Raw genomic sequence first — 56,812 nt, 5'->3', positions numbered from 1 at the left:
TGCGCGACGTCGCCGCGCGGCTGGCCGGCCGGATCACCGTCGAGCAGGTCGCGTTCCCGCAGAGCGGCATCCTCACCGACCCGGGCACGGCCGGGCTGCTGGAGCGGGCGATCGGCCTGGGCGTGACCGCGGTCGGCGGCATCGACCCGGCCGGGCTGGACCGCGACCCGGTCCGCCACCTCGACGTCGTGTTCGGCCTGGCCGCGCGCCACGGCGTCCGGATCGACCTGCACCTGCACGACCCCGGCTCGCTCGGCGTGTTCGAGCTGGAGCTGATCATCGAGCGGACGCGGGCGACCGGACTGGCCGGGCGCGTGACGGTCAGCCACGCCTACGCCCTCGCCCAGGCGGACGCGGCGACGCAGGACCGGCTGGCGGCCGGGCTCGCGGACGCGGGCATCACGATCACGACGGCGGCGATCTTCGACTTCCCGGTCCCGCCGCTCAAGCGGCTGCGCGAGGCCGGCGTGACCGTCGCGTGCGGGCACGACGACATCCGCGACCTGTGGAGCCCATTCGGCAGCGGCGACCTCCTCGAGCGGGCGATGCACCTGGCCTACCGCAGCACGTTCCGCCGTGACGAGGACATCGAGCTGGCCTTGGAGGCGGTCACCTTCGGCGGCGCCCGCACGCTGGGCCTCGACGGCTACGGTCTCGTCGAAGGCACGTCCGCGGACCTCGTCGTGGTCGACGCCGAGACGCCGGCCCACGCCGTCGTGACCCGGCCGCCGCGGGACCTCGTCCTGAAGGCGGGCCGGGTCGTGCACCGCGGAACCGTCCTCAGAGGACGGGGTTCCAGCCGTCCGCGCCCGCCAGGTACCGCTGCGCCGTGAAGGTCGCGGCCTGGGCGGCGGTCAGCTGCGGCCGGTCGGTGCCGGTGCCCGCGCCCGGCCCGGTGTTGCGGTACTCGAAGAACCGGGCGTCCTTCCAGGAGAAGCCGGACATGTCCGTCCACGGCGTCGCCTTGATCGCCGCGGGCAGGACGGTCTCCCGGACGACGACCTGCGCGATCGCGTCGACGTCCCCGCCGGGGTGCCACGGCCGGCCCAGGTAGAAGCTCGCGTTCGCCGCCGCGCTGACCACCTTGCTGCCGACGACCAGGAACCCGTACGTGTTCGCCCGGCGCGTGCTCGCCGCGGTCAGGTAGCCGTTGGGATTCGACCCGCGGTCGAGCGCGGTGATCGTCGCCCGGTCGAACACCGCCGTGGCCCGGCCGAACAGGAAGTCGACGTCGCCGCTGATCGCGCAATTCCGGTAGTACTGGCGGCCGGTCGTGCCCACCGTCGCGGTGTCGGCGTAGAGCGTATCCTGGTGGCCGAGGAACGTGACGTTGTCGAAGACCATCCGGTCGCCGGTCGCCTTCACCGCGACGGCCTGGGTCGCGGTGATCTCCGGGTGGGCGTGGCGGTCGAAGGAGTTGCGGAAGGTCAGCGCCGTCGCGGTGAAGCCGTTCGCGGCGATCGTCGCGGTCGCGCTGCCCGTGGTGCCGTACGTCGTGCCGTCGGGCTTCTTCGTGCCGCTGGCGTTGTCGTAGTCGATGACGACGTCCGCCGCCCGGCCGGTGGTGCCGCGCAAGGTGATCCCGGTCTTGCTCGCGGGCACGGTGATCACCTCGCGGTACGTGCCGGGCATCAGCGAGACCGTGCCGCCGGCGGGGACGGCGTCGATCGCCGCCTGGACCGTCGCGAAGCTGCCCGAGCCGTCCGCGGCCACCACGAGGTGCGTGCACGCGGGCGCGGTAAGCGACGCGCCGGCGAGAACCGAAGCGAGGAGCAGGGTGATCATGACGCCTCCGAAAAGGACGCCGGGGGTACCGGACGGCGGCCGGCACCCCCGGCGAGCCGATCACTGGTAGGTGATGTTCGCGGTGGTGTAGAGGCAGTTCGTCGAGTCGGGCCCGCTGCCGATCTTCGTCGGCTCGCCGCTGGTGACGCCCTTGTACTTCTCGCAGGGCACGATCTTGCGGCTCGAGTCGCCGACGATGGTGATCCGGGTCAGCTTCGCCGTGTCGCCGTAGTTCGTGTTTATGCCGACCAGGGTCTTGCCCGGCACGGTGGCGGTGACGTTGTCGACGACGACGTTGCGCTTGTACTGCGTCTTGCAGTTGCCGCAGGAGCGGTACAGCTTGCCGAAGTCGTCGACCTGGAAGTTCCGGATGTACATGGTGCCGGGGCCGTTGTGCTGGAAGACCTTGTCCGACGCCTTGCGCGCGCCGCCGCCGTCGATGGTCATGGTCTGCGAGGCGGAGGTGCCCTTGAAGGTCGCGGCGTCCTCGCCGACGTCCTCCCACCAGACGTTGAGCAGCGTGCAGGTGCCGAGGCAGTGCACGCCATCGGCGGCCGGGTTGCCGAGGACGACGTTCTTCAGCGTGGTGCCGTTGGCGAGCTCGAAGATCGGGCCCTGGTCTTCGTCCTGGCCGCCGGTGCCGAGGTCACCGGTGCCGTAGAACCGCTTGAGGCCGCCGTCGTAGGTGCCGCCGGTGACCTTGATGGTCTGGCTCACCGCCTGGCTGCTGGTGGGGTTCGGCCACGAGGCCGCGGTCGCGGGGGTGCCGCCGACGATCACGGCGGAGACCGCGAGCGCGGCGACGGCCGCGGTCCGGCTCACCCGGGAGATCGGGAACATGCTCATCACTCCTTGGGTCATCCCTGGTCGGGAATTGTCCTGGCGAGTGCTGAAAGCGCTTTCTCAGTCTCGGGTGCCCGGCGTTTCGAAGTCAATGTCACCGGGCGACGAGCCGTCCCGGTCGCCCGGATGGCCGTCGTGGCAGCGGGTTTTCAGAAAACGGGACCCGCGCCCGCCGGCACGCGCGCCGGCACCGCCCACGCCGGATCCATGCGGTCCACCAACGTCGGCGTCCACCCGACGTCCGGCCCCAGGTCCGGGTCGTTCGCCGCGTTGTACTCGGCCAGCAGGTCCACCGGACGCGGCCGCTGCGAACCGGCCGAGACCAGCGTCCCCGTCGCGTGCAGCACCGTTCCCTTCCAGTATTCGACCAGCGCGCCCAGCGGCACCGACGCCGGGATCCGGAAGAAGTTGTTCTCCGCGTAGATCCGCGACTCGACCCCGACGCCCAGCGAGTACGTGTAAGCGGCCGGATCCCGCACCACGTAAAGGTTGTCGTACACGTGCACCTGCCCGTACCGCACCCGCGGCGCGCGCTGCCCGATCTCCGAAAACACGTTGTGGTGGACGGTGACGTGCAGCTTCCCGACGTCGTAGGTCGGCTTGTCGGTGTTGCCGATCAGCATCGTCTTGTCGTGGTCGTGGAGCCGGTTGTCCGACACCGTCACGAAGTCCGAGCCGTTCACGATGTCCAAAAGTCCGTCGTGGACTTCGTACTTGCGCCCGAAGTACGACGGCTGCGAGTCGTTCCCGCCGTCGCTGAACTCGTCGTGGTTCACCCAGACGTGCGTCGCCCCGACGAGGTCGACGTTGTCGTACTCGGAGTTCCAGTTCCCGTCGGCGCCGTCGAGGGGATCCCACTGGGGGAAGCAGTCGTGCGCGTCGGAGAACCGCAGGTTCCGCAGGATCACGTTGTCGCCGGTGACGCGCAGGGTCAGCCCGTGCAGCGTGGCGCCGCCGAGGCCGTAGATCGTCGTGTCCGGCCCGACGTCGACCACCACCTGCGCGGCCTGGTTGGCCTGCGACCGGGCCCGCGCCTCCTCCAGCGGCCCCGACGGCTCGACCTTCCCCCAGGTCGCCGGGTCGTACGCCGCCAGGTACGCGGGCAGGGTGTAGCCCGGGTCCGCGAAACCGGCGCAGCTCACCGGCCGGTCGCGGGCGTCCACGTTGCCCTCGATCGTGCCGCGGACGTAGACGATCTTCGGCGCACCGGGGTGCGACGCCAGCGCGGCGACCAGCTCCGAACGCTTCGACACCGTGTGGACGTCGGCGGGTGCGGCGGCCGCTCCCCCGGTCGTCCCGGTGGTCGCCGCGCCCCAGCCGTCGTGCGCGCCGAGCACGACGCGGCCCGGGTCGTGGCCGTGGGCTTCCGCCGGGCCGGCGGTGAGGGTGAGTCCGAGCAGGGCGAGGCACCCCGCGAAGGCCTTCCAGCGCATGTCGGCTCCTTCTACTCGGCCGCCCGGGCCGCGAGCTCGGCCAGCCGGGCGGGGTCCGGATCGCCGTCGAGGACGACGACGTGGTGGGTCAGCGTCAGTTCTTCGCCCGGTTCGAACACCCATGGCCGGTGGTAGGTCGCGGCGAAGCTGACCACCGGGAACGGCTCGGCGCGCACGTACCAGGCCGTGGGGAAACCGGGGTTGGCCGGGCTGTCGGCGAACAGCAGGGTCGAGGTCCGGAGGCTCTCGTCGTGCCGTCCGGTGAACGCGAGCCACGGCGCGCGGTGGCCCATCGCGTCGCCGGCGGGCCGGCCGTCGGACGTCCGGACCGTGCCGCCGGTGAACGAACGCGGCCCGCGCCAGAACAACCCGCCGTACCCGGCGGTGTCGCGTCCCTCGGTGACCGGGCTCCCCCACCGCAGTTCCCGGTTGCTCGTGTTGCGCAGCCGGCTCGTCCAGGTGAGGGTCCAGCTCCCGGCCGAGACGTCGCCGAAGCGCAGCGTGCGGTTCTCGGTCAGCCACCGCCGGCCGGCCGCGGTGCGCCAGGCCAGTTCGTGCCGCAGCTCGCAGTGGTCCGCCGAGCTTTCGATGCTCTCCCAGCGGACGTGGCCGACGCTGCCGTTGTTGTCGAGCGGCGTGTACCCGCGGCCGCGCACGTAGGTCCGGCCGCCCCAGAAGTTCTCCCCCGACAGGTGGGCCATCGTGAACTGCAGGCCGTTGTGCCAGGTGTGGTCGTGCGGCCGGACCGCGGTCACGGTCTCGCCCGCGGTGGTGCGCAGCGGGTGCAGGTACGGCTTCGGCGAGTCCCCGGCCGGGGTCGGCGGCGCCACGACGTACTCCGCCAGCACCAAGTCGCCGAGGTGCACGCGCACCCGGCCGTCGTCCTCGGCCAGCTCCAGCGTCCCGTCCACCGCCGCCCGGCTCACGCCGGTTCCCCGATTTCGGCAAGCAGCTCGTCCACGGTGACCGGCGCCCCCGTGGCCAGCGACCGGTTGGCGGCCAGCCCGGTGAGCAGTGCCTGCAAGCCGGAATCGTGGTCGGCGGCGCAGCCGAGCTCGTCCGGCTCGGCATCACCGAGCAGTTCGGCCAGCATCCGCTCGTCCCCGCCGCCGTGGCCTTCGCCCAAAGGCTCGTTCAAGACGACTTCCGGCGGTTCCCACTGCCGTTGCCAGGTCAGCTTGGCCCGGCCGGGTTCGCCGGAGTCCGTGGCGAACTCGTTTTCCCGGACGTCCAGCTCGAGCCGTCCCGAGCTGCCCGAGAATACGACGCGATAGCCCTCCCGCGGCGAATACGCGTGCAGGTGGTAGTTCAGCACCACCCCGCCGCGGTGCCGGACGAGCACCGACACGTCGTCCTCGATCGTGACGCCGGGCGCGAACACGTCCTGGTTGCGGATGTAGCCGTCTTCGTGCTCGGCGTCGCGGTAGAGCGCGCGCAGCTCGGGCGAGGCCTCGAGGTCCAACGCGAAACGGTCATCGGTGTGGCCGTCGTTTTCGTCGCCGTAGAAGAACAAGCGGCCGAAGGCGAACACCGTCTCGGGTCCCCGGCCGAGCCACCAGTTGACCAGGTCGAAGTGGTGCCCGGACTTGTGCACGAGCAGCCCGCCGGAGTTCGCCTTGTCGCGGTGCCAGCGCCGGAAGTAGTCGGCGCCGTGCGCGGTGTCGAGCAGCCAGCTGAACTCGACCGAGCCGATCTCCCCGATCGCGCCCGCGGCGAGCAGCTCGCGCACGCGCCGGTGCACCGGGTTGTACCGGTAGTTGAAGGCGACCCGCACCGAGCCCCCGGTCTCGCGGCGCGCGGCCAGGATGCGCCGCGCGCCGGCGAGGTCGGTCGTCATGGGCTTTTCGGTGACGACGTCGCAACCCGCGTGCAGCGCGGCGACGACGTAGTCCGCGTGCGTGTGGTCCGGGGTGCACACCACGACGACGTCGACGCGCTCCTTCGTCAGCATCGCCGTGAAGTCCGCCGGCCGGTAGCCCGGCACCGCGGCGCCGATCCAGCCGGTGTGGACGCGCATGCGGGTTTCGTTGTGGTCGCAGAAGGCCACGAGCTCGGCCCGCGGCGAGCCGGCCAGCGCGCGGGTGAACAGCTGGGCCCGGGAGCCCAGGCCGACGATCGCGTAGCGGCGCACCACCATCACGTCTCCTCTCGAGCGAGGGTCCAGGGCAAGGCGAGTTCGGAGAAGAGCGCGAGCCGCTCGGCCGCGGCGTCGACGGCCTGGTCGACGCCCGGCACGACGAACCGGCGCTCCGACCCGGTGCCGACGGCACGTGCCTGGGGCAGCCGCCTCGGCTCGGGTGCGTCGCGGACCGCCTCGACCAGCGCGGTGAACGCGCGGGTCGCGGCCAGCGGGGCGAGCAGCGGCACGCCGTCGCGGAGGTGGCCGACGAGGTTGGTGAGCAGGTCTTCCGGCGGGCCGACCGGGACCGGCTCGTCACCGATGAGGACGAGGTCGGTCTTGTAGTGCCACCGGATCCGGCCTTCGGTGCCGTGGATCAGCACGTAGGGCTCGTGGTCGGCTTCGGCGGCGAGCGTCGCGGCGGCGACCACGTCCGGGGCGCCGGCGAAGCACAGGCGGGCGCACGCGGTGTCGTCCGACTCGATGTCGCGGGCGCGGTACAGCTCGACGGCCGTGCGCTCGGGCAGGGCCCCGGCCGTCCCGTTGAGCAGCAGGGCGGTCGCGACGGCGTGGGCGAACGGGTTCGTCAGGGCGCCGTCCACGACCGCCCGCCCTTCGAGCCGGCGACGGCCCGCCCAGGCGGACCGCGCGAAGTAGCGATCACGCCGGATCCACGCACCCGCCGCGGCGATCCCGGTGACCGTGCCGATCGCGCCCCGGGCCAGCGCGGCCCGGATCGCGGGGACCGCGGGCGAGCCGAAACTCTGGAAGCCGACCTGGCACGCCCGGCCCCGGGCCCGCTCCGTCAGCTCGTCGAACGCCAGGAGATCGAGCACCGGCGGCTTCTCCACGAGGACGTGGCAGCCCGCGGCGAGCGCGAGGCGGGCCAGGGGCAGGTGCGTGTGCGGCGGGGTGGCCACCACGGCGATGTCGGCCGGCACGCGGGCCAGCAGCTCGGCCGGGTCGCGGGTGAACACCGGCACCAGCTCGCCGGCGTCGTCCGGCGGCTCGCGGATGTCGCACGCGCCGGCCAGGACGATCTCGCCCCGGTCGTGCAGGGCCCGGGCCCGGCGCAGGTGCGTGCGCGCGTAGCCGGCCGTGCCGAACACGACCACTCTCGGGATCATCGGCGGCCACCGGTCGCCACGGCGGCCAGGGCGAGCGGCCCGGCCACCAGCAGGGCCAGGATCGGCAGCATCCACACGAGCACCACCGCGAGGCCGGCCGCCCCGGCCAGGAGCAGGGCGTTCCCGGGCGCCGCCGCCGTCTCGCGGACGGCCGTCACCACCGCTCGGCGCCACGACGGCTCTCCGCTCGCGACGACTTCGCACGTCCGCAGGGCGACAACGGCGGCCACGGCAGCCAGCACCCACAGCGCCGGCCCCAGCACCCCGGCGCCCGGCATCGAACGCACGACTTCGAGGTCGACCGCGAACAGCACCACCGCGGCGAGGCATCCGAGCGCGAAGAGCAGCCCACCCCGGGCGGACTGGCGGAAGTCGGCCCAGAACGTCGTCCACAGTGGACACCCGATGCCGTGGCGCGTCCGGTCGAGGACCCGGCAGCCCGCCGCGAGCGCCGGGGCCGCGGTCACCACCGGCACCGACGCGAGCGCGACCAGCAGGCCCGTCAGCAGGCAGTCCGAGAAGTCCTCCAGTCCCGTTCTCCACTGGGTTCGCATCGTCGTCACCCCTTCAGGCCGCTGGTGCTGACGCCTTCGACCAGCAGGCGCTGGAAGGCGAGGAAGAAGAGCACGATCGGGACGAGCGCGAGCGCCGACATCGCGAACATCGCACCGAAGTTCGACTCGCTGCTCGTGTCGACGAACAGCCGCAGGCCGAGCGGGACGGTGAACTTCTCCGTGTCGTTCAGGTACACCATCTGCGTGAAGAAGTCGTTCCACGTCCAGATGAACGTGAAGATCGACGTCGTGACCAGCGCCGGTTTCGACAGCGGCAGCACGACGTGCCAGAACGTCCGGTAGACCGAGCAGCCGTCGATGGTCGCGGCCTCGTCGAGCTCGCGCGGGATCCCGCGCATGAACTGGACGATCAGGAACACGAAGAACGCCTCGGTGGCCAGCAGCTTCGGCAGGATCAGCGGGACGAACGTGTTGACCAGCCCGGCCTGCTGGAAGATCACGTACTGCGGGATGAGCGTGACGTGGTAGGGCAGCATCAGCGTCGTGATCATGAACGCGAACAGCGCGCCGCGGAACCGGAAGTTCAGCCGGGCGAAGGCGTACGCGGCCAGCGAGCACGACAGGACGTTCGCCGCCACCGACAGCCCGGCGACGAGGAAGGAGTTGAGGAAGAAGCGGCCGAACCCGACGTCCGCCGCGCCTTCCCAGCCCTTCGTGTAGCCGTCGAAGACGAACCGCGTCGGCAGCAGCGCCAGCCGGGACAGGATCTCGTCCGGCGGCTTGACCGACGCGAACGCCAGCCACACCAGCGGGTACAGCACCACGGCGACGATCACGAGGCACAGCCCGTGCCGGCCGGCCGCACGCGCCGAACGCGGGAGCACGGTCATCGGCGCTCCTCGGCATCGTCGTAGAACACCCACAGCTTCGCGGTCCGGAACACGATCGCCGTCACGATCGCGATCACCGCCAGCAGCACCCACGCCATTGCGGACGCGTAACCCATGCGGAAGTCCTGGAAACCGACCTCGAACAGGTAGAGCGTGTAGAACAGGTCCGCGTCGGCCGGCCCGCCGCGGCCGCCGCCGATGACGAACGCCGGGGTGAACGCCTGGAACGCGTGGATGGCCTCCATCACCAGGTTGAAGAAGATCACCGGCGAGAGCATCGGCAGGGTGATGTGCCGGAACCGGCGGAACGCGCCGGCGCCGTCGATCGCGGCCGCCTCGTGCAGCTCGGCCGGGATCTGCTTGAGCCCGGCCAGGAAGATCACCATCGGCGCGCCGAACTGCCAGACCCCGAGCAGCACGATCGACGCGAGGCTGAACTGCGGGTCGTCGACCCAGCTCGGCGTGTGCCAGCCGAAGAACGCCAGGACCTCGTTCACCGGGCCGCCGCCCATGAACAGCGCCCGCCACACCAGCGCCGCCGCGACACTCGCGCCGAGCAGCGACGGCGCGTAGAACGCGGCCCGGTAGAAGCCGCTTCCGCCGCGGCGGGTGTTGAGCAGCATGGCCACCAGCAGCGACACCGTGAGCTTCAGCGGCACCGAGACCAGGACGTAGATCAGCGTCACCTTCACCGACTGCAGGTAGCGGTCGTCGTCGGTGAACATGTGCGCGAAGTTGCCGAAGCCGACCCACTTCGGCGAGGTGAAGAGGTCGTAGTCGGTGAAGGACAGGTAGAGCGAGACGACCATCGGGCCGACGGTCAGCGCCACCGCGCCGAGCAGCCACGGCGTCAGGAACGCGAAGGCCTCCGGCTGGGTCTTGCGGCGGCGCCCGGGCGGCCGGCCTCGCCGCCGGGCCCGCGCTGGAGTGTCCCAGGCGACCGGCGGGTCCGGGGTGCGCACGGTCGTCATCGGCTACTGGAGTCCCTTCTCGGCTTCCGACATGAACCGGCTGACGGCGTCGTCGAGGCTCATCCGCCCGAACGCGACCTCCTCGTAGGTGCGCTGGAGGAGCTTCTGGATCGCGCCGGCGCCCTTGGGCGGCACCGGCGGCGCGGCACCGAGCTTCGGTTCGAGGGCGGCTTCGTAGTCGTAGAGCGTCTTGTCGGCGCCCTTCGCCGAGCCCGAGAGCTGGGCGCGGACCTTGAGGTTCGGCGCGAGCCCGCGGTCGGTGCCGACGATCTTGCCCACCTCGGCGTCGTTGACCAGGAAGTCGACGAGTTTCGCCGCCGCCTCCTGCTGCGGGCTGCGCGCGGAGACCGCCAGGAACATCGACGGCCGCCGGTACTGCCCGGTGTTCCCGCTCGCGTCCGTCGGGTACGGCGCCACGTTCAACGGCTTGCCGTTCGCCTTCTGGTACGCGGGCAGGAGGTTGTCGTAGGCGAACTCGGAACTGGTCTGCTTCTTGCCGAGCGGCGACTGCTCGGGCGAGGTGTTGTAGGACGCCGTGACGTCGGCCGGGGACGCGCCCTTCGCGTCCCGGAACCGGCCCGCGAGCTGCCAGTACCGGCGCAGGTCGTCGGCGGTGAAGCCGAGCTTGCCTTCCGGGGTGTAGAACTGCTTGCCCTGCTGGCGCAGCCAGATCTCCAGCGTCGTGTCGAGGATGCCGAAGTCGGTGGCCCCGCGTGCCGCGAACCCGCTGGCGGCGCTGACCTTCTGCGTCGCGTCGGCGAACTGGTCCCAGGTCAGGCCCTTCGCCGGATCGGCGCCCGCGGCGGTGAACGCGGCCGGGTCGTACAGCATCGCCGGTGTGTTCTGCGCCCACGGCACGGCGTACCGCTTGCCCTGGTACACGCCGGTCGCCGCCAGTTCGGGGTTGATGTCGGCCAGCGAGATCGCCTTGCCCGCGCCCTCGTTCAGGTCGGCCAGGACGCCCCGGCCGCCGTACTCGGCCAGGTAGCGCGTGTCGACGTTGAGCACGTCCGGCGGCTTGCCGCCCGCCGTCTGCGTCGCCAGCTTCTCCCAATAGGCCGCGTACGCCGAGAACGACGTCTGCACCTTGATCTTCGGGTTCTTCTGCTGGAACAGCTCGACGGCCTTCTTCGTGAGGTTCGCCCGGCCGTCGCTGCCCCACCAGACGAACGTGATGGTCACGTCCCCGCCGTCGCCGCCCGAGCCCGAGCCGCACGCGGCGACCCCGGTCAGCAGCAGCGGGACCACCGCGGCCAGCGCGACGAGCGTTCGCCGCTCTCTTGTCCGACGCATCGAGCTCTCCGTTCTCAGCCGGTCAGCACTTTTCTGAAAACGCTGTCAGCGCGCTCACGGTAGGCAGTGCGCGCGACTCGTGTCAACGGGCGAAACGGGGCAATAACCCTTGTGCAGCAACGTATCTGACGTTCGATGGGCAGCTTGAGAAAGCGCTTACAGCAACCGGGTGAAGGTGGGCTGTCAGCGCGAGGGCACCGGGTGAGGGCGTTACCCGGTGCGTTCCGCGGCCGGCCCGCTCCGGCCGGCACTCGCCCACGGGACGCCGATCTCGGAGAACAACGCCAGCCGGTCCGCGGCCACGGCAACCTCCTCGCCGATCCCGCGGACCACGGGGTGCCGGCTCGCCCCTTCGCCCGCCGTGCGGATCCAGCCCGCCGGGATCCGGGCCGGCGACGGCGCGTCCCGCACCGCCTCGACCACCGACGCGAACGCGCGGGTGGCCGGCAGCGGTGCGAGCAGCGGAACGCCCTCGGGGTCGAGGCGGTGGGCGACCAGGTTCCGCAGCAGGTCCACGGGCTCGCCGAGGTGCACCCGCTCGTCGTCGAGCTCCAGCCGGTGGCTCTTGTACCAGAACTTCGCGCGCCCCTTCGAGCCGTGCACCACCACGTACGGCTCGTGGTCCTGTTCGGCGCACAGCGACGCGGCGACGACGATCTCGGGACCGCGCTCGAAGCGGATGCGCAGGCACGCCGTGTCGTCGGCTTCGATGTCGCGCGTGCCGTACAGCTCGAGGGCGATCTCCGCCGGGTCGCGCCCGCCGACCCCGCCCACGAGCAGCGCGGTGGCCACGGCGTGGGAGAACGGGTTGGTCAGGGCGCCGTCGACCACGGCTTCGCCGTCCAGCCACCGGCGGCCCGCCCAGGGGTTGCGGCGGTAGTAGGCGTCGGTGCGGATCCACGCCCCGGCCGCGCCGACGCCGACCACCTCGCCGAGCTTCCCGGCCGCGATCGCCGCCCGCAGCACCGGCAGGGCCGGGGACCCGAAGCTCTGGAAACCGGTCTGGCACGCCGAGCCGTTCTCCGCGGCGAGCCGGGACAGCGTCCGGAACCCGGCCAGGTCGAGCACCGGCGGGGTTTCCAGGAGCAGATCACCGCCCGCCCGCAGCACGGCGCCGCCGACCCGCACGTGCGCGTGCGGCGGCGTCGCGACCACGGTGATGTCCGGACGGCAGCGGCGGAGCAGGTCGTCGACCCCGACGTGCGCGGTGGCGCCCTCGGGCAGCAGCGCGATCGCGGCGGCCGAGGGCACCCGGACGTCGGCCATGCCGGCGAACCGCACCAGGCCTTCATCGTGCAGGATGCGGGCGCGGTGCAGGTAGCTGAACGCGTAGCCGGACGTGCCGACCACGGCCAGCCTCGGCGGGTCCGCGACGGTGCGGCGCCTGCTCCCCGACATGGGTCTCCGATCGGCGCGACCGGTTCCGGCCGCGCGGGAACTGACGAATGGGCAGTTCGGGAGAAACTTCCGGACGTCACGGTAGGGCGTTCGCGACAAGTGTGTCAATGTTCGGAACACTCTTTCGAATTCGTCGAAGGCCGGATACTCCGAACGGCGGTGGCCGGTTCGAGTAAGCGCTTACTCGAACCGGCCGCGCACGCTCCCGCCGTCAGATCCGGCCGACGCCGGCGCCCGCGGTGACGCTGGCCTTGACCGTCGAAACCGGTTCCAGCGTGAAGGAATACGGCGCCTTCGTCATGCTCCCGGTGCGGGTGATCTTGTTCGTGCAGCCACCGAAGGAGTTGCCCGACTCGTTGAGGTAACCGTCGACGTCGCTGTCGCCGGTCGTTTCGAGGCACACCTTCGTGGATTCGAAGACGTTGTTCTGGGCGAGGAACTGCGCGTTCATCCGCGAATGCACGGCGGAATCGGTGACCGCGTGGAAATAGTTGTCGTAGGCGTGCCCGGTGCCGAACCGCAGGCTGGGCATCCGCGAGTTGACGTTCTCGAACCAGTTGTGACTGTAGGTCACGTGCAGCTTGCCGGTGTCCTCGGACGCGTTGCTGTCGCTGTGCCCGACCAGGGAGACCTTGTAGTGGTCGTGGAACTTGTTCCAGGACACCGTGATCCCGTCGGCGGCGTGGCTGATGTCGAGCAGGCCGTCGTAGTAGTCCTTGCCGTGGTCGAGGTCGGAGGACAGGTCGTTGTGGTCGACCCACACGCGCGTGGCGCCGCGCTGGATCTGGATCGCGTCGGTGCCGACGGCCTTCGAGATGGCCAGGTTGCGGATGATCACGTTCGACGACTTGTCCACGGCGAGCCCGCCGCCGGTGAAGCCGGACCCGGACCCGACGCCCAGCACGGTCTTGTTCGACCCGATCTTCACCAGCGTCTTGCTGGCCAGGGTGATCTTCCCGCTCACCCGGACCGTGCGTGCCGTCGAGTCCGCGACCGCGCTGGTGAAGGCCGACGCCGTCGTGACGGTCACGGTCTCGCCGCCCGCGCCGCCGGTCGTGCCGGCGCCGTAGCCGACGGGCGAACTCTCGTAAGCGGCGTGCGCGATTCCGGCCGGGACCACCGCCGCGGCGAACGCGGCCGTGGCGAAAACGCGCAGGCAGAACTGGGCTTTCCTGGTCATCAGGCACCTCGAAGGGGGTGGGGACCCGCGCCCCGGGAACGGGGAACACGGCGGAGACTCCGTTCTACGATTTGCAGCAAAACCCGGTCAATGATTTGCAGGGTTTTCATCCCAAGCCCAGCCGAATGGCCCTGCGACGGCCGGATCCCCGCTGCCGCAAGGCGATCCGTTGTTGACAACCCTGCCGGGCGTTTCCATGATGTTGCGCAGAGCCTGCCGAGGAGTAGCCGTGAGCGTGACCATTCACGACGTCGCCCGCCGGGCCAACGTGTCGATCTCGACCGTGTCGCGCGCGTTCACGTCCCCGGACCTGGTCCGCCACCAGACCCGCAGCCGGGTGCTGGCCGCGGCGAGCGAGCTCGGGTATCACGCGGTCGGCGCCCCGCAACCCGTCGCCCGCACCGGGCACATCGGCATCGTCGTGTCGGACCTCGGCAACCCGTTCTTCACCGGCGTGCTCGACGGCGTCCAGGCCCGCGCGCGCCAGGACGACGTCGCCGTGCTGTTCGCGAGCAGCGACCAGGACCCGGCGACCGAGCAGAACCTGGTCCGCCGGATGGCCCGGCAGGTCGACGGCGTGGTGCTGGGTAGCCCGAGCATGACCGACGACCAGCTGCGCGCGCTCGCCGGCCAGACGACGCTGGTGCTGCTGAACCGCGAGGTGCCGGGGATCCCGTCGATCGTGATGGACGCGGCCGACGGGATGCGCCAGGCGATCGAGCACCTGGCCGCGCTGGGCCACCGCCGCTGCGCCTACCTCGGCGGGCCCCGGATGTCGTGGGCGAACCGCGCCCGCCGCGCGGGCCTGGCGGAGGCGGCCGAGCGCCACGGCACGGAGGTGGTCGAGTTCGGCCCGTTCCCGCCGGTGTTCGAGGGCGGCCTCCAGGGCGCGGACCTGGCACTGGCGGCGGACGTGACGGCGATCGTGGCCTACAACGACCTGGTCGCCTTCGGGGCCCTCGCGCGGCTGAACGCCCGAGGGGTGCCGGTACCCGACGAGATCAGCCTGGTCGGCTTCGACGACCTGGTCTTCGCGGCGATCTCGGCACCGCCGCTGACGACGATCGCGATGCCGACGGAGGCAGCGGGCCGTGCGGCGGTCACCATGCTGCTGGACCTGCTCGACGGCGCCGCCGACGAGCACGCGACCCAGGTGCTCGACACGTACCTGATCGTCCGTGCGACGACGGCCCCGCCGGCGGGCTAGCCCTCCCGGCCGAACACGTGCCGGTCCAGGAACGGGTTCCGGAACTTGCCCGCCGGGTCCAGCTCCGCGGCCAGCGTCCGGAAGTCGGCCAGCCGCGGGTAGGGCCCGGTGGTGTGGAAGAGCTTGCCCCAGTGGGCCCGGGCACCGAACGGCGCCAAGCGCTCCTCCAGCAGCGGCAGCACCGCCTCGACCTCCGGCTGCCGCGGCTGCCACGTGAAGTGGAACGCGACCCGGTCGCCCCCGTGGCACGGGCTCAGCCACAGGTCGTCGCCCGCGATCGCGCGGATCTCCGACACCAGCAGCAACGGCGCCAGCACGGCACCGATCTCCCGGACCGCCCGGACCGCGGCCACCGCGTCCGCGTACGGCACGAAGTACTCCGACTGCAGCTCGTCCCCCACACTCGGGGTGAACGCCGGCGCGAAGTGCGGCAGCCGGTCGTGCCACGGGCCCGGCGCCCCCAGCTGAGGGGTGCCGTTTTCGGCGGAGATCCCCGCCGCGTGCGCCGGGTGCCGGGGCCCGTCGGCGGGGACCGCGCCGAACAGGTCCGTCCGCGGCGTGAACGCGTCGACGCGGCTCTTGATCCACACCTGGTCGATCGTGTCGTTCGCCCAGTTCGTGAACAGGCTGACGCTGTAGCCGGCGTCCTCGATCTCGTCGAAGTGCCGGTCCGCGGCCTCCCACGGCAGGCCGTCGAAGACGTCCTGGCGCACGTCGAACGCCGGCACCACGTCGAGCGTCAGCCGGGTGACGACGCCGAGCGCGCCGAGGCCGACGACCAGCCTGGGGAACTCCGCGTGGGCGCGGGTGAACGTCCGCAGCTCGCCGTTGGCGGTGACCAGCTCGACCGCCGACACCGCCGCGGCGAGTCCCGGCTGACGGCGCCCGGATCCGTGGGTGCCGGTCGCGACGCTGCCGGCCACCGTGATGTGCGGGAGCGACGCGAGGTTCGCCAGCGCGAACCCGGCGGCGTGCAGCTGCTCGGCGAAGTCGCCGTAGCGGGCGGACCCGCCGACGGTCACCGTCCCGTCGCCCAGCTCCACCGGGACGTCGAGGGCGCGCAGGTCCAGCAGGACGCCGCCGGGTGAGTCCGCGATGTCGTTGAAGCAGTGGCGGCTGCCCAGCGCCTTGACGCGCGACGCGGCCACGACGGCTTCCCGCACCTCGTCGACCGTGCGCGGCGTCGCCACCGCGTCCGCGGCGTAGGCATGGTTCCCGGCCCAGTTCGACTCGCCCACCTGACTGTCCTTCCACCGTGCCGGATCCCCGCGTCCGACCCTACGCGGCCGGGATGATCGCCTGGTGGGTGCCGCCGAGGCCGTGCGGGCTGAGCAGGCGGCCCATCCGCTTCGGCATCCGCAGGGTGATCGCGCGGTCGAGGACGCGGGCGCCCGGGGCCGCGGCCGCCAGCCGCGTCTCGTAGGCCGGGCAGCCGGCCGGCTCCCGCAGCCAAGCCGACACCACCAGGTTGCCCTCCCCCACCACCGCGGCCGAGAGCCGCGTTTCCGGCAGCTGCGCGATCGCCGTCCCGGCGCGGTCGAGGTCGCCGGCCGCGACGTCGAGGCGGTAGCCCGCGATCACCGGCCAGCCCGCCGGGACGTGCGCGAGGTCGCAGCGGAAGTCGAGCTCGTGGTTGCGCAGCATCCGGGCGAGCGTCCGGCGCACGGCCGACTCGCTCATCCGGCAGTCGCGGGCCAGCTCGGCGTAGCTGCGCCGGCCGTCCTCGCCGAGGGACTCGACGAGCGCGCGCAGGTCCCGGTCGTCCCACTGCTGCGGGACGACCAGCCGGGCCTGCACGGCCGTCTCGTCGAGCACCGCGCGCTGTTCCGGGGCCAGCGCGTTCACCAGCCAGCCGCTGCCCTCGCGGTAGACGCGCGTGGCGACGGCGAACCGGACCTCGCGCACGCCGGGCAGCGCGCCGAGGCGGCCGGTCACGAGCCCGTCCAGCGCGTCGAGGTCGCGCGCGGCCAGGGAGAGGAACAGCGAGAACCGGCTGGTCGTGCGTTCGACGCTGAACACCGACGGCCAGCCGCACAGCTCCCGGGTCAGCCCGGCCAGGGCATCCGGCCGGCAGGCGACGTCGACGTACCCGACGGTGGTGGTCGGCGCGGTGACGTAGGCGGTAAGCCAGGCCAGCCCGGCCGCCTGCAAGCGGTCCCACCGCCGGGCGGCGGTCGTGGCATCGGTCCCGACGGCGGCGGCGATCCGCGTCCACGGCGCCCGCGGGTCACGCTGCAGCGCCTCGACCAGCGCGAGGTCCGGACCACTCGGCCGCACCGGCTCCGGCTGGGCGGCCGGGGAAACGGGCATGGCGCATTCTGACCTGATCATGATCACCTGCCAAGGGGCCGCCAGGCGAGCCGGCGGCCCCGGCCGTCCTACCGCCGCCGCAGCCGCGGCATCACGACCCCGCCGGCCACCAGCACCAGAACCCCGCCGAGCACGAACGGCAGCACCGGCACGTCGCCGGGGTCCGCCGCCGGGACCGCGCGCTCGCGGCCGCCGTAGCCGCCGCCCGCGCCGTCGCGGTCGTATGCCGAGCCCGGCAGCTTGTCCGCGTACCGCTCGTGCAGCGCCGCGCGGTAGTCGCGCACGCTCAGCGTCGTGCCCGCGGCCAGCCCGGTGACCGAGCCGTCCAGCACCGTGACCGCGTCGCCGTGCACCGCGTACCACGCGTTGACCTGCGGCTCGTGCAACAGGTAACCACCGGCCGCGGCCGCGGCGTACTTCTTCTCGTAGTCACCCGACGCGACGTTCACGACGGTCCAGGCCGCGCCCTGCCGCTCCGCCCAGACCGTCGCCGTCGTGCCGTCGCCGGTTCGCGCCGGCACCGCGACGTAGGCGAGCGCGGCCGGGACGTCCGAAGTCCCCGCGACGAACGCCGCCGTCGGCTCGTAGACCGCGACCTGGGTGCTCGGGTCGGCCTTCGCCGCCGGTGCCGCCGCCGCGTGGGCGCCGGGGAACTTCGTCGTCGCGAGCCGGTCGAGGGTGGCCTTGCCGCCGGTGACCTGGCCGATCGCGGCGGTGTCGGCCGCCGTCGGGGTGCCGGCCGGTCCGGTCGCCGCGCCCGCGGCGCCGGCCGTGGTGAGCATCGCGGCGCCGGCCAGCACGGCCGCGCCCATCGCCTTCTTCAGCACGCTCATCCCTCGATCCCGTACAGCGTGTGCGTCCACTGGAACTGGTTGTTCGACCGGTAGGTGTCGTAGTTCATCGAGTTGTACCGGCTGTTGTCCGGCCACGGATCGCCGTATTCCACCCTCGTCGCGCCACTCGAATTGTCATAGCCGTAAAGGACGTGCATGTGGCCGCCGCCGGACCGCCAGCCGATGCGCGTGCCGATCGGCTGCCCCGCGTCGATCTGGTTCTTGATGGTGGCGAAGGAAAGGACCTGCCCGTTCGAGTTGTAGGACCCGACATTCGCGAATCCCAGGGAGCGGAACACCCGCTGCTGATCGGACAGGTATCCCTGGTTGTTCGCGCAGTCGCTGCCGGATTCGTTGTGCGCGATCTGGCAGAACCGCGTCTGGGAAAGCGAATGTCCCCAGTAGTCGGCGATGGTGTTGCCGCTGGCGTCCCAGCACCACTGGTCCTTCTGCTGGGCCTGCATGGTGATGCCGAGATCGGTCCGCGCGGCGGCCGCGGCGGCGGGTGCCTGCAGCGCGACGACGGCGGCCGCCGCGGCCGAGACCGCCGCGAGTCCACGCAGGACTCCTGATGTGGTTTTCACGAAGTGGTCCTCCAGCCGGTGACGATTCGACGTGGTGGCACGGAATACTCCGCGCCCGGCCGGGGAACCGGTACCTACTAAGGGAGGATCACGTTGGGAGGGAACGGTTCCGGCGGATCCCGGCAGTTCCCGGGTGCCGGATTCCGGCATCCGCCGCGGCCCGCCGGGTGGATTCCGGCGGGCCGCGGCGGCGGGTCAGCCGACCGTCGTGGTGCCGAGGGTGGCGTCCTGGTCCGGCGGGTCGAGCGTCAGGTCGACGTCGAACTCGCCGAGGCTGCTGTCGGTGACGACGTGGGTGGTCGCCGCGGAGTCGACGCTGCTGGTCGCCTCCCCCGCCGGGGTGCCGGCCGGGATGGTGAAGTCGACCTGGCCCTGCGCGGTGAACTTCAGGCTGCCTTCGGCGGGGACCGGCGTCTCCGGGATCGGCAGGTCGATCGGGATGGCCACCGACTGCCCGCCGATCGCGACGTTCACCTTCGACGCGATCGTGCCGGAGACTTTGGTGGCACCGACGAGGCGCAGGCCGTCACCGGCGGCCTGACCGGCGTCGACGTCGAGGCTGAACGGCACCGAGACCGGGGTGCCCGCCGTCGCGGTCGCGGGGATGTCCGCCTTGACCACCACGGTGACCTGCTGGTCGCCGATCAGGGGGAAACCGCCTTTGTAGGTGAGCGACTTCTCGGCCGCCGCGGCCGGTCCCGCGGAAAGCACCGCCACCGCGCCCGCGAGCAGCGTGGCCAGCCCCATTCCCAGGAACCGATTTTTCCGCACGAGGGTTTCCGTCATCGCTGGGTCCTTTCGTCGTCGAACGGCGTTTCGGATGCTAGGCGGAAACTTCCCAACCGGCCATTACGCATTTTTTGTGGCCCGGAAATTTGTCACGCGTATCGGCGGCGCGGACATTGTTTTTTGTGAAGTGCGTGAGAGCGCGGGTGTAGTGGCCGTGTAGGGGCCGCGCGCAGGGTCGTCCCGGTCGCAACCCCGTCCACTGAGGGAGATCCACCCATGCGCAGCATCTACCCGGCGGCGGCGCTCTCGGCCGCCCTGCTCTTCGGCGGCGCGACCGTCGCCACGGCCGCCCCCGCGCCGGCCGACGTCTACGCGGAGGTGACGGCCGCCGACATCGCCGACCCGGCCGCGGTGATCGTCGACTCGCCCGCCGAACTGGCCGCCGCCCGGACCGCGACGCAGGCGATCGCGTGGTACTCGAGCCGCAACGGCAGCACGGCGTACCAGGGCTACTGCGAGAAGGCCGCGCGCCTGGCGTGGAACCGCACGACGCACCACGCGAGCGCGATCGAGCACTGGCGGTCCTCCGACGGCGCCCGCCACACGACGGGCACCCCGCCGAAGGGCGCGTTCGTGTTCTGGAACATCTCGGCGTACGGCCACGTGGGCATCGCGGACGGCAGCGGCGGCGTCTGGGCGACGAGCGTCAACGGCGCGATCGGACACGCGAAGCAGAGCTACTTCGGCAGCTACCTGGGCTGGAAGCCGGGCAACAGCAACTGATCCGCCGCACTGGGGGTGCGGTGGCCGGGCGCGGGGCAGCGTCCCCCCGGCCACCGCCCCGGCCTAGCTCCGCGCGGCCGAGGGGGTCCGTCGCCGCTGCACCTGCTCCAGCAGTTCCAGCCCGGTCGTTTCCCCTTGCCGGTTCCCGGTTTCCCGGAACACCCGCAACGCGCGGTCGCACACCCCGCGGGCCTGGACCGGCTCGCCCGCCGCCAGCAACGTCTGCCCGATGCCCAGCAACGCGTACGCGCTGCACCGCTCGTCGGTCAGCTCCTCGAGGATGCTCAACGCCAGCCGCAAGCACGTCAACGACTCCGGCAGCGCTCCCGTGTCCCGGTGGAGCGTGCCGAGCTCGGTGAGGACCTTCGCCTCGCGGTGCGGGTCGTCGATCTCCCGGGCCAGCTCACGCGCCTGGCGCAGCCACGAACCCGCCTCCGCGAACGAACCCAGCGACGCGTACGTCGTCCCCAGGGAATTCCGCACCTGCGCGACACCCCGGCGGTCGCCGGCCCGCTCCAGGCCGGCGAGGGCCCGGCGGTAGAAGCCGAGCGCCTCCTGCGGCCGGTCGCGGACCCGCGCCACCGTGCCGAGCCCCGCCACCGCGAGCGCTTCCCCGCGCACGTCGCCGAGCGAGGCGAACAGCGAAGCCGAACGCTCCATGTCCGTCACCGCCGCCGCGTAGTCGTCGTGGTACAGCCGCACCTGGCCGAGGCCCCGGTGCAGGACCGCCGCCCCCGCGACGTTGCCCGCCGCCTCGGCCGCCGCCAGCGCCGTCAGATGGCTGCGGCGCCAGTCGTCGTACGCGCCGCGCAGGTCGTAGAACGGGACGGCCGTCGCGGTCAGCTGCCAGGCCAGTTCGTCCAGGCCGGCGTCCGCGGCCAGCTGGACCGCGGCCGCCAGCAGCTTGCGTTCCGCGGTGAACCAGCCCAGCGGGTCGGCGCCCGGCCCGGCCGTGGCGACCGGCTCGCCGACCGCCGGCCCGGTCATCGCGCCGAACGCCGGGGGCAGGCCCGCCGCGGCCGTCTTCGCCATGGCCAGCAACACCGTCAGCACCCGGGCGAGGGTCTCGCGCCGCGCCGATGAAGGCTCCGCCGCCAGCAGTTCCGCCGCGTAGCACCGCAGCAGGTCGTGCAGCCGGTACCGGGGAGCGCCGCTGGAATCCCGTCCCGCCAACGCGACGAGGTTCGCGTCGACGAGCACGTCGAGCACCTCGTGCGCGCCGTCGCGGTCCAGCAGCGCGTCGACCACCCAGCTCGGGAAATCCTGCGCGCCCAGCACCGCCGCGCGGCAGAACGCCGTCCGCGCGTCGGCCGGCAGCTGCCGCAGGCTCAGCTCGAAACTCGGCCGGACGCCGAGGTCGCCGACGCGCAGTTCGCTCAGCCGGCCGGCTTCGTCGGCCAGCCGGTCGTGCAGCGTGCGCAGGCTCCACGCCTGGCGCCCGGCCAGCCGCGCGCCGGCGATGCGGATCGCCAGCGGCAGGTACCCGCAGCAGCGGACGATGGCCGCCGCCTCGGCCGGCTCGCCGACGACCCGGTCGACGCCCGCGACCCCGGCCAGCAACCGCGAAGCCTCGTGCTCGCCGAACACCGTCAGCTCGACGTGCTTCGCGCCCGCCAGCTCGGGCAGCCGCCCACGGGTCGTCGCGAGCACCGCGCACCCGGCGTCCCCGGGCAGCAGCGGGCGGACCTGCGCGGCGGTCGCGGCGTCGTCGAGCACCAGCAGCACCCGCCGGCCGGCCAGTCGCGAACGGAACAACGCGGCCCGCTGGCCGAGGCCCGCGGGGACGGTGTTCCCGGTGACGCCCAAGGCGTGCAGGAAGTCGGCGAGCACCTCGGCCGGGTCGCGCGGCGTGCCGGTGCCGGCGAGGTCGACGTACAGCTGCCCGTCGGGGAACCGGTCCGCGACGCGGTGGGCGACGTGCATGGCCAGCGCCGTCTTGCCGGTCCCGGGTGCCCCGGTCAGGACGACCGGCGCCGGGCCCAGCGCGGTTTCCAGCTCCCGGACGTACTCCGCGCGGCCGGTGAAGTCGGGCAGGTCCGCGGGGAGCTGCCGCGGTGGCGGCGGAACCGCCGGCGGCGCCGCAACCGGTTCGCCCGCGAGGATCGCGGCCTGCACCGCCCTCAGCTCCGGCCCTGGCTCGACGCCCAGCTCCGTGACCAGGCGTTCCCGGGCGGTCGTGTACGCCTGCAGCGCTTCGGCCCGCCGGCCCGCGCCGGTGAGCGCGAGCAGGTACTGCTGCCAGAGCCGTTCCCGGTACGGGTGTTCGGCCAGCAGCACGGTGAGCTCGGCGATCGCCGGGTCGTGCCGCCCCAGCCGCACCTGCAGCGAAAGCCGTTCCTCGACGGCGGCCAGCCGGTTCTCGGCGAGCCGCCCGAGCTCGGCGTCCCAGGCGGGCGTGCCCGGCAGGTCCGCGAGCGGGTCGCCGCGCCACAGCGACTCCGCTTCGGCGAGCAGCTTCAGCGCCGTCTCCGGGGTGGCGGCCCGCGCGGCGTCGGCGACGAGCCGGGTGAACCGGTGGGCGTCGACCACGCCGGGGTCGACGACGAGCGAGTAGCCGGGCCCCTGCGTGCGCAGGATGGGCCCCTCCGGCAGCAGCCGGCGCAGCCGCCACACGTAGGTCTGCAGGTTGGCGGTCGCGGACGTCGGCGGGTCGCCCGGCCAGATCGTGTCGACCAGCTGCCCGGGCGGGACCGTCCGGTTCGCGTTGAGCAGCAGGTGGGCCAGCAGGACCCGCTGCTTCGCCCCGCCGAGCGGCACCGGCCTCCCGTCGACCGTCACGACCAGCGGTCCGAGCAGGTGGAACCGCACTTCAGGACCCATCGAGCACCCCGTTCCCGCGGCCGCCCCCAGGCGGAACCAAGCAGCGGGACTGTAGCCGGGCGAGGCCGCGGCCCGTGAGCGGTTCGCGCACATTCGAGACAGCGAGCCAGAACATGGCGCCCGGTACGCCGGACAGCTCACGACGAAAGTCGCGTTTTGGATCAACCGACTATCGGCGGGTTCCGGAGATTCACCCACAGCAGTGACGGTAGGTGCGTCCTTCACTACACGTCACCGCGAGACCCCGGTCCGCGGCAGGAGGTTGATCCTAAAGTGCGTATCGCGCGAACCGGCGTAGTCGTCTCCGGTGTTTTGCTCTCGGCACTCGCGGCCGCAGCACCGTCCCTGGCCGCCCAGCCGGCCATCATCGACGGCAGCAATGCCGACTCGCTCCACTCGGCGGCCCGGATGTTCGCCGGTGGCCAGGAGATCTGCTCGGCGACGATCATCGCGCCGGACTGGGTCCTCACCGCCCGCCACTGCACGCAGGGCGCGAACGGCCAGGCGATCAGCTTCCACGTCGGCGACCTGGACCAGACGAAGGGCACCACGGTCAACGCCACCTCCGTGCACGAGGCACCGGACTCGGACATCGCACTGGTGCAGATCGACCAGCAGGTGCAGACCGAGTACGCGCCGCTGGGCAGCGAGGGCGACGTGAAGGTGGGCGACCAGGCCGAGGTCTACGGCTGGGGCGCGACCTGCACGGACAAGCCCGAGATCGAGTGCCAGTCGCAGCTGCTGAAGGTCGCGAAGGTCAGCGTCACGTCGATCGACTGCCCGGACGGCGCGGCGGGCGTCTCGGTGTGCGCGAACCGCGGCGACGGCATCACGGCAGGCGGCGACTCGGGCGGCCCGATGTACGCGAACGGCAAGCAGGTCGGCGTCGCCTCGACGAGCGACCGCCAGTCGTACACGGCGTACATCAACATCACGAAGTACCGCGACTGGATCTCCCAGACCGCGGGGGTCTGAGCCGTTCGGCCCGCGCCCGCCGCGTCCACTGTGGACCCGGCGGGCGCGGTCGTGGCTAGGGTTCACGGCGTGGTGAGTGGCGAGATGAGCGTCGGATCCGGTGGCTCGCTGGAGGGCCGGGTCGCGGTGGTGACCGGAGTCAGCCGCCGCGCGGGCATCGGTTTCGCGGTGGCCAGGGAGATGCTGGCAGCGGGCGCCTCGGTGCTCGTGCATTCGTGGTCCCCGCACGACGCGGAACAGCCATGGGGAACCGACCCTGCCGGCGATGCCGGAATCGTGGAACTGCTCGGCGGTGAGGGGCACCGGCTGCGGCACATCGCGGCCGACTTCGCCGACCCGCAGGCGCCCGGGCTGGTGGTGGGCGCCGCCGCGGAGGCGTTCGGCGCGGTCGATGTGGTGGTCGCCAACCACGCTCGAAGCTCAAACCAGAGCCTCACCGACGTCACCGCCGCCGAGCTGGACCTGACCTGGGCGGTGAACGCCCGCGCGAGCGTGCTGCTGACCCAGGCCTTCGCCGCCGCTCACGACGACGAGCGCTCCGGCGGGCGGATCATCTTGTTCACCTCCGGTCAGCACCTGGCGCCGATGAGCCAGGAGCTGCCGTACGCGATCAGCAAGGGCGCGATCCACCAGATGACCCTCAGCCTGTCCGACGCACTGGCCGACCGGGGGATCACGGTCAACACGCTCAACCCCGGACCGGTCGACACCGGATGGGCGGAGCCGGATCTCACCGAACGCGTCGGGCGTGCCCTGCCCGCGGGACGGTGGGGCAGCCCGGCCGAAGTGGCCCGGCTCGTCCGGTGGCTGGCCTCCGACGACAGCCAGTGGATCACCGGTCAGGTCATCAATGCCGAGGGCGGCTTCCGGCGCTGGGTCACGTGACCCGCGCTTGCCTCGCCGGCAAGAGTGAGTGTACAGTCACTCACATGACGAAACGCGGTGCCACGCTCTCCACCTCCGACGCCCGGCGGGACGTCGTCGTCGACGCCGCCATCGCCGAATTCGCCAAAAGCGGGTACCACAGCACGCCGATCAGTGCCGTGGCCGCGAAGGCCGACATCTCCCCCGCCTACGTCTTCAAGTTGTTCCCCGGCAAGGTTTCCCTCTTCGTCGCCGCGCTCGATCGGTGCTACGAGCTCGTCGCGCACGCGCTGTCGAACGGGGCCGCACGCGCCGATGGCGAAGACCCCGACAAGATCCTCTACGCGATGGGTGGCGCCTACGCCGAGCTCATCGCCGACCGGAACCTGCTCATGCTGCAGGTGCACGCCCAGTCGGCCGCCGACACGCCCGAGATCGCCGACGCCCTGCGGCGCGGCCTGGCGAAGGTCACCGAACTCGCCCTCGAACGCTCCGGCGCCGATGGCGAACAGGTCCAGCGCTTCATCGCCTACGGCCAGCTCTGCCACCTCATCGCCACCCTCGACCTCGACGAGCGCACCGGCGACTGGGCTGCCGTGCTCGCCGCCGGCATCCGCCACCCCGGCAAAAACTGACCCCGACCAGCAAGTCCTTTTGCACGCTCATCGAGTGATTGACCAGTCACTCACACCTCGGAAGGAAAGCACCATGACCACCACCACCGAAATCGTCCTCCCCGGCCTCGTCGAGCCGGACGGCCTGCGCGTCGAGCACCGCGAGCTGCCGCGGCCCGGCGCCGGCGAAGCCCTCGTCCGCGTCGAGGCGAGCGGGATCTCCTTCGCCGAACAGCAGATGCGCCGCGGGAAGTACTACGACCAGCCGCCGTTCCCGTTCGTGCCCGGGTACGACGTCGTCGGCACCGTCCTCGAAGCCGAGGACCCGGCGCTGGTCGGGCGGCGCGTGGCCGCCATGACCAAGATCGGCGGCTGGAGCAGCCACCTCGTCGTCCCCGCCGCCGACCTGGTCCCGGTGCCGGCCGGGCTGGACGCCGCCGAGGCCGAGACGTTCGTGGTCAACGGCATCACGGCGTACCAGATGCTCCACCGGATCGCGAAAGTCAAGGCCGGCGGCCGGATCCTCGTCCACGGCGCGAGCGGCGGCGTCGGCACCACGCTCGTCCAGCTCGCCCGGGCCGCCGGGATCGAGGTGATCGGGACCGCCTCGGCCCGCAACCTCGACGTCGTCAGCGCGCTCGGCGCGACCGCCATCGACTACCGCGGCGACGTCCCGGCCCAGGTCCGCGAGCTCGCGCCGGGCGGGGTCGACGCCGTCTTCGACCACGTCGGCGGCCCCGGCATCGTCGACTCCTTCCGGCTGCTGGCTCCCGGCGGGACGCTGGTCGCCTACGGCAGCGCGTCCACGAAGGACACCGGGGGCAACCCGAAGCCGGCGGTGCTGAAGCTGGTCGCCCGGCTGCTGTGGTGGCAGGCGCTGCCGAACCGGCGCCGGACGCACTTCTACAACGTCTGGGGCGGCAAGCGGAACCTCACCCGGTTCCGCGCGCGCCTGGCCGAGGACCTGACGGCCGTCTTCGACTTGGCGGCGAAGGGACAGCTCGAGGCGCAGGTCGCGGCGCGGATCCCGCTGGCCGAAGCCGCGAAAGCGCTGACCCTGGCCGAATCCGGCACCGTCACCGGCAAGGTCGTGCTCGTCCCCTGAACACACCGAAGGCCACCACGGTGAGCGTGGTGGCCTTCGGGAAACGCGAAATCAGTCCGTGCCGAACTCCATCGCGGCGCTGTCGAGCAACTCGTCGTCGTCGGTCTTGCCGCGGGACGCGATCACCTGGGCGCCGCCCTCGGGCATCGCGCCGATCAGGCCGGTCGAGGCCGCCTGGGCGGCGCCGATCAGCTTCGGGTGCGAGTTCCCGCCGACCATGCCGATGCTCGCGTACTGCTCGAGCTTGGCCCGCGAGTCCGCGATGTCGAGGTTGCGCATGGTCAGCTGGCCGATCCGGTCGACCGGGCCGAACGCCGAGTCCTCGGTCCGCTCCATCGACAGCTTGTCCGGGTGGTAGCTGAACGCCGGGCCGGTGGTGTCCAAGATGGAGTAGTCCTCGCCGCGGCGCAGCCGCAGCGTGACCTCGCCGGTGATCGCGGTGCCGACCCAGCGCTGCAGCGACTCGCGCAGCATCATCGCCTGCGGGTCCAGCCAGCGGCCTTCGTACATCAGCCGGCCGAGCTGCCGCCCGTGGTTGTGGTAGCTGGCGAGGGTGTCCTCGTTGTGGATGGCGTTGACGAGCCGCTCGTAGGCCGCGTGCAGCAGCGCCATGCCCGGCGCCTCGTAGATGCCGCGGCTCTTGGCCTCGATGATCCGGTTCTCGATCTGGTCGGACATGCCCAGGCCGTGGCGGCCGCCGATGGCGTTGGCCTCCAGCACCAGGTCCACGGCGGAGGCGAACTCCTTGCCGTTGAGCGTCACCGGCCGGCCCTGCTCGAACCCGACGGTCACGTCTTCGGCGGCGATCTCGACCTCGGGGTCCCAGAACGCCACGCCCATGATGGGCTTGACGATCTCGATGCCGGTGTCCAGGTGCTCCAGCGACTTCGCCTCGTGCGTGGCGCCCCAGATGTTGGCGTCGGTCGAGTAGGCCTTCTCGGTGCTGTCGCGGTAGGGCAGGTCGTGGGCCAGCAGCCACTCCGACATTTCCTTGCGGCCGCCGAGCTCGGTGACGAAGTCCGCGTCGAGCCACGGCTTGTAGACGCGCAGGGAGGGGTTGGCCAGCAGGCCGTAGCGGTAGAACCGCTCGATGTCGTTGCCCTTGTAGGTGGAGCCGTCGCCCCAGATCTGGACGTCGTCCTCGAGCATGGCGCGCACCAGCAGCGTGCCGGTGACCGCGCGGCCGAGCGGGGTGGTGTTGAAGTAGCTGCGGCCACCGGTGCGGATGTGGAACGCCCCGCAGGTCAGCGCCGCGAGCCCTTCTTCGACGAGGGCTTCCTTGCAGTCGACCAGCCGCGCGATCTCGGCGCCGTACTGCCCGGCCCGCCCGGGCACCGAGTCGATGTCGGGCTCGTCGTACTGGCCGATGTCGGCGGTGTAGGTGCAGGGGACCGCGCCTTTGTCGCGCATCCACGCGACCGCTACGGAAGTGTCGAGGCCACCGGAGAAGGCGATACCGACACGCTCGCCGACGGGCAGGGAAGTGAGCACCTTGGACATGCGAATGATTATGCACGGCCATGCATCGTCGTGCAATCCGGGGTGCCCGGGGTCACGGAAACCGCGTTGACGTGCGTGGTTCGGTGGATCCATGCGGATGCACGCCGGCGAGCACGCCATCGACACGGCGCTGGTCAGGCGGCTGCTGCGGGCCCAGTACCCGCGCTGGGCGGACCTCCCGATCACGCCCCTCGCCTCCGACGGCACGGTCAACGCCGTGTACCGCCTGGGCGACGACCTGACGGTCCGGCTCCCGCTCACGGCGGGCGGCGCCGGCGATGTGACGAAGGAACACCGCATCCTGAGCGCGCTCCACGGGCTGCCGGTGGCGGTCCCCTCCGTCGAGGCGGTCGGCGAACCCGCCGAGGGTTATCCGTGGCCGTGGGCGGTGCACCGCTGGCTCGACGGCTCACCCGCGCTCGAGGGCAGCCCAATCCGGCCCGAAGACCTCGCGGAGTTCGTGCTCGCGCTGCGGACGACGACAGCCGCCGGTCCCCTGGCCTACCGCGGCGGCTCCCTGACCGCACTCGACCGCGCGACCCGGGCCGCGATCGGAGAACTGAGCCGCACCGACGAGCCCTTCGACCCGGACACCGCTCTCGCGGTCTGGAGCGAGGCGCTGGAAGCACCCACCGGCGCGGAGTGCTGGGTCCACGGGGACCTCATGCCGAGCAACCTGCTGCTCCACAATGGACGCCTGACGGCGGTGCTCGACTGGGCCACCGCGGGCCCCGGCGACCCGGCCTGCGATCTCATCCCGGCGTGGAACCTGCTGACCGCGCCGGCCCGCGAGGTCTTCCGCGACGTCCTCGGCGCAGACGACGCGGCCTGGTCCCGCGGCCGCGGCCGGGCGTTGTCCATGGCCGTGATCCAGCTGCCGTACTACCGGCACACGAACCCGGTCATCTCGGCCAACGCCCGGTACGTCCTCACCGAACTCGGCTGCCGCTCATAGCTCAGCTCGGCAGCAGCGCCGGGGCCGCGAGGCGAGTGGCGTTGGCGGCCTCGTCGTCCGGGGCCTCCTGCGCCGACCGCTCGGCCTCGACCCGGGCGAGGTAGTTCGCCACCTCGCGGTCGACCCGGTGCGCATCCCAGCCCAGCAGCGGGGCGATCAGCCCGGCGACCACCGGGGCCGCCGCCACGCCGCGGTCGCGTTCCTCGATCGAGATGCGCGTCCGCCGGGTCAGGACGTCCTCGAGGTGCAGCGCGCCCTCGTGCGACACCGCGTAAACCGCTTCCACACGAAGGTATTCCGACGTGTCCGTGATCGGCGCGGCCAGCGAAGGCTCCTTCTCGATCAGCTCGACGAGGTTCCAGATCCGCGTGCCGTAGCGCTGCAGCAGGTGCTCGACGCGCGGCAGCGGCAGCCCCGTCTTCGCAGCGACCGAAACGCGGTCGGCCCACAGCTCGTGGTACCCCTCGGCGCCGGCGATCGGCAGCCGGTCGGTCCACGACGGCGGGGCCGGGCGGCCCAGCTCCTCGACCACGACGTCGACCGCGTCCGCGGCCATCACCCGGTACGTCGTGTACTTGCCGCCGGCCACGATCACCAGGCCCGGCACCGGGTGCGCCACCGCGTGCTCCCGCGACAGCTTCGTCGTCGCGGCCGCCTTCGCCGCGAGCAGCGGGCGCAGTCCCGCGTAGACGCCCTCGATGTCGTCGTGCGTCACCGGCGTCCGGAGCACGGCGTTGAGGTGCTCCAGCACGTAGTCGACGTCCGCGCGGCTCGCCGCCGGGTGCTCGCGGTCGAGGTCCCACTCCGTGTCGGTGGTGCCGACGAGCCAGTGCTTGCCCCACGGGATGACGAACAGCACGCTCTTCTCGGTGCGCAGGATCAGCCCGGTGTCCAGGTCGATCTTCTCGCGCGGCACCACCAGGTGGATGCCCTTCGACGCGCGCACGGTGAACGGCGCGGGGATCCCGGCCGCCTCCGCCATGTCGTCGCTCCAGACGCCGGTCGCCGCCACCACGGTGCGAGCGCGCACCTCGATTTCGGCGCCGCTCTCGCGGTCCACGACCTTCGCCCCGACGACGCGCTCGCCGTCGCGCAGCAGCGACGTCACGCGAGCCCGCGTCAGCACCGAAGCGCCCTGCTCGGCGGCCGTCCGCGCGATCGTCATCGTGTGGCGGGCGTCGTCGACCTGGGCGTCGTAGTACTGGATCGCGCCGATCAGCGCGTCGTCGGCCAGGCCGGGCGCCACCTTGGCGGCCCCGCGCTTGGACAGGTGCCGGTGCCGCGGCAGCGCCCGGGCTCCGCCGAGCGTGTCGTACAGCGTGACGCCGGCGCCGATGTAGCCGCGCTCCCACACCCGGTGCTTCAGCGGCACCAGGAACTTGACCGGCCGCACCAGGTGCGGGGCCAGCGTCTGCAGCAGCAGCCCGCGTTCCTTGAGCGCTTCGCGCACCAGCTTGAAGTCCAGCTGCTCCAGGTAACGCAGGCCGCCGTGGATCAGCTTGGACGACCGGCTGGACGTGCCGGCGGCGAAGTCGCGGGCCTCGACCAGCGCGACGGACAACCCGCGCGACGCCGCGTCGAGCGCGACCCCGGCGCCGGTCACTCCCCCGCCGACGACCAGGACGTCGACCTCTTCGCGCACCAGTTTCCGCAGTGCGTCCGCGCGGTACTGCGGGGAAAGTGCTGTCACGGTGTTCCTCCTCATCATCACTCCACGGCCCTCATTCGACGTCCACCCAGTCGAGCGTCCGGCCGACGGCCTTCTGCCAGCCCGCGTAGCCCTCGGCACGCTGTTCTTCCGTCCACGACGGCTGCCAGCGCTTGTCCTCGTTCCAGTTCCGCTCGAGCTCGTCGGTCGACCGCCAGAAGCCGACGGCCAGCCCGGCCGCGTAGGCGGCGCCGAGCGCGGTGGTCTCGGCGACGACCGGCTTCGACACCGGGACGCCGAGGATGTCCGCCTGCAGCTGCATGCACAGCTCGTTCGCGGTGACGCCGCCGTCCACGCGCAGCACGTCGAGGGTGACGCCCGAGTCGTTCTGCATGGCTTCGACGACGTCGCGGGTCTGGTAGCAGATCGCTTCCAGGGTCGCCCGCGCCAGATGAGCGTTGGTCGTGGCGCGGGTGAGCCCGACGATCGCGCCGCGGGCGTCCGAGCGCCAGTACGGCGCGAACAGTCCCGAGAACGCCGGGACGAAGTAGATGCCGCCGTTGTCCTCGACCTGGCGGGCCAGGCTTTCGCTCTGCGACGCGCCGCTGATGATGCCGAGCTGGTCGCGCAGCCACTGCACGGCCGACCCGGTGACGGCGATCGACCCTTCCAGCGCGTACACCGGCTTGTCGTCGCCGAACTGGTAGCACAGGGTGGTGAGCAGGCCGTGCTTCGAGCGAACCAGCTCGTGGCCGGTGTTGAGCAGCAGGAAGTTGCCGGTGCCGTAGGTGTTCTTGGCCTCGCCGGGCCGGAAGCAGACCTGCCCGACGGTCGCCGCCTGCTGGTCGCCGAGGACGCCGGTGATCGGCACCTCGCCGCCGAGCGGGCCGTCCGCGCGGGTGGTGCCGAAGAAGCCGGGGTCCGACGACGGCCGGATCTTCGGCAGCATCTGCCGCGGGACGCCGAAGAACGACAGCAGCTCGTCGTCCCAGTCGAGGGTTTCGAGGTCCATCAGCATGGTGCGCGACGCGTTGGTCGGGTCGGTGACGTGGACGCCGCCGTCCGGGCCGCCGGTGAGGTTCCAGATGAGCCACGAGTCGGTGGTGCCGAAGAGGGCGTCACCCAGCTCGGCGTCTTCGCGCACGCCGTCGACGTTTTCGAGGATCCACTGCAGCTTGCCGCCGGAGAAGTACGTCGCGGGCGGGAGGCCGGCCTTGCGGCGGATGACGTCGCCCTTGCCCTCGCGCTCCAATGCGGAGGCGATCCGGTCGGTGCGGGTGTCCTGCCAGACGATCGCGTTGTGGTACGGGCGGCCGGTGCGGCGGTTCCACACGACGGTGGTCTCGCGCTGGTTGGTGATGCCGAGCGCGGCGAGGTCACCCGCGGTCAGGTTGGCCTTGTTCAGCGCGGTCGCGATGACCGAGCGGGTGCGTTCCCAGATCTCGGTGGCGTCGTGCTCGACCCAGCCCGGCTTGGGCAGGATCTGCTCGTGCTCGAGCTGGTGGCGGGCGATCTCGTTACCGCCGTGGTCGAAGATCATGAAGCGGGTGCTGGTGGTGCCCTGGTCGACGGCACCGACGAAGTCCGGCATGGTCGTGCTCCTTCTCAGGCGGCGGTCTCGAAGTCCTTGGCGGGCATGGCGTCCAGCGGGTCCCCGGCGGGCAGGTGGCGCTCGATGAGGAACTTGTAGATCCCGCCGCCGATCACCGCCCCGACGACGGGCGCCACGATCGGGATCCACCAGTAGGGGAAGCCGTACTGGTCGGACCACGCCGTGTCGTAGCCGGTCAGCCAGGAGGCCAGGCGCGGGCCGAAGTCGCGGGCCGGGTTGATCGCGTAGCCGGCGTTGGTGCCCCAGGCCATGCCGATCGCGACGACGAGGAAGCCGACGACGACCGGGGCCAGGTTCGCGCCCGGCGAGGTGTTGCGGAGGTCGGTGATGGCGAAGATCACCAGGACGAGGATCGCGGTGCCGATGATCTGGTCGCGGAAGGCGCCCCAGTCACCCACCGGGAGCGTGCCGTTACCCGGGAGGGTGGAGAACACGCCCTGGGTCTTGATCGTGAGACCGGGGTCCTTGGCATTGAGCACTTCGGTGTAGTTCCAGCGCACGAGCAGCGCGGCGAGGAACGCGCCGGCGGTCTGGGCCAGGGCGTAGGGGGCGACCTTGCGCCATTCGAAGCCCTTGAAGACCGCGAGGGCGACGGTCACGGCCGGGTTCAGGTGCGCGCCGCTGATCCGCGAAGCGACGTAGACACCGAGCGTGACACCGAGGCCCCAGGCCCAGGCGATGCTGTCGTGGTCCCCGATGCCCGCGGCGGCGACCTGCGCCACCACCCCGCACCCGAACAGGATGAGGATCATCGTCCCCACGAACTCGGCGGCCATCTCGCCGGCGAGTCCGTGGGCCTTGAGGTTTCGCACCATTGCTTCCTCCACAAAGGACCATTCATTCCCCCTGGTGAGTGAAAGTTAAGTTCGCGAAAACACCCGGTCAACGCGGCCGGGTCGGCATTGTCGAACGCGCGGGGACGATGTTCGACATTGTCGAATCGGAGCCGGTCGGGCTAGGGTCACCGGCGTGCCGGGTCCGATCCAGTCCATCGAGCGCGCCGCCGCGATCCTCAAGCTGCTGGCGCGCGGCTCGGGTCGCCTGGGGGTCGGCGAGATCGCCGAATCCCTCGAACTGGCCAAGGGGACGGCCCACGGCATCCTGCGGACGCTGCAGGGCGTCGGGTTCGTCGAGCAGGACCGCGACACGGGCAAGTACCAGCTCGGGGCCACGCTGCTGCACCTGGGAACGAGCTACCTGGACGTCAACGAGCTGCGGTCCCGCGCGATCAACTGGGCCGACGCGCTGGCGTCCCGCAGCGGCGAGGCGGTCCGGATCGGCGCGCCGCTGGAGGGCCGGGTGCTGGTCGTGCACCACGTGTTCCGCCCGGACGACAGCCTGCAGACCCTGGACGTCGGTACCCTGCTGCCCCTGCACGCGACGGCGCTGGGCAAGGTCCTGCTGGCCTACGACACGACGTTGAAGGCGACGCCGGAGCCGTACACGCGCCGCACGCTGGTCACCCAGACGGCGATCAAGCGCGCGTGTGCGAAGGTACGCGAGGCGGGCTGGGCGGAGGAGAACGGCGAGATGATCTCCGGCGAGGCGGGCATCGCGGCCCCGATCCGCGGCCACGGCGGCATCGTGGTCGGCGCGATCGGCGTGTCGGGAGCGGTCGAGCGCATCTGCGAGCACGACGGCAGCCCCAACCCCCGGCTGCTGGGCCACGTCCGCGACGCGGCGCGCGCGGTTTCGCGGGACCTGGGCGCGTCCCGATGGTGAGGGAGGGACCCGGCATGAACCCACGACGCCCCGGGGCCTTGCGGCGAGCCGGTCGCGGCACCGTGGTCACCGGCCGCCCCGCGTGCGGCACCTCCGGCCCAGCTACACGCGAGCCCGCCGGCAGTGCCCTCGGAGCCGGCAGCACCGCACCCGAACGCCGCCCGGCACCCGCCCACCGCGCGGTCCGGGCCGGCGGCGCCACGCCCGCTCGCAGCCGGGCGGTTGCCGGCCCGGTCGGGCGACCCGGCTGCACCACGCACGACGGCTCCGGCCGCGCCTGCCGCACCGCGCCCCTGCCCGATCCCGCGCCGGCGGCCCCGGGCAAGCCCGATCCGAAGGAGGTGGGCACGTGGTCCAGCGGTACGTGATGTCCGTCGACCAGGGCACCACCTCCACCCGGTGCATCCTGTTCGACGCGCGCGGCCGGCTCGTCTCCGTCGTGCAGCGGGAACACCAGCAGCACTTCCCGCGCCCCGGCTGGGTCGAGCACGACGCCGTCGAGATCTGGCGGAACCTCTCGCGGATCGTCCCCCAGGCCCTGGCCGACGCCGGCGCCACCGCGGAACAGGTCGTCGGCCTCGGGATCGCCAACCAGCGGGAGACCACCGTCCTCTGGGACCGGCACACCGGCAACCCGATCGGGCGGGCCATCGTCTGGCAGGACACCCGCACCGACGCCATGCTCGAACAGCTGGCCCGCGAACCCGGCGCCGACCGCGTCCGGCAGCTGTGCGGCCTCCCGCTGGCGACCTACTTCTCCGCGCCGCGGATCCGCTGGCTGCTCGAACGCACGCCCGGCCTGCGCGAACGCGCCGAACGCGGCGACGTCCTCTTCGGCACCATCGAGAGCTGGCTGATCTGGAACCTCACCGGCGGCGCCGAGGGCGGCGTGCACATCACCGACGTCACCAACGCCTCGCGCACCATGCTGATGAACCTGCGCACCCTCAACTGGGACGACGAGCTCCTCGACTTCTTCGACGTCCCGCGCGCGATGCTCCCGGAGATCCGCTCCTCCACCGAGGTCTACGGGACCACGTCCCGGGTCGTGCCCGGCATCCGGATCGCGGCGGCGCTCGGCGACCAGCAGGCCGCGTTGTTCGGCCAGACCTGCTTCGCGCCCGGCGAGGCGAAGTGCACGTACGGCACCGGCAGCTTCCTGCTGCTCAACACCGGCTCGACGCCCGTCCTCTCCACCCACGGCATGCTCACCACCGTCGGCTTCAAGATCGGCGACGAGCCGGCGGTGTACGCCCTCGAAGGGTCGATCGCCGTCACCGGGTCGCTGGTCCAGTGGTTCCGCGACGGCCTCGAACTGATCGGCAGCGCCCCCGAGATCGAGACGCTCGCCCGGACGGTCGAGGACAACGGCGGCTGCTACATCGTCCCCGCGTTCTCCGGGCTGTTCGCGCCGCACTGGCACAGCGAGGCCCGCGGGGTGATCGCCGGGCTGACGTCGTACATCACCAAGGGCCACCTGGCACGGGCGGTGCTGGAGGCGACCGGCTGGCAGACCCGCGAGGTCGTCGACGCGATGAACGCCGACTCGGGCCTGGCCCTGAAGACGCTCAAGGTCGACGGCGGGATGACCGCGGACAACCTGCTGATGCAGTGCATCGCGGACGTCCTCGACGTGCCGGTGGTCCGCCCGATGGTGGCCGAGACGGTGTCGCTCGGCGCGGCGTACGCGGCCGGGCTGTCGGTCGGGTACTGGCCGGACCTGGAGGGGCTGCGGCGCAACTGGCACCGGGCCGGGCAGTGGCTGCCCGCGATGGACCCGGCCCGCCGCGACTCCGAATACGCGCACTGGCGCCAGGCGGTCGAGCTGACGTTCGGGTGGATGCGCCCGGGCCCGGCCGCGGCCCCGCCCGGGTCCGATCTGGTCGAGGTGCTGCTGGCCGACCACCGCCGGTTCGAGCAGCTGTTCCGGGACCTGCGCAACACCGAGGCCGACCGCCCGGCCCTGGTCGCGGAGCTGGCCGCCCTGCTGGTCGCCCACGCGACGGCGACCGAGCGGATCGTCCGCCCGGACTCCCCCGGCGTCCCGTTCGCCGGCGACCTCCTGGCGGTCCTCGAAGAAAGCGACTTCGACAAGACGTTGCTGCGCCTGGAGAACATCGTGGACGCGCACGTCCGCGGCGAGGAACGCGGGCTGCTCAACGACCTGCGCCGCACGATGTCCACATCGGACCGCACGGGCCTGGGCCGCGCGTTCGTGGCGGAGCGCCGCCGCCAGCTCGACCTCGGCTGCGGCAACGCCGACCACATCCGCGCCCTCGGCGACCGCCTGACGCTCTAGAGGTAGCCGGGGAAGGGTTGCGCGCCCAGGAAGACCGCGCCCGCGGCGTCGTACATGCCTTCCGTCAGGAACGCGTGCTGCGGGACCACCGCCGCGTCGCGCAGGTGGCGCTGCAGCGGGTGGTCCGCCTCGATCGCCGACGTGCCGCCCAGCGTGTACGCCGCGCGCACCACGTCGAAGCCGACGCGGGCCGCGTGCGCCGCCGCCAGGCGCAGCAGGCTCACCTGCTCCGGGGCCGGTGTTCCCGCCGACGCCGCTTCCCAGGCCTCCTCGGTGGCCTCGTAGAAGAACGCGCGCACCGAACGGAGGTCCGCTTCGGCCTTCGCGAGCGCGATCCGGGCGTACGCGCGGTCGGCGAGCACCGGGCCGCCGGTCAGCCCGGTGCGGCCCGCGCCGAACGCCGTCACGTGGTTCAGCGCCGCCCGCGCGATGCCGAGGTTGACCACCGCGAGCACCTGCGACGCGTACGCGAGCACCGGGTAACGGTAGAGCGGCTCGTCGATCGTGCTGCCGCCGCCGCGGACGAACGTCCACTCCGCCGGCACGACGACGTCGTCCACCCGCAGGTCGTGGCTGCCGGTGCCGCGCATCCCCACCGCGTCCCAGGTTTCGACCACCTCGGCCCGCGCCGCCGGCAGGACCGCGGTGCGCGGCCGGCCCGCGCCGCCCGTCCCGATGCCGACGCCGAGGTAGTCGGCGGCGAGGCAGCCGCTGGCCAGGCGCCACTGCCCGCGGACGCGGAACCCGCCCGGCACCTCCTCGGCCGGCTGCACGGGGAAGAGCGCGCCGGCGAAGACGAGGTCCGGGCCGTCGGCGTAGAGGCGCTCCTGCGTCTCCGGGGGCAGCGCCGCGAGGTAGACGCCCGACGAGCCGAAGCTCGCGACCCAGCCGGCGGATCCGTCCACTTCGGACATCCGCTCGACCATCCGGAGGAACTCCGCGGGCGGCCGGGCGTCACCGCCGAAGCGTTTCGGGGTGCTCGCGCGGTAGAAGCCGGCGAGGCGGAACTTGTCGACGACGTCCCGCGGCACGTGCCGCCGCCGGGTGAACTCCCCGGCCCGGCGCGCCACCTCCGCCAGCGCTGCGTCGAAGGCCGGCGAAGTCCCCCAGGTTGGCGCCATCCGGCCAGGGTAGCCGGTCAGGACACCGACGGACGGCTGCTTTCCCGCACCACCAGCTCGGCCTCGACCGTCGTGCGCGGCAGCGGCACCACCCCGTCGATCGCGGCGGTGAGCACCACCAGCGTCTGCCGGCCGGCCGCGAGGAAGTCCTGGCGGATCGTCGTCAGCGGGGGCGCGAAGTAGGCCGCCTCGGGGACGTCGTCGAAGCCGACGACGTGGGCGTCGCGCGGGACCCGCACCCCGGCTTCGGCGAACGCCGCGAGCAGCCCGAGGGCCATGTGGTCGTTGGCGGTGAACACCGCGCACATCCGGACTTCGACCGCGAGCGACTGCCCGGCCCGGTAGCCGGACCGCGCCGACCAGTCGCCGCGGACCACCGGCGGCACGTCCGCGCCGTGCCGCTCCAGGGTCTCGCGCCAGCCGCGCTCGCGGGCGCGTGCGATCGGCGCGTCCTCCGGGCCGCCGACGTGCCAGACGGTCGAATGGCCCATTTCGAGGAGGTGCTCGGTGGCCCGCCTCGCGCCGTCGTACTGGTCCGCGGCCGCCGCCGGGACGAGCGGGACGCCGACGACCGGCGGGTGCTCGGCGAACAGGTGCGGGTCGAGCAGGACGATGCCCACCACGCCCTGCAGCCGCAGGCCGGCCACCGCGGCCGGTACGGCGGAGCGGCCGCGCCCCGGCACGCTGAAGACGACGAGGGCGTACCCGACTTCCCGGGCGGCGGCGCGCAATCCGTTGAGGACCGGCCCCGACGCGGCGGTTCCCGTGGCGATCACCCCGAGCGTGCCCTGCCGGACCGGGGTGCGGAGGGGACCTGCGTCGTCCACGGGCATGGCGCCGATGTTAACGATCACACGGGCAGACGTGAACTTCCTTCACTTTCCATAAATAACGAAACGGTAACGCGAGTAGGACGCGGTGAACCGGCCTCGAACCGGAGCCGTTTCAGCCAATGCCGGAACCAGTGACACCAGGCGCGGTTCCCCGATTCCCGCGCCCCGCGGTGGCACTCCCCCGGGTTCCGCGCGCCTCCCCATCGGGCACGCAGATGCACTCCGTCGTGCCCGGAAAACCGAAGAAGGTGACCATGCCCCGGAAAACCTCCCCCGCCACGGGCAGACATCGCATCAGCCGCCGCACCAAGATCGCGACCGGCGGTCTCGCCCTCGCGCTCGCGGTCGGCGGCATCGTCGTCGCGACCACGGCCGGCCGCACCGGCGAGGCCAGCGCGGATCCCGCCGACGCGTCGTTCTTCCTCGACATCGCGAAGGTGCCAGCCGGTGTTAACGTGAACAAGGCGCTGCAGGGCAAGGGTGCGCGCGGCACGTTCACCGTGGACTGCGGGCGCAACGAAAACCAGCACTTCAACCCCGACAACTTCATCGCCCAGCCCGGCATCAAGAACGGCGCCCAGCACCTGCACGACTACGTCGGCAACCTTTCGACGAACGCCGACTCGAACAACAAGAGCCTGGCGAAAGCCGGTACCACCTGCAAGAACGGCGACAAGTCCGCCTACTTCTGGCCCGTCGTCCGCATCGACACCGGCGAAGAGGAAGAGCAGAACCCGCCCGCCACGCAGCCGGACCGCGCCGGGAGCGCGAGCGACAAGGCGAGCAGCCAGGTCGACTGCCCGGACGTCGCGAGCAAGCTCCCCGACGTCCCGGACCAGGCCATGGACGAGGTGAACCGCAACCTCGACCTGCTCGACAAGCAGATCGACGAGGCCAACGCGCGGATCGCCAAGGGTGACCTGAAGACCCCGCAGGACATCCAGAACGCCGTGGTGGGCCCGCTGAAGGACAAGCGCGCCGCGACGATCGACCGGATCGCCATCGCGATCGGCCGCCGGGCGGCCAAGCCGACGAACCTCGGCGGGCTCGCGGCGTGCGTGCTCAAGCAGAACGGCCAGGGCGGTCTCGACAACGGCGGGCAGAACAGCACCGGCCAGCCGGCCGAACTGCCCGGCGTCAACGACCAGAACGAGGTGGCCGGCAACGACGGCGAGATCCAGCGCGTCCGCTCGGCGACGATCACGTTCACCAGCGGCGGCGCGAACAAGGTCGTCGCGATGCCGCAGTTCCTCCGGATCCTCTACGGCGACGCCAAGCAGAGCACCAACGGCCCGGCCAACGCCCGCCCCAGCTGGACCTGCACCGGCTTCGAGGACCGGCTGACCGACCACTACCCGATCTGCCCCCAGGGCAGCCGGGTCGAGCGCATCCACGCCTTCCCGAACTGCTGGGACGGCAAGAACATCGACAGCGCGAACCACCGCACGCACATCGTGTTCGCCGACCAGCAGGGCAAGTGCCCGCAGGGGTTCAAGAACGTGCCGCAGCTGGTGATGAAGCTGGTCTACGACATCCCGCACGACATCCAGGTCAAGGGCCAGTACAAAGTGGACGCCTTCCCGCAGGAGAGCCACAACCCGCGCTCGGACCACGACGACTTCGCGAACGTCATGGGCCAGCGGCTGATGAACCAGGTCGTCAAGTGCATCAACAGCGGTCAGCGCTGCAAGCAGTGACCCGTAGTCGTGAGGGGAACCGGGCGGGCACCCGGTTCCCCTCACGACCGGCAGGGTTCAGGAAGCCGCGCGGCGTTTGGTCCAGATGTCGTACGCCACCGCCGCCAGCAGGACCACGCCCTTCACCAGCATCACCCGCTCGCTCGGCGCGCCGATCAGCGACATCCCGTTGTTGATCACCGCCATGATCAGCCCGCCCGTGATCGCGCCGACCACCTTGCCGACGCCGCCCTGGACCGCCGCGCCGCCGATGAACGCCGCCGCGATCGCGTCCAGCTCGAAGTTCACGCCTGCCGTCGGACCCGCCTGGTTCAGGCGGCCCGCGAAGATGATCCCCGCCAACGCCGCCAGCACGCCCATGTTGACGAAGATCCAGAACGTCACCGACTTGACCTTGACGCCCGAAAGCGTCGCGGCCTGCAGGTTGCCGCCCACGGCGTAGATGTGGCGGCCGAACACCGACTTGCCCGCCACCAGCGAGTAACCCAGCACCAGCGCCGCCAGCAGGATCAGCACCCACGGCAGGTTCTTGAACCGCGCCAGCTGCACCACCAGGGCCAGCACCAGCACCGCGATCCCGGCGATCTTCAGCACGAACACCGCGAACGGGTCGACGTCCTGGCCGTAGCCCAGCCGCGCCGAACGCTTGCGCCACTGGGTGAACGCGATGCCGGCCACCGCGGCCACGCCGGCCAGCAGCGACACCAGGTCGGCGCCACCCAGCGGCCCGAGGCCGATGTTGCCCAGGTAGCCGTCGGTGAAGCCGTTCGACAGCGTGCGGATCGCGTCCGGGAACGGGCCGATGCCCTGGTTGCCCAGCACGGTCAGGGTCAGGGCCCGGAACGCCAGCATCCCGGCCAGCGTCACGATGAACGCCGGGATGCCGAAGTAGGCGACCCAATACCCCTGCCACGCGCCGATCACCGCGCCGACGACGAGGGTGACCAGCACCGCCCAGAACCACGGCAGGTGCCAGTTCACCATCAGCACCGCCGACACCGCGCCGGTCATCGCGACGACCGAGCCGGCGGACAGGTCGATGTGCCCGGAGATGATCACCAGGATCATCCCGATCGCGAGGATCAGCACGTAGCTGTTCTGCACGATGATGTTGGAGATGTTCTGCGGTTCCAGCAGTGCGCCGCCGGTGAGCACCTCGAACAGGACCACGATCAGCGCGAACGCGACGTAGATGCCGCTCTGGCGCGGGTTGATCGAGATCCGCCGGGCGGAGCGCTCGGCCGGGGGCGCGTCGGGCCGCGCTTCGGTCGTGGTCATGGCCGTTCCTTGGTCATGTACTGCATGAGCAGTTCCTGGGTGGCTTGTTCGCGGGTCGCCTCGCCGGTGATGCGGCCCGCCGACAGCGCGTAGATCCGGTCGCACAGCCCGAGCAGCTCCGGCAGCTCGGAGGAGATGACCAGGACGGCCTTCCCCTGCGCGGCGAGGGAGTTGATGATCGTGTAGATCTCGAACTTCGCGCCGACGTCGATGCCGCGGGTCGGCTCGTCGAGGATCAGCACGTCCGGGTCGGTGAAGATCCACTTGGCCAGCACGACCTTCTGCTGGTTGCCGCCGGAGAGCTTCCCGGTCACGCTGCGCACGGTCGGTGCCTTGATCCGCAGGTCGCGGCGGAACCCGACGGCCGTGTCGTGCTCGGCGTGCTCGTTGACCCAGCCGCGCTTGGCCAGCTTGCCGAGCCCCGCCGCGGACACGTTGCGCTGGATGTCCTCGATCAGGTTGAGCCCGTAGCGCTTCCGGTCTTCGGTGGCGTACGCGATGCCGTGGCGGACGGCGTCGCGCACCGACCGGACGTCGATCTCCCTCCCGTGCTTGAGGATCCGCCCGGAGATGTCCTTGCCGTAGGACCGGCCGAACACGCTCATCGCGAGCTCGGTGCGGCCCGCGCCCATCAGCCCGGCGAGGCCGACGATCTCCCCGCGCCGCAACGAAAGCGACGCGTTGTCGACGACGACCCGGCCGGCCTGGGTGGGGCTGTGCACGGTCCAGTCTTCGATCCGCAGCACCTCTTCGCCGATGTCCGGTTCCCGGGGCGGGAACCGGTGCTCGAGGTCGCGGCCGACCATCCCGGTGATGATGCGTTCTTCGGTCAGGCCGGCCGCGTCGAGGGTGTCGATGGTGCGGCCGTCGCGCAGGATCGTGACGGTGTCGGCGATCGCGGTCACCTCGCCGAGCTTGTGCGAGATGATCACGCACGTCACGCCGTCGGACCGCAGCTCGCGCAGCAGCTCCAGCAGGTGGGCCGAGTCCTCGTCGTTGAGCGCCGCGGTGGGCTCGTCGAGGATCAGCAGCCGGACCTCCTTGGACAGCGCCTTGGCGATCTCGACCAGCTGCTGCTTGCCGACCCCGAGGTCCCGCACCGGGGTCACCGGGTTTTCGGCGAGGCCGACGCGCCGCAGGAGCGCGCCGGCCTCGTGGTTGGTGCGGTTCCAGTCGATCCAGCCCCGCTTGCCGCGTTCGTTGCCGAGGAAGATGTTCTCGGCTATCGAGAGCTGCCCGCACAGCGCGAGCTCCTGGTGGATGATGACGATTCCGTGCCGCTCGCTGTCGCGGACCGAACCGAACTCACACCGCTGCCCGTCGAAGTGGATCTCACCGTCGTACGTCCCGTGCGGGTAGACGCCGGAGAGCACCTTCATCAAGGTGGACTTCCCGGCGCCGTTCTCCCCGCAGATCGCGTGGATCTCGCCGCTGTTCACGGAAAGGGTGACGTCCGACAGCGCCTTGACCCCGGGGAAGGTCTTGGTGATCCCGCGCATGCCGAGCAGTTCGGTCATTTCAGCTGACCTGCCGTGTAGTAGCCCGAGTCGACGAGTTCCTTCTGGTAGTTGGCCTTGTCGACGGTGACCGGCTGCAGGAGGTACGACGGGACGACCTTCTTGCCGTTGTCGTAGTCCTTGGTGTTGTTGACCTCGGGCTTGCCGCCCTTGAGCACGGCGTCGGCCATCTTCACCGTGGTGTCGGCGAGGATGCGGGTGTCCTTGAAGATCGTCGAGTACTGCTCACCGGCGATGATGGACTTGACCGAGGCGACCTCGGCGTCCTGCCCGGTGACGATCGGGTACGGCTGGCCGGCGGTGCCGTAGCCGTTGCTCTTCAGCGCCGAGAGGATGCCGATCGACAGGCCGTCGTACGGCGAAAGCACACCCGCGACCTTGGCCCCACCGGTGTAGGTCTTGGTGAGCAGGTCCTCCATGCGCCGCTGCGCGGTGGCCGGGTCCCAGCGCAGGATCGCCGCGCGGGCAAAGTCCGTCTGGGTGCTCTTGACCACCAGCTTGCCGCTGTCCATCAGGGGCTTGAGCACGGACATCGCGCCGTTGAAGAAGAACGTCGCGTTGTTGTCGTCGGGCGACCCGGCGAACAGCTCGATGTTGAACGGTCCGGCGCCGTCGCCCAGCCCCTTGACCAGCGAGTTCGCCTGCTCGACGCCGACCTTGAAGTTGTCGAAGGTGGCGTAGTAGTCGACGTTGGGCGAGTTGCGGATCAGCCGGTCGTAGGCGATGACCGGGATCTTGCGGTCGGCCGCCTCCTGCAGCTGGGTGGTGATGGCGGTGCCGTCGATCGAGGCGATGACCAGCAGCTTCGCGCCCTTGGTGATCTGGTTCTCGATCTGGTTGACCTGCGTCGGGATGTCGTTCTCGGCGTACTGCAGGTCGACCTTGTAGCCGAGCTTCTCCAGCGCCGACTTGATGTTGTCGCCGTCGTGGATCCACCGTTCCGACGACTTCGTCGGCATGGTGACGCCGACCAGGCCGCCCGCCGCGCTCGCGGCGCCGGGTGCCGCCGTCTGGTCGGCGGTCTTCTGGCTCGAGCCGCACGCGGACAACGTCAGCACGAGCCCCGCGGCGGCGATCCCCGCCATTGTTCTGGTGAACTTCATTGTTCCTTCTTCCTTTCTCAGAAGCCTGGGTCAGAAACCGGCGGCCAGGCGGTAGTACGCCTGGTTCCAGCGGATGCGGTCGGCGAAGCCGTGCGGCGTGGTGTCCTTGTCGATCACCAGCAGCTCGACACCGAGCAGGTTCGCGAAGTCGCGAAGGGTTTCGGTGCCCACGGCCTGGGTGAGCACGGTGTGGTGCGGCCCGCCCGCGGTGATCCACGACTCGGCGGACGTCGACAGCGACGGCGCCGGCTCCCACACCGCCCGCGCCACGGGCAGGTTGGGCAGCGGCTCGTCCGGCGCGACGACCTCGATCTCGTTGGCGACCAGGCGGAACCGGTCGCCGAGGTCGACCAGGCCGAGGGTGACGCCGGGCCCGGGCCGGGCGTCGAACACGAGCCGCACCGGGTCCTCGCGGTCGCCGATGCCGAGCGGGTGGATCTCGCAGGACGGCTTCGCGGCGGCGATGCTGGGACAGACCTCGAGCATGTGGGCGCCGAGGATCTTCGGCGTGCCCGGCCCGAAGTGGTAGGTGTAGTCCTCCATGAACGAGGTGCCCCAGCCGATGCCGACACCCATCGCCTTGACCGCCGCGAGCAGCGCGGACGTCTTCCAGTCGCCTTCGCCGCCGAAGCCGTAGCCGTCGGCCATCAGCCGCTGCACGGCGAGCCCGGGCAGCTGGCGCAGGCCGCCGAGGTCCTCGAAGTTCGTGGTGAACGCGCCGAACCCGCCGTCGGTGAGGAACTTCCGCAGCCCGGCCTCGATCTTCGCCGCGTACCGCAGCGACTCGTGCCGAGCTCCCCCGGCCGCCAGCTCCGGGACGAGGTCGTAGTCCTGGGCGTACTGCTCGACGAGCGAATCCACTGTGTCCTTTTCGGACACCGCGTCGACCAGCTCGACGAGGTCGTTGACGCCGTAGGTGTTGACCGAGACGCCGAACCGCAGTTCGGCCTCGACCTTGTCCCCTTCGGTGACGGCGACGTCGCGCATGTTGTCGCCGAACCGGGCCAGCCGGAGGTTGCGCAGGTGGTCGGCGCCGATCGCGGCCCGCGCCCACGCGTCGATCCGCGCGACGACGACCGGGTCGGAGACGTGCCCGGCGACGGTCTTGCGGGGGACGCCGAGCCGCGTCTGGACGAACCCGAACTCGCGGTCGCCGTGCGCGGCCTGGTTGAGGTTCATGAAGTCCATGTCGATGGTGGACCACGGCAGGGCTTCGTTGAGCTGGGTGTGCAGGTGCAGCAGCGGCTTGCGCAGCGCGTCCAGCCCGGTGATCCACATCTTCGCGGGCGAGAAGGTGTGCATCCACGCGATGACGCCGACGCAGGCGGCGTCCGCGTTGGCCTCCTGCAGGACCCGGCGGATCGAGGAGGCCTCGGTCAGCACCGGCTTGCCGACGATCTCGGCCGGCAGCCCGCCGGAAGCGGCCAGGAGCTGCTGGATGCGCAGGGACTGGCCGGCGACCTGTTCGAGGGTCTCCTCGCCGTAGAGGGCCTGGCTGCCGGTGAGGAACCAGAGCTGGGGTTTCGACGCGCGGGTCATCGTTTCTCCTGGAAGCGGTTCAGTGCTGGCCGTAGACGTTCTGGTACCGGGCGTAGAGCCGGTCGACGTCCTCGGGTGGGAGGGGTTCGGGCGTGCCGAGCTCGAAGGCCTTGTGCACGGTGCGGGCGACGTCCTCGACCATCACCGCGGCCTTGACGGCGTCGCGGGCGGTGCGGCCGACGGTGAACGGGCCGTGGTTGCGCATCAGCACGGCCTTGGAGCGGCTCGTGCGCAGCGTCTCGACGAGGCCGCGGCCGATGGAGTCGTCCCCGATCAGGGCGAACGGCCCGACCGGGACGTCCCCGCCGAACTCGTCGGCGATCATCGTGAGCACGCACGGGATCGGCTCGCCCCGGGCGGCCCACGCCGTGGCGTAGGTCGAGTGCGTGTGGACGACGCCGCCGATCTCGGGCATGTGCCGGTAGACGTAGGCGTGCGCGGCGGTGTCCGAGGACGGCGCGAGCTCGCCGTGGACCAGTTCGCCGTGCAGGTCGGTGACGACCATGGTGTCGGCGGACAGGTCGTCGTAGGAGACGCCCGAGGGCTTGATCACCATCAGCTCGCGGCCGGGGACGCGGGCCGAGACGTTGCCCGCGGTCCAGATGACCAGCGCGTTGCGGGTCAGCTCGCCGTGCAGGTTCGCCACGGTCTCCCGGAGTTCGGCGATGGTGTCGAGGACTTCGTCGGTCAGGGACATCAGGACCGCCCTTTCGCGACCGCGCGGCGCCGGGCCGCCAGCCGGTGCATGACATCGTTGGCGCCACGGCCGAAGTAGTCGTGCAGCGTCGTGTATTCGGCGTACAGCTCGTCGTAGGCCGCGACGTTCGCGGGCACCGGCCGGTACACGTCGCGCTCGACCGAGCCCATCGCGGCGGCGGCGGCCCGGATGTCCGGGTGGGCCCCGGCGGCGACGGCCGCGTGGATGGCCGAGCCGAGCGCGGGGCCCTGCGCGGAGCCGATGACCGACAGCGGGAGGTTCGTGACGTCGGCGTAGATCTGCATGAGCAGTGCGTTCTTCATCAGCCCGCCGGCGATGATCAGCTCGGTGACCGGCACGCCGGCCTCGCCGAACGTCTCGACGATCTTGCGGGTGCCGAACGCCGTGGCTTCGAGGAGCGCGCGGTAGACGTCTTCGGCGCGGGTGGCCAGGGTCTGGCCGACGATGACGCCGGACAGCTCGTGGTCGACGAGGACCGACCGGTTGCCGCTCTGCCAGTCCAACGCCACGAGCCCGTGTTCGCCGATCTCCTGCCCGGCGGCCCGGCGGGTGAGTTCCTCGTGCCCGTCCCGGGCGAAGTGCTCGACGAACCAGCCGAAGATGTCGCCGACGCCGCTCTGCCCGGCTTCGTAGCCCCAGAGCCCGGGGACGATCCCGCCGTCGACGACTCCGCACATGCCGGGGACCTCGTGCAGTTCGGCGCCGTTCATCACGTGGCACGTCGAGGTGCCCATGATCGCGACCATCTGGCCGGGCTCGACGGCGTTCGCCGCCGGCGCGGTGACGTGGGCGTCGACGTTGCCGACGGCGACCGCGATGCCTTCGGGCAGCCCGGTCCAGGCGGCGGCCTCCGCGGTGAGCCCGCCGGCGCGGGAACCCAGCGCGCCCAGGGGGTGTTCGAGCTTGTCGGCCACGAAGGACTCGAAACCGGGCGCGAGCTCGCGGAGGAAGTCGCGGCTCGGGTACTGGCCGTCCTGCAGGATGCCCTTGTACCCGGCCGTGCACGCGTTGCGGACGTACACCCCGCTCAGCTGCCAGACGATCCAGTCGGCCGCCTCGACCCAGTGCCGCATCGCCGCGTAGACGTCCGGAGCCTCTTCGAACACCTCGAGGCCCTTGGCGAACTCCCACTCCGACGAGATCAGGCCGCCGTAGCGCGGCAGCCACTTCTCGCCGCGGGTGCGGGCCAGCTCGTTGATCCGGTCGGCCTGCGGCTGGGCCGAGTGGTGCTTCCACAGCTTGACGTAGGCGTGCGGCTCGGCTTCGAACTCGGGCAGCTCGCACAGCGGCGTGCCGTCGGCGGTCGTCGGGACCATGGTGCACGCGGTGAAGTCGGTCGCGATGCCGACGACGGCCGCCGGGTCCGCCCCCGCGTCGGCGAGCGCGGCGGGGACGGCGGCGCGGAGCACGCCGACGTAGTCCGCGGGCACCTGCAGCGCCCAGTCCGGCGGCAGCGCGCGGCCGGACGCGGGCAGCGTCTCGTCGAGCACGCCGTGCGGGTACTCGAAGACCGCGCTGCCCAGCTCGGCGCCGTCGGCCACGCGCACGACCACCGCACGTCCCGAGAGCGTGCCGAAGTCGACGCCCACGACGAGAGGGTCTGCTGACACTTCTGGTTCCTTTCCGGTACGGCTCAACGGCCGGTCATCACGAGTGTCGTCACGGAGTTCGCGGGCAACGTCAGCTTCGACGTCGCCGCCAGCCCGGTGATCTCCCTGGTCTGCGGCACGATGGCGGTCGGCGCGGCGAGGCTGTTGCGTCCCGCCGGGTCGCCGGTGAGCGTGGTGAGCGTCCCGGTGCCGTCGACCGCCGTGACGCCGGTGAGCGCCAGCCGCGCGGTCTGTACCTGCCCGGTCGGGTTGACGAGCTTGACCGTGAACGTCTTCCGGCCCGCCTTGGTGGTCACGTTCACCACCTGCCGCAGCGGGCTGCCCTGGCTGAGGCGGCTGGTGACGATCTGCTTGCCGAGCGTGCTGGAGAACATCTGCTGCACCCAGTACGAGGGCGAGCCGTAGCTGCTCCCGGCGTCGAGGCCGATCAGGTTGACCGGCCAGTCGGCCTGGTTTTCGTGCACCAGCACCGGCGCGTACATCGAGCCGATGACGATGTCGCTGTTGCGTTCCAGTCCGGTGAGGAACGCGGCCTCGCCGATCGCGGCGGCCAGGGTGCCGGTGGGCCGGCCGTCCTGGGCGCCGTACTCGCCGACGAGGATCTCCGGGCCGCTGCGGTCCGCGGTGTCGTAGCGGGTCGAGTTGTCCGTGAACCACTGCGGCGACTGGTAGTAGTGGTCGTCCGCGGCGTCCGGGCGCACCCCGGTCGGCGTGCTCGACGCGGCCCCGCCCTGCAGGCCGCCGGTCGTCGCGATGACCGTCAGCTGCGGGTACTTCGCCTTGATCGCGTTGTCCATGTCGGTGAAGCGCCAGGCGTAGCTGCCCGAGCCGTCGAACCAGTCCTCGTTGCCGACCTCGACGTAGTGCAGGTCGAACGCGGCCGGGTGCCCGTCGGCGACCCGCTTCGCGCCCCACGTCGTGGACGCGTCGCCGATGGCGTACTCGATCTCGTCGAGCGCTTCCTGGACGTACTGCGGGTAGTCGGCCTGGCTGACGTGCCGGCCGTCGAGGGTGTAGCCGGCGAACAGCGCGAGCAGCGGCTGGGCGCCGATGTCCTCGGCCAGCTTGAGGTAGTCGAGGATGCCGAAGCCGTCGGTGGACCAGTAGCCCCACGCGGTGTTCTGGTGGCCGGGCCGCGCTTCCGGCTTACCGATGGTGTTCTTCCACGCGAACCGCGTGTCGACGGTGCTGCCTTCGAGGTAGTTGCCGCCCGGGACGCGGAAGAGGCCGAGTTTCATGGCGGCGAGCTTCTGCCCGAGGTCGAGGCGGACGCCGTGGTTCTTGAACGTCGGCGGGAACAGGGACACCTGCTGGAACCATGCCTCCCCGGCAAGTGCCTTCTTCCCCTTGTTCACCAGCGACACGACGATCCGGTTGTCGGTGGACGTCGTGATGGTGGACGGCGTGGTGAAGCTGTACGTCTGCTGCGCCCACGCCGCGCCGGGAGGCTGGAGGTCCTTGCTCGCCAGCACGGTGCCGTCCGGCTTCTCCAGGCTGACGCGGACCGCACCGGTCCACGTGCCCTTCGCGAAGAAGCTGCCGGTGTACTTCGTGGACGGCTTGGCGGCGCTGCCGTAGTAGCCCACGTTGGCGGCGGCCACGCGCCCACCGGCCGGGACGGCGTCGGCGTGCAGCTTCAGCGACCGGTCGAGGGCGGGGTTCAGCGGGGTCGCGGTGTCGATCGCGTACGTCCCGGTCGCGCCGGCGGAGGTGAGCAGGGACCAGTACGGGACCGGGGTGTCGCCCGCGCCGCTGCCGCGCTGGTAGGCCTCCTTGAAGGTGCGGTTGCGGACGAGTTCGGCGTACAGCCCGCCTTCGACGGAGTGGCTGATGTCCTCGAGGATCGAGCCGTAGGTGGTCGCGCGGGTGTTGGCGCGGACGACGTTGGCGTCGACCGCCAGCTGGTTCGCTCCGGCGAGGGTGCCGACCTGGGCCGCGGTGAGCGGGAAGCGGCGCAGCTCGACCTCGTCGACCGCGCCGGTGAACCCGGCGCCGACGGTGAAGGCCGCCGCGCTGTTCCCGGACGCCGGGCAGGCGGAGACGTCCAGGGTCGTGCCTGTCGGCGTGCCGCAGGTGCTGGTGACCGCGGCCGCGTCGCCGTCGGCGTGGACGGTGAGCCGCTGGGAAGCGCGATCGAGGACGAGGGCGGCGTGGTGCCAGTTGCCGTCGGCGAGGCCGCCACCGCTGGTGGTCACCTGGATCGTGCCGATCCGCGCGGTGAGCTTGCCGCCGGACACGCCGAGGGCATAGCCGTCGCCGTGATCGACCAGGGTGCCGTCCCCGGTGGTGCGGAACCACGCTGCCAGGGAGAGCGAGCCGGTCCCGGTGTCGAACGCGGGCGAGGTGCCCATGTCCACAGTGGACTTGCCGTCGAGCTGGACGGCCTTGCCCGCCGCGCCCGCGGTCCAGGTCGCTCCGCGGAGCGTGCCGTCGGCAGCGTTCGCGCTCGAGTCCCGGGCGACCGGGCCCGTGCCCTCGTCGAAGTGCCACGACCCGCTCGCGGCCAGGGCGGCGACGGCGGACGCGGTCAGCGGCGTCGGGTACGCGCGGACGTCGTCCACTCCCCCGGCGAACCAGTCGGCCGGGCTGCCGGCCCACTTCCCGCGTCCGATGACGAGGTGCCCACCGGCGGTCCACGGCGTGGTGAACGGGACGCTCTGCTGCAGGGTTCCGTTGACGTACAGGGAAAGCGTGCCGGCCGCCCGGTTGTGGACGCCGACGAGGTGCTGCCACTGGTCGGCCTGGGCGGGCAGGGTGGACACCGCCGCGGACGACGCCGTGTCGCCGTCGGAAGCGCGGCGGGTGAAGGCGAACCGGCCGTCGGCGGTGCGCTGGAGGTAGAAGCCGCTGATCGTCGAGCCGTCGACGCTGACGGCAGTCCGGAAACCGGTGGCCGCGGTCGGCTTCACCCACGCGGACACCGAGAAGCTCTGTGCGGTGTCGACGACCGGGGCCGGGGCTTCGACGGCGGCGTCGGTGCCGTTGAAGGCGGCGCCGTGCGGGCCGACGACGCCGTCACCCCACGCGGCGCCGCCGGTGAGGGTCGCGGTGCGCGCGTCGAGGGAGTCGTCGGCCGCGGTGGTGCCGGTGCCCTCGTCGAGGGTCCAGTGCCCGGCGATGGCCAGGCGGGCGGCGTCGGCCGCGGTCAGCGCGCCGGAGTAGGCGCGGACGTCGTCGATCGTGCCGTCGACGTAGTCCACCGGGTTGCCGCCGTACTTGCCGCGGCCGATCACCAGGTGGCCGGTGCCGGCCCAGCCGGCGGGCGCGGACACCGCGGCCTGCCGGGTGCCGTCCACGTACAACGACAGCGTTGACACCGCCGCGTCGAACACCCCGGTGAGCTGGTACCACTGGCCGACGACCGGGTCGAAGTTCGCCGAGGCGACGACACCGTCGGCGGGCGCGTCCCCGGCGAGGCGGGTGAAGGCGAAGCGACGCGAGTCGTCGCGGAACTGCAGGAAGAAGGTGCTGACCTGGTTCCCGTCGATGCTCACGAACGTCTGGTAGCCGGAGATCTTGTCGAGCTTGACCCAGCTGCTGACGGAGAAGCTCTTCGTGGTGTCCAGCACGGGAGCGCCGGCGTCGGCGAACCCACTCGCGCCGTCGGTCGTCAGGGCGCCGCCGCGGATGCCCGGGCCCCAGCCCGCGCCGGAGTTCAGGGTGGCGGGGTGCTCCCCCGCGGTGTCGGCCGCGGTCGTGCCGCTGCCTTCGTCGAACGTCCAGTGCCCGGCCAGGGCCGGGTCAGGGTCGGCCGCGGCGGCCGTGACGGGCAGGGCGGCGAACAAGGTCAGGGCCGCGAGCACGGCCAGGAGGCGCCGGAAACCCGGGGTCATCGGTGGCTCCCCCGCGTCACGAGGCGTTGCAGGACGATGAAGACGAACAGGAGGGCGCCGGTGATGATCGAGGTCCACCAGGAGTTGAGGGTGCCGTCGAAGGTGATCAGCGTCTGGATGATGCCCAGCACCATGATCCCGAGCACGGTGCCCAGCACGTAGCCGGAGCCGCCGGTGAGGATGGTGCCGCCGATGACCACCGCGGCGATCGCGGTCAGCTCGAGGCCGACGCCGTTGAGCGGGTCGCCGGAGGACTTGTACAGCACCAAAAGCAGCCCGCCGAGGGCCGAGCAGAAGCCGCTGATCGTGTACACGGCGATCTTCGTCCGGCCGGTCTTGAGGCCCATCAGCATCGCGGACTGCGCGTTGCCGCCGATCGAGTAGACCGTGCGCCCGAACCGCGTGAAGGCCAGCACGTACACCGCGACGGCGACGACGACCAGCGCGACGACCACGCTGATCGAGATGTGCAGCTCGCCGCCCAGCGGGATCTGCGTCTGGGCGAGGGTGGCGATCGTCGGGTTGTCGATCGAGTACGCCTCGGTGCTGATCGTGTAGCAGAGCCCGCGGGCGAAGAACATCCCGATCAGCGTCGCGATGAACGGCTGGATCTCGAAGAAGTGGATGAGCGCGCCCATCCCGGCGCCGAGCAGCGCGCCGACCACCAGCACCACCGCGATCGCCGCGTACGCGGGCCAGCCGTGCTTCTGCAGCAGGTCCCCGGAGATCACTGTGGACAGTGCGACCACCGACCCGACGGACAGGTCGATGCCGCCGGTGAGGATCACGAACGTCATCCCGACCGCGACCACGAGCAGGAAGGCGTTGTTGATGAACAGGTCGAGCACGACCTGCCCGGACCCGAACGCCTCGTAGCTGGCCGCGCCGAAGATGTAGGCCCCGACGAGCAGCGCCATCGTGGCGAGGATCGGGAGGTGCCGCTGCCGCGGCCGGTAACCGCGGACGCGCGCGAGGGTGGTCATGCCGTGACCTCGACCTTCTCGGGAGCGGACGCGGGTGCCGGGTCCCCGGCCCGCGGAGTCCGGCGCCGCCGGAGCTTGCGGCGGAACGCGGGCGACTGCAGCAGGCAGACCGCCAGCACGACCACGGCCTTGAACAGCATGATCGCCTCGGGCGGGATGCCGAGGGCGTAGACGGTGGTGGTCAGCGTCTGGATGAGCAGTGCGCCGATCACCGCGCCGCCGACCGAGAACCGGCCGCCGGTCAGCTGCGTGCCACCGACGACGACAGCGAGGATCGCGTCGAGCTCGATGAACAGCCCGGCGTGGTTGGCGTCGGCGCTGTGCACGTTCGCGCTGATCATCAGCCCGGCGATGCCCGCGCACAGCGCGCAGAAGACGTAGACGAGCCAGGTCAGCCGGGCCGCCCGCAGGCCGGCCAGCCGGCTGGCCTCGGGGTTGCCGCCGACGGCCTCGACGAGCAGGCCGAGGGCGGAGCGGCGGACCAGCAGCGAAGCGAGCACGAACACGGCCAGCGCGATGAGGATCGCGCTCGGCAGGGTCAGCACGAACCCGCTGCCGATCCATTCGTAGGGGGCCGAGTTGATCGTGATGATCTGCCCGCCGGAGATCAGCTGCGCGATCCCGCGCCCGGCGACCATCAGGATGAGCGTGGCGATGATCGGCTGGATGCCCAGCGCGGCGACCAGCCAGCCGTTCCACACCCCGAGCACCAGCGACAGGCCCAGCGCCAGCCCGACCGCGACCAGCGTCGCGCCCACGCCGTCGGGGTGGTCGGCGATCCACAGGCACGCCAGCGATCCGCTGATCGCGACGACCGCACCCACCGAGAGGTCGATGCCACGGGTGGCGATGACGAGCGTCATGCCGATCGCGATGAGGATCAGCGGGGCGCCGTTCTTCAGGATGTCGACGAGGTTCCCGTAGAGGTGACCGTCGCGCAGCTCGATCGAGAAGAACGCCGGGCTCGCGATGAGGTCGCCCACCAGCAGCGCCAGCAACGCCACCACGGGCCAGAACAACCGGTGCTTGGTCATGAGACGGCTCCCTCGGCCATCGTGGCCATGATGTCGTCGGCGGTGAGCGCCTGGTTCGCCAGCTGGGCCACCACTTTCCGGTCGCGCAGCACCACGACGCGGTGGCTCAGCCGGAGCACCTCCTCCAGCTCGGCGGAGATGTACACGACGGCCATCCCCTCGGCCGAGAGCTGGGTGACCAGCCGCTGGATCTCGGTCTTGGCGCCGATGTCGATGCCGCGGGTCGGCTCGTCGAGGATGAGCAGCCGCGGCTCGGTGATCAGCCAGCGCGCCAGCAGCACCTTCTGCTGGTTGCCGCCGGAGAGGTTGCCGACCAGGGCCTCGGGGTCGGCGGGGCGGATGTCGAGCGTCTCGATGTACTTGCGCGCGATCTCGTCCTGGCGGCGCCGGGTCAGCGGCCGCGCCCAGCCGCGGGAGGCCTGCAGCGCCAGGACGATGTTCTCCCGGACGGTCAGTTCCTCGACCAGGCCTTCGGTCTTGCGGTTCTCCGAGCAGAACGCGATCCGGTGGTCGAGCCCGGCGCGCGGGGTGCGCAGGTTCGCGGCCTCCCCGTCGACCCGGACGGATCCGGTGTCGGCGTGGTCGGCGCCGAAGAGCAGCCGGGCGAGCTCGGTGCGCCCGGAGCCGAGCAGCCCGGCCAGCCCGACGACCTCCCCGGCGTGGATGTCGAGGGTGAACGGCTCGACGCCACCCTTGCGACCGAGGTCTTCCGCGGACAGGAGCACCGGCGCGTCCGCGACCTCGGCCCGCGTGGGCCCGGAGTCCTCGAGCGTTTCCAGGACGCGCAGTTCCTTGCCGATCATCTTGGTGACCAGCTCGACCGGCGTGATCTCCGCCGTGCGGTACTCGCCGATCAGCTTTCCGTTGCGCAGCACGGTCATCCGGTCGGCGACGGCGAAGACCTGGTCGATGAAGTGGGAGACGAAGAGGATCGCCAGCCCCTGCTCACGCAGAGACCGGACGACCTCGAGCAGCTGCTCGACCTCGCCGGTGTCCAAACTGGACGTCGGCTCGTCGAGCACCAGGACCCGCGCCTCGACGTCGAGGGCGCGGGCGATCGCGACCAGCTGCTGGACGGCGATCGAGCAGGTGCCGAGCTCGGCCGAGACGTCCACGTGGACGTCCAGCCGGGCCAGCAGCTCCTCCGCCCGCCGCCGCATCGGGCCCCACTGGATGCGGCCGAAGCGGCGGGGTTCCCGGCCGAGGCAGACGTTCTCCGCCACGGACAGGTTCGGGCAGAGGTTGACCTCCTGGTAGACCGTGCTGACGCCGGCCTGTTGCGCCTCGCCGGGCCCGCCGAAGGCGACGGCGGTCCCGGCGAGGGTGATCGTGCCCGCGTCCACTCCGTACACCCCGGTCAGCACTTTGATCAGGGTGGACTTGCCGGCGCCGTTCTCCCCCATCAGCGCGTGGACCTCGCCCGGGAACAGGCGGAAGTCGACGCCGTCGAGGGCGAGGACGCCGGGGAACTCCTTGCGGATCCCGGTCATGGTGAGCAGTTCGGCGGACACGGGGACCTCTCAGTACTGGCGCTGCGGCAGGGCGGCCTTCGCCGACGCCTGGTCGAACTCGGTCTCCTGGGTCTCGATGCGCTCGGGCACCGACTCACCGGCGGCGACCTTCTTCACCAGGTCCATCAGCTGCGGGCCGAGCAGCGGGTTGCACTCGACGACGTGGTTGATCTTGCCGTCGGCCAGTGCCTGCAGCGCGTCCTTCACGCCGTCCACCGAGACGATCTTGATGTCCTTGCCCGGCACCTTGCCCGCGGCTTCGATCGCTTCGATGGCACCGAGCGCCATGTCGTCGTTGTGCGCGTAGAGGACGTCGATCTTCGGCTGGGACTTGAGGAAGGCCTCCATGACCTCCTTGCCCTTGGCGCGCGTGAACTCACCGGTCTGCGAGGCGACGATCTTGTACTTCGGGTCCGCCGAGATGACGTCCGCGAAACCCTTCTTGCGGTCGTTCGCCGGGGCCGAGCCCGTGGTGCCCTGCAGCTCGACGATGTTGACCTGGCCGGTGGCGCTGCCGAACTCCTTGGTCAGCCACTGCCCGGCCTTCTTGCCCTCGGCGATGAAGTCCGAGCCGAGGAAGGTCTTGTAGAGCGTCTTGTCCGGCGAGTCGATCGCCCGGTCGGTGAGGATGACCGGGATGTTGGCCGTCTTGGCCTCCTTGAGCACGGTCTCCCAGCCCGACTCCACCACCGGCGAGAAGGCGATGACCTTGACCTTCTGCTGGATGTAGGAGCGGATGGCGGAGATCTGGTTTTCCTGCTTCTGCTGCGCGTCGGAGAACTTGAGCTCGATGCCGGCCGTCTTCGCCGAGTCCTGGATCGACTTGGTGTTGGCCGTCCGCCACCCGCTCTCGGCGCCCACCTGGGCGAACCCGAGCGTGATCGCCCCGCCGGAACCGCCGGAGGAACCACCACTCCCGCAGGCGGTGAGCAGCACGAGTCCGGCCGCCGCGGCCGCCGCGGCGGCCCATCGCTTCTTCAGCACGTTCACTCCTCGATCGACGGTGATCATTTCTGTTAGCGTTAACATTCGGAGCTGGACATCTTCGGTTCGGCGCGTGCGGGGCGCTAACGCGGCCCGGTGCTCTCGCGGACGATCAGCTCGGGCACGACGAGGGCGCGCGCGTGCCGGTCGCCCCCTTCCATCCGCTGCGTGAGCAGGCCGAACGTGCGTCGGCCGACTTCGATGAAGTCCTGGCGCACCGTGGTCAGCGGCGGCGTGAAGTACGCCGCCTCGGGGACGTCGTCGAAGCCCGCGACGCGCACGTCCCGCGGCACCGAGACGCCGGCCTCGGCGAACGCGCGGAGCAGGCCGAGCGCCATCTGGTCGTTGCCGGCGAAGACGGCGTCGAGGTCGCCCTCCTTGGCGAGGGATCGCCCCGCCTCGTAGCCCGAGCGCGAGCTCCAGTCGCCGCGGATCACCCGGGGCGCGTCCACGCCGTGGCGTTCCAGGGTTTCCCGCCAGCCGAGCTCGCGGTCGCGGGCCTCCAGCCAGTCCTCCGGACCGGCGACGTGCCAGACCGTGCGGTGGCCCAGGGCCAGCAGGTGCTCGGTGGCGCGGCGGGCGCCGTCGCGCTGGTCGACGGAGATCACCGGGACCGGCGCGGCCTCCCCGCCGCCGACGGCGACGACCGGGAAGTCCGCGGGCGCGGCTTCCAGGGCGCGGCCCGCGGTGACGTGCGGGGCGATGACGATGATGCCTTCGACGGCCTGGCGGCGGAGGTTCTCCACCGCGTCGGTGATCGACGACCGGCCGGGACGGCTGACACTGGAGATCGTGATCGCGTACCCCGCTTCCCGGGCGGCGTTCTCGATGCCGTAGAGCGTGCTGGCCGGACCGTACAGATTGGACTCGAGCGCGACGACGCCGAGCGTGCCGGTGCGTCCGGTGACGAGCGCGCGGGCCGCGGAGTTCGGGCGGT

The 56,812-nt window shown here is 71.6% G+C and carries 47 protein-coding genes (2 of these 47 cut by a window edge); 11 read left to right on the top strand and 36 right to left on the bottom strand.

Going from position 1 to position 56,812, the window contains the following annotated elements:
• Positions 1-833, top strand: the 3' portion of a protein-coding gene (locus QSK39_RS33720; protein WP_285481904.1) for an amidohydrolase. 394 nt of this gene lie to the left of the window's left edge; 833 of the gene's 1,227 nt are visible here — the last part of the coding sequence; its start codon lies beyond the left edge, outside the window; its stop codon occupies positions 831-833.
• Here the strand turns inward: QSK39_RS33720 and QSK39_RS33715 are convergent.
• The 12 genes from QSK39_RS33715 to QSK39_RS33660 form a co-directional block, all read right to left on the bottom strand.
• Positions 781-1,785, bottom strand: a complete 1,005-nt coding sequence (locus QSK39_RS33715; protein WP_285481903.1) for a pectinesterase family protein — start codon at positions 1,783-1,785, stop codon at positions 781-783. The two genes, QSK39_RS33720 and QSK39_RS33715, sit on opposite strands and share 53 nt — an antisense overlap.
• Before the next feature lie 60 nt (positions 1,786-1,845).
• A complete protein-coding gene (locus tag QSK39_RS33710) occupies positions 1,846-2,616 on the bottom strand; it encodes a pectate lyase (protein WP_353051102.1) in 771 nt (256 codons plus the stop codon).
• Between the two features lie 161 nt (positions 2,617-2,777).
• Positions 2,778-4,061 carry a pectate lyase family protein gene (locus tag QSK39_RS33705; RefSeq protein WP_285481901.1) on the bottom strand — a complete coding sequence of 428 codons (1,284 nt, stop codon included), beginning with the start codon at positions 4,059-4,061 and terminating at the stop codon, positions 2,778-2,780.
• Positions 4,062-4,072: 11 nt separating this feature from the next.
• Complete coding sequence (locus tag QSK39_RS33700; RefSeq protein WP_285481900.1) at positions 4,073-4,987, bottom strand: DUF6807 domain-containing protein; 915 nt, start codon at positions 4,985-4,987, stop codon at positions 4,073-4,075.
• Complete coding sequence (locus QSK39_RS33695; protein WP_285481899.1) at positions 4,984-6,198, bottom strand: Gfo/Idh/MocA family protein; 1,215 nt, start codon at positions 6,196-6,198, stop codon at positions 4,984-4,986. The genes QSK39_RS33700 and QSK39_RS33695 overlap by 4 nt, the downstream gene beginning before the upstream one ends.
• The gene (locus tag QSK39_RS33690) at positions 6,198-7,307 is read right to left on the bottom strand and encodes a Gfo/Idh/MocA family protein (protein WP_285481898.1); all 1,110 of its coding nucleotides are present in this window, start codon (positions 7,305-7,307) and stop codon (positions 6,198-6,200) included. The genes QSK39_RS33695 and QSK39_RS33690 overlap by 1 nt, the downstream gene beginning before the upstream one ends.
• Positions 7,304-7,861, bottom strand: a complete 558-nt coding sequence (locus tag QSK39_RS33685; RefSeq protein WP_285481897.1) for a DUF624 domain-containing protein — start codon at positions 7,859-7,861, stop codon at positions 7,304-7,306. The genes QSK39_RS33690 and QSK39_RS33685 overlap by 4 nt, the downstream gene beginning before the upstream one ends.
• 5 nt (positions 7,862-7,866) lie before the next feature.
• A complete protein-coding gene (locus QSK39_RS33680) occupies positions 7,867-8,712 on the bottom strand; it encodes a carbohydrate ABC transporter permease (protein ID WP_285481896.1) in 846 nt (281 codons plus the stop codon).
• Positions 8,709-9,683, bottom strand: a complete 975-nt coding sequence (locus tag QSK39_RS33675) for a carbohydrate ABC transporter permease (RefSeq protein ID WP_285481895.1) — start codon at positions 9,681-9,683, stop codon at positions 8,709-8,711. Before QSK39_RS33675 ends, QSK39_RS33680 begins: the two co-directional genes overlap by 4 nt.
• Before the next feature lie 3 nt (positions 9,684-9,686).
• Positions 9,687-10,976 carry an ABC transporter substrate-binding protein gene (locus QSK39_RS33670; RefSeq protein WP_285481894.1) on the bottom strand — a complete coding sequence of 430 codons (1,290 nt, stop codon included), beginning with the start codon at positions 10,974-10,976 and terminating at the stop codon, positions 9,687-9,689.
• A 210-nt stretch (positions 10,977-11,186) separates the two neighbouring features.
• Positions 11,187-12,374: a Gfo/Idh/MocA family protein gene (locus tag QSK39_RS33665; RefSeq protein WP_285481893.1), complete on the bottom strand. Its 1,188-nt coding sequence runs from the start codon at positions 12,372-12,374 to the stop codon at positions 11,187-11,189.
• Between the two features lie 211 nt (positions 12,375-12,585).
• Positions 12,586-13,554 (bottom strand): pectate lyase family protein, encoded by a 969-nt coding sequence (locus QSK39_RS33660; RefSeq protein WP_285481892.1) that lies wholly within the window; start codon positions 13,552-13,554, stop codon positions 12,586-12,588.
• A gap of 229 nt (positions 13,555-13,783) precedes the next feature.
• Here QSK39_RS33660 and QSK39_RS33655 point away from each other — a divergent pair, with 229 nt between their 5' ends.
• Positions 13,784-14,761 carry a LacI family DNA-binding transcriptional regulator gene (locus QSK39_RS33655; RefSeq protein ID WP_285481891.1) on the top strand — a complete coding sequence of 326 codons (978 nt, stop codon included), beginning with the start codon at positions 13,784-13,786 and terminating at the stop codon, positions 14,759-14,761.
• Here the strand turns inward: QSK39_RS33655 and QSK39_RS33650 are convergent.
• The 5 genes from QSK39_RS33650 to QSK39_RS33630 form a co-directional block, all read right to left on the bottom strand.
• On the bottom strand, positions 14,758-15,999 hold the full coding sequence (locus QSK39_RS33650) for an FAD-binding protein (RefSeq protein WP_285481890.1): 1,242 nt from the start codon (positions 15,997-15,999) through the stop codon (positions 14,758-14,760). The two genes, QSK39_RS33655 and QSK39_RS33650, sit on opposite strands and share 4 nt — an antisense overlap.
• 40 nt (positions 16,000-16,039) lie before the next feature.
• Positions 16,040-17,071, bottom strand: coding sequence for an Lrp/AsnC family transcriptional regulator (locus QSK39_RS33645; RefSeq protein WP_285481889.1), 1,032 nt, complete (start codon positions 17,069-17,071; stop codon positions 16,040-16,042).
• A gap of 68 nt (positions 17,072-17,139) precedes the next feature.
• Positions 17,140-17,904 carry a hypothetical protein gene (locus tag QSK39_RS33640; RefSeq protein ID WP_285481888.1) on the bottom strand — a complete coding sequence of 255 codons (765 nt, stop codon included), beginning with the start codon at positions 17,902-17,904 and terminating at the stop codon, positions 17,140-17,142.
• Positions 17,901-18,488, bottom strand: coding sequence for a papain-like cysteine protease family protein (locus tag QSK39_RS33635; protein ID WP_285481887.1), 588 nt, complete (start codon positions 18,486-18,488; stop codon positions 17,901-17,903). Before QSK39_RS33635 ends, QSK39_RS33640 begins: the two co-directional genes overlap by 4 nt.
• Before the next feature lie 195 nt (positions 18,489-18,683).
• Positions 18,684-19,274, bottom strand: a complete 591-nt coding sequence (locus QSK39_RS33630) for a DUF6801 domain-containing protein (protein ID WP_285481886.1) — start codon at positions 19,272-19,274, stop codon at positions 18,684-18,686.
• Between the two features lie 219 nt (positions 19,275-19,493).
• On the opposite strand from QSK39_RS33630, the gene QSK39_RS33625 reads away from it, so the two are divergent.
• Positions 19,494-20,000: a hypothetical protein gene (locus tag QSK39_RS33625; protein WP_285481885.1), complete on the top strand. Its 507-nt coding sequence runs from the start codon at positions 19,494-19,496 to the stop codon at positions 19,998-20,000.
• 63 nt (positions 20,001-20,063) lie between these two features.
• On the opposite strand, the gene QSK39_RS33620 is transcribed toward QSK39_RS33625, so the two are convergent.
• Positions 20,064-22,820 (bottom strand): AfsR/SARP family transcriptional regulator, encoded by a 2,757-nt coding sequence (locus QSK39_RS33620; protein ID WP_285481884.1) that lies wholly within the window; start codon positions 22,818-22,820, stop codon positions 20,064-20,066.
• Between the two features lie 273 nt (positions 22,821-23,093).
• Between QSK39_RS33620 and QSK39_RS33615 the strand changes: the two genes are divergently transcribed.
• From QSK39_RS33615 to QSK39_RS33600, 4 genes are all read left to right on the top strand, one after another.
• Positions 23,094-23,795: a S1 family peptidase gene (locus QSK39_RS33615; RefSeq protein WP_285481883.1), complete on the top strand. Its 702-nt coding sequence runs from the start codon at positions 23,094-23,096 to the stop codon at positions 23,793-23,795.
• Positions 23,796-23,879: 84 nt separating this feature from the next.
• Complete coding sequence (locus tag QSK39_RS33610) at positions 23,880-24,680, top strand: SDR family oxidoreductase (protein WP_285481882.1); 801 nt, start codon at positions 23,880-23,882, stop codon at positions 24,678-24,680.
• 44 nt (positions 24,681-24,724) lie between these two features.
• Positions 24,725-25,294 carry a TetR/AcrR family transcriptional regulator gene (locus QSK39_RS33605; RefSeq protein ID WP_285481881.1) on the top strand — a complete coding sequence of 190 codons (570 nt, stop codon included), beginning with the start codon at positions 24,725-24,727 and terminating at the stop codon, positions 25,292-25,294.
• Between the two features lie 73 nt (positions 25,295-25,367).
• Complete coding sequence (locus QSK39_RS33600) at positions 25,368-26,378, top strand: medium chain dehydrogenase/reductase family protein (protein WP_285481880.1); 1,011 nt, start codon at positions 25,368-25,370, stop codon at positions 26,376-26,378.
• A 51-nt stretch (positions 26,379-26,429) separates the two neighbouring features.
• Here the strand turns inward: QSK39_RS33600 and argG are convergent, their stop codons facing one another.
• Positions 26,430-27,878, bottom strand: coding sequence for an argininosuccinate synthase (argG, locus tag QSK39_RS33595; protein ID WP_285481879.1), 1,449 nt, complete (start codon positions 27,876-27,878; stop codon positions 26,430-26,432).
• 91 nt (positions 27,879-27,969) lie between these two features.
• Here argG and QSK39_RS33590 point away from each other — a divergent pair, with 91 nt between their 5' ends.
• Complete coding sequence (locus tag QSK39_RS33590; protein WP_285481878.1) at positions 27,970-28,833, top strand: aminoglycoside phosphotransferase family protein; 864 nt, start codon at positions 27,970-27,972, stop codon at positions 28,831-28,833.
• 1 nt (position 28,834) lies between these two features.
• Here the strand turns inward: QSK39_RS33590 and glpD are convergent, their stop codons facing one another.
• Genes glpD through QSK39_RS33575 form a run of 3 tightly spaced genes read right to left on the bottom strand, consistent with a single transcriptional unit; the run spans position 28,835 to position 32,908 of the window.
• The gene (gene glpD, locus QSK39_RS33585; RefSeq protein ID WP_285481877.1) at positions 28,835-30,541 is read right to left on the bottom strand and encodes a glycerol-3-phosphate dehydrogenase; all 1,707 of its coding nucleotides are present in this window, start codon (positions 30,539-30,541) and stop codon (positions 28,835-28,837) included.
• A gap of 13 nt (positions 30,542-30,554) precedes the next feature.
• Complete coding sequence (gene glpK, locus QSK39_RS33580) at positions 30,555-32,072, bottom strand: glycerol kinase GlpK (RefSeq protein ID WP_285481876.1); 1,518 nt, start codon at positions 32,070-32,072, stop codon at positions 30,555-30,557.
• A gap of 14 nt (positions 32,073-32,086) precedes the next feature.
• Entirely contained in the window at positions 32,087-32,908 is an 822-nt protein-coding gene (locus tag QSK39_RS33575) for an MIP/aquaporin family protein (RefSeq protein ID WP_285481875.1), read from the bottom strand.
• Positions 32,909-33,062: 154 nt separating this feature from the next.
• On the opposite strand from QSK39_RS33575, the gene QSK39_RS33570 reads away from it, so the two are divergent.
• Positions 33,063-33,815, top strand: coding sequence for an IclR family transcriptional regulator (locus QSK39_RS33570; protein ID WP_285481874.1), 753 nt, complete (start codon positions 33,063-33,065; stop codon positions 33,813-33,815).
• A 349-nt stretch (positions 33,816-34,164) separates the two neighbouring features.
• A complete protein-coding gene (gene glpK, locus QSK39_RS33565) occupies positions 34,165-36,114 on the top strand; it encodes a glycerol kinase GlpK (RefSeq protein ID WP_285481873.1) in 1,950 nt (649 codons plus the stop codon).
• Here the strand turns inward: glpK (QSK39_RS33565) and QSK39_RS33560 are convergent.
• Both QSK39_RS33560 and QSK39_RS33555 read right to left on the bottom strand, forming a co-directional pair.
• Positions 36,111-37,235 (bottom strand): acyl-CoA dehydrogenase family protein, encoded by a 1,125-nt coding sequence (locus QSK39_RS33560; protein ID WP_285481872.1) that lies wholly within the window; start codon positions 37,233-37,235, stop codon positions 36,111-36,113. The two genes, glpK (QSK39_RS33565) and QSK39_RS33560, sit on opposite strands and share 4 nt — an antisense overlap.
• A 17-nt stretch (positions 37,236-37,252) precedes the next feature.
• Positions 37,253-38,068: a substrate-binding domain-containing protein gene (locus QSK39_RS33555; protein ID WP_285481871.1), complete on the bottom strand. Its 816-nt coding sequence runs from the start codon at positions 38,066-38,068 to the stop codon at positions 37,253-37,255.
• 254 nt (positions 38,069-38,322) lie between these two features.
• On the opposite strand from QSK39_RS33555, the gene QSK39_RS33550 reads away from it, so the two are divergent.
• Positions 38,323-39,765, top strand: a complete 1,443-nt coding sequence (locus QSK39_RS33550) for a DUF1996 domain-containing protein (protein ID WP_285481870.1) — start codon at positions 38,323-38,325, stop codon at positions 39,763-39,765.
• Positions 39,766-39,822: 57 nt separating this feature from the next.
• On the opposite strand, the gene mmsB is transcribed toward QSK39_RS33550, so the two are convergent.
• The 12 genes in view from mmsB to QSK39_RS33490 are tightly spaced (at most 56 nt apart) and all read right to left on the bottom strand, a layout consistent with a single transcriptional unit that may run on beyond the window.
• Complete coding sequence (gene mmsB / locus QSK39_RS33545; RefSeq protein WP_285481869.1) at positions 39,823-41,043, bottom strand: multiple monosaccharide ABC transporter permease; 1,221 nt, start codon at positions 41,041-41,043, stop codon at positions 39,823-39,825.
• Complete coding sequence (gene mmsA, locus QSK39_RS33540; protein WP_285481868.1) at positions 41,040-42,560, bottom strand: multiple monosaccharide ABC transporter ATP-binding protein; 1,521 nt, start codon at positions 42,558-42,560, stop codon at positions 41,040-41,042. Before mmsA ends, mmsB begins: the two co-directional genes overlap by 4 nt.
• Positions 42,557-43,663, bottom strand: coding sequence for a multiple monosaccharide ABC transporter substrate-binding protein (chvE, locus tag QSK39_RS33535; protein WP_285481867.1), 1,107 nt, complete (start codon positions 43,661-43,663; stop codon positions 42,557-42,559). The genes mmsA and chvE overlap by 4 nt, the downstream gene beginning before the upstream one ends.
• A gap of 30 nt (positions 43,664-43,693) precedes the next feature.
• Complete coding sequence (gene araA, locus QSK39_RS33530; protein WP_285481866.1) at positions 43,694-45,202, bottom strand: L-arabinose isomerase; 1,509 nt, start codon at positions 45,200-45,202, stop codon at positions 43,694-43,696.
• Between the two features lie 19 nt (positions 45,203-45,221).
• Positions 45,222-45,899 carry an L-ribulose-5-phosphate 4-epimerase gene (locus QSK39_RS33525; RefSeq protein WP_285481865.1) on the bottom strand — a complete coding sequence of 226 codons (678 nt, stop codon included), beginning with the start codon at positions 45,897-45,899 and terminating at the stop codon, positions 45,222-45,224.
• On the bottom strand, positions 45,899-47,530 hold the full coding sequence (gene araB / locus QSK39_RS33520) for a ribulokinase (RefSeq protein ID WP_285481864.1): 1,632 nt from the start codon (positions 47,528-47,530) through the stop codon (positions 45,899-45,901). The genes QSK39_RS33525 and araB overlap by 1 nt, the downstream gene beginning before the upstream one ends.
• Before the next feature lie 23 nt (positions 47,531-47,553).
• Complete coding sequence (locus QSK39_RS33515; RefSeq protein WP_285481863.1) at positions 47,554-51,363, bottom strand: alpha-L-arabinofuranosidase family protein; 3,810 nt, start codon at positions 51,361-51,363, stop codon at positions 47,554-47,556.
• Positions 51,360-52,346, bottom strand: coding sequence for a galactofuranose ABC transporter, permease protein YjfF (gene yjfF, locus QSK39_RS33510; RefSeq protein ID WP_285481862.1), 987 nt, complete (start codon positions 52,344-52,346; stop codon positions 51,360-51,362). The genes QSK39_RS33515 and yjfF overlap by 4 nt, the downstream gene beginning before the upstream one ends.
• On the bottom strand, positions 52,343-53,380 hold the full coding sequence (locus QSK39_RS33505) for an ABC transporter permease (protein WP_285481861.1): 1,038 nt from the start codon (positions 53,378-53,380) through the stop codon (positions 52,343-52,345). The genes yjfF and QSK39_RS33505 overlap by 4 nt, the downstream gene beginning before the upstream one ends.
• The gene (locus QSK39_RS33500) at positions 53,377-54,870 is read right to left on the bottom strand and encodes a sugar ABC transporter ATP-binding protein (protein WP_285481945.1); all 1,494 of its coding nucleotides are present in this window, start codon (positions 54,868-54,870) and stop codon (positions 53,377-53,379) included. The genes QSK39_RS33505 and QSK39_RS33500 overlap by 4 nt, the downstream gene beginning before the upstream one ends.
• A gap of 30 nt (positions 54,871-54,900) precedes the next feature.
• Complete coding sequence (locus tag QSK39_RS33495) at positions 54,901-55,902, bottom strand: ABC transporter substrate-binding protein (RefSeq protein ID WP_502873326.1); 1,002 nt, start codon at positions 55,900-55,902, stop codon at positions 54,901-54,903.
• Positions 55,903-55,958: 56 nt separating this feature from the next.
• Positions 55,959-56,812, bottom strand: partial view of a LacI family DNA-binding transcriptional regulator gene (locus QSK39_RS33490; protein WP_285481860.1) — the 3' portion only. The gene runs 190 nt beyond the window's last position; only the last 854 of its 1,044 coding nucleotides appear in the window; its start codon lies beyond the right edge, outside the window; its stop codon occupies positions 55,959-55,961.

The sequence above is a fragment of the Amycolatopsis sp. NBRC 101858 genome, assembly GCF_030269325.1.
GTDB lineage: Bacteria > Actinomycetota > Actinomycetes > Mycobacteriales > Pseudonocardiaceae > Amycolatopsis > Amycolatopsis ponsaeliensis.
The sequence above is the reverse complement of the archived record's forward strand: the minus strand, read 5'-3'. Positions and strand labels throughout refer to the sequence as shown.

What these genes read in the sequence shown, in the direction of transcription:
- QSK39_RS33715 (WP_285481903.1), bottom strand. Translation starts at nt 1,785, where the DNA reads ATGATCACCCTGCTCCTCGCTTCGGTTCTCGCCGGCGCGTCGCTTACC.
- QSK39_RS33705 (WP_285481901.1), bottom strand. Translation starts at nt 4,061, where the DNA reads ATGCGCTGGAAGGCCTTCGCGGGGTGCCTCGCCCTGCTCGGACTCACC.
- QSK39_RS33695 (WP_285481899.1), bottom strand. Translation starts at nt 6,198, where the DNA reads ATGGTGGTGCGCCGCTACGCGATCGTCGGCCTGGGCTCCCGGGCCCAG.
- QSK39_RS33690 (WP_285481898.1), bottom strand. Translation starts at nt 7,307, where the DNA reads ATGATCCCGAGAGTGGTCGTGTTCGGCACGGCCGGCTACGCGCGCACG.
- QSK39_RS33685 (WP_285481897.1), bottom strand. Translation starts at nt 7,861, where the DNA reads ATGCGAACCCAGTGGAGAACGGGACTGGAGGACTTCTCGGACTGCCTG.
- QSK39_RS33680 (WP_285481896.1), bottom strand. Translation starts at nt 8,712, where the DNA reads ATGACCGTGCTCCCGCGTTCGGCGCGTGCGGCCGGCCGGCACGGGCTG.
- QSK39_RS33675 (WP_285481895.1), bottom strand. Translation starts at nt 9,683, where the DNA reads ATGACGACCGTGCGCACCCCGGACCCGCCGGTCGCCTGGGACACTCCA.
- QSK39_RS33670 (WP_285481894.1), bottom strand. Translation starts at nt 10,976, where the DNA reads ATGCGTCGGACAAGAGAGCGGCGAACGCTCGTCGCGCTGGCCGCGGTG.
- QSK39_RS33665 (WP_285481893.1), bottom strand. Translation starts at nt 12,374, where the DNA reads ATGTCGGGGAGCAGGCGCCGCACCGTCGCGGACCCGCCGAGGCTGGCC.
- QSK39_RS33660 (WP_285481892.1), bottom strand. Translation starts at nt 13,554, where the DNA reads ATGACCAGGAAAGCCCAGTTCTGCCTGCGCGTTTTCGCCACGGCCGCG.
- QSK39_RS33645 (WP_285481889.1), bottom strand. Translation starts at nt 17,071, where the DNA reads ATGCCCGTTTCCCCGGCCGCCCAGCCGGAGCCGGTGCGGCCGAGTGGT.
- QSK39_RS33640 (WP_285481888.1), bottom strand. Translation starts at nt 17,904, where the DNA reads ATGAGCGTGCTGAAGAAGGCGATGGGCGCGGCCGTGCTGGCCGGCGCC.
- QSK39_RS33630 (WP_285481886.1), bottom strand. Translation starts at nt 19,274, where the DNA reads ATGACGGAAACCCTCGTGCGGAAAAATCGGTTCCTGGGAATGGGGCTG.
- QSK39_RS33625 (WP_285481885.1), top strand. Translation starts at nt 19,494, where the DNA reads ATGCGCAGCATCTACCCGGCGGCGGCGCTCTCGGCCGCCCTGCTCTTC.
- QSK39_RS33620 (WP_285481884.1), bottom strand. Translation starts at nt 22,820, where the DNA reads ATGGGTCCTGAAGTGCGGTTCCACCTGCTCGGACCGCTGGTCGTGACG.
- QSK39_RS33610 (WP_285481882.1), top strand. Translation starts at nt 23,880, where the DNA reads ATGAGCGTCGGATCCGGTGGCTCGCTGGAGGGCCGGGTCGCGGTGGTG.
- QSK39_RS33605 (WP_285481881.1), top strand. Translation starts at nt 24,725, where the DNA reads ATGACGAAACGCGGTGCCACGCTCTCCACCTCCGACGCCCGGCGGGAC.
- QSK39_RS33600 (WP_285481880.1), top strand. Translation starts at nt 25,368, where the DNA reads ATGACCACCACCACCGAAATCGTCCTCCCCGGCCTCGTCGAGCCGGAC.
- argG (WP_285481879.1), bottom strand. Translation starts at nt 27,878, where the DNA reads ATGTCCAAGGTGCTCACTTCCCTGCCCGTCGGCGAGCGTGTCGGTATC.
- QSK39_RS33590 (WP_285481878.1), top strand. Translation starts at nt 27,970, where the DNA reads ATGCGGATGCACGCCGGCGAGCACGCCATCGACACGGCGCTGGTCAGG.
- glpD (WP_285481877.1), bottom strand. Translation starts at nt 30,541, where the DNA reads ATGATGAGGAGGAACACCGTGACAGCACTTTCCCCGCAGTACCGCGCG.
- glpK (WP_285481876.1), bottom strand. Translation starts at nt 32,072, where the DNA reads ATGCCGGACTTCGTCGGTGCCGTCGACCAGGGCACCACCAGCACCCGC.
- QSK39_RS33575 (WP_285481875.1), bottom strand. Translation starts at nt 32,908, where the DNA reads ATGGTGCGAAACCTCAAGGCCCACGGACTCGCCGGCGAGATGGCCGCC.
- QSK39_RS33560 (WP_285481872.1), bottom strand. Translation starts at nt 37,235, where the DNA reads ATGGCGCCAACCTGGGGGACTTCGCCGGCCTTCGACGCAGCGCTGGCG.
- QSK39_RS33555 (WP_285481871.1), bottom strand. Translation starts at nt 38,068, where the DNA reads ATGCCCGTGGACGACGCAGGTCCCCTCCGCACCCCGGTCCGGCAGGGC.
- QSK39_RS33550 (WP_285481870.1), top strand. Translation starts at nt 38,323, where the DNA reads ATGCCCCGGAAAACCTCCCCCGCCACGGGCAGACATCGCATCAGCCGC.
- mmsB (WP_285481869.1), bottom strand. Translation starts at nt 41,043, where the DNA reads ATGACCACGACCGAAGCGCGGCCCGACGCGCCCCCGGCCGAGCGCTCC.
- mmsA (WP_285481868.1), bottom strand. Translation starts at nt 42,560, where the DNA reads ATGACCGAACTGCTCGGCATGCGCGGGATCACCAAGACCTTCCCCGGG.
- chvE (WP_285481867.1), bottom strand. Translation starts at nt 43,663, where the DNA reads ATGAAGTTCACCAGAACAATGGCGGGGATCGCCGCCGCGGGGCTCGTG.
- araA (WP_285481866.1), bottom strand. Translation starts at nt 45,202, where the DNA reads ATGACCCGCGCGTCGAAACCCCAGCTCTGGTTCCTCACCGGCAGCCAG.
- QSK39_RS33525 (WP_285481865.1), bottom strand. Translation starts at nt 45,899, where the DNA reads ATGTCCCTGACCGACGAAGTCCTCGACACCATCGCCGAACTCCGGGAG.
- QSK39_RS33515 (WP_285481863.1), bottom strand. Translation starts at nt 51,363, where the DNA reads ATGACCCCGGGTTTCCGGCGCCTCCTGGCCGTGCTCGCGGCCCTGACC.
- yjfF (WP_285481862.1), bottom strand. Translation starts at nt 52,346, where the DNA reads ATGACCACCCTCGCGCGCGTCCGCGGTTACCGGCCGCGGCAGCGGCAC.
- QSK39_RS33505 (WP_285481861.1), bottom strand. Translation starts at nt 53,380, where the DNA reads ATGACCAAGCACCGGTTGTTCTGGCCCGTGGTGGCGTTGCTGGCGCTG.
- QSK39_RS33500 (WP_285481945.1), bottom strand. Translation starts at nt 54,870, where the DNA reads ATGACCGGGATCCGCAAGGAGTTCCCCGGCGTCCTCGCCCTCGACGGC.
- QSK39_RS33495 (WP_502873326.1), bottom strand. Translation starts at nt 55,902, where the DNA reads ATGATCACCGTCGATCGAGGAGTGAACGTGCTGAAGAAGCGATGGGCC.